Genomic DNA, 46,756 nt, shown 5'->3' on the forward strand with positions numbered 1-46,756 from the left:
GATCGCTCGGGTGGTGCGCAACAGCAGGCGGGTGCCAAGACGTTGTTCGGTACGCGCGATGATCCGGCTGACCGCCGAGGGCGTCAGCCCCAAGGCACGCGCCGCGGCCGATAGGCTGCCTTCCTGCGCCACGGTGGCGAACACGTCCATTTCTCCTGACCTGCCATTGAAGTCCACTTGTGCTCCTTACGCAAAGGTGATTGCCAGAAATGACGTCTAGTGCCTTAAAAGCCTGGATCGTAGCATTGGCGGCATAGATAAGGAGCCTTCCATGCGTATCAATCCACCCCTTGTTGCACTCGCCATTGGTGCCTTTGGCATCGGCGTTACCGAGTTCGCCCCCATGGGCATGTTGCCGGGCATCGCTGCGGATCTCGGCGTTTCCATTCCCGCCGCCGGTCTGTTGGTCAGTGCTTACGCTCTGGGCGTATTGCTCGGCGCACCGCTGATGACCCTGACCACCGGCAGGATTCCCCGGCGCTATCTGCTGATCGGACTCATGGCGATTTTCACCCTGGGCAATCTGATGTCAGCCCTGGCTACCGATTACTACAGCCTCATGGTCGCCAGGGTGGTGACCTCACTGAACCACGGTGCGTTCTTTGGCGTTGGTTCCATCGTCGCCGCCAGCGTGGTCGCACCGGAGAAACGTGCCGGGGCGGTTGCGGCGATGTTCATGGGCCTGACCCTGGCGACCATCGGCGGTGTGCCGATGGCCGCCTGGTTTGGCGAACTGTTCGGCTGGCGCACCGCTTTCTGGGGAATTACCGGCCTCGGCGTGATGACCATGGCCGCGTTATGGTTCGCCCTGCCAAACCTGAAGGCGCCGCAAAGCGTCGGTGTAATGGCCGAAATTCGGGTACTGGGCCGTGGTCCGGTGCTGGGGGCGCTGGCCCTCACCGTAGTCGGCTCGAGTGCAATGTTTACCGTCTTCACCTACATCGCGCCGATCCTCAGCAGCGAGACCCATGCGTCCACCGCCTACATCACCGCCATGCTGGTGCTGTTCGGTGTGGGGTTGACGCTGGGCAACACGTGGGGCGGCAAGGCCGCGGACCGCTCGATAGATCGCACCCTGATCATTTCGCTGAGCGTGCTGATTCTCGTCTTGCTGGCGTTCACCGTCCTGATGCGTTGGCCGCTGCCGACCGCCGTTGCCATCCTGATATGGGGTATCGCCAGCTTCGCCCTGGTGCCGCCACTGCAGATGCGCGTCATGGAGGCTGCCAAGGACGCGCCCAATCTGGCCTCGGCGATGAACATCGGCGCCTTCAATTTCGGCAACGCGATCGGTGCGGCGCTCGGGGGAGCGGTGATCAATGCCGGGCTGGGTTATCCGGCGATTTCCCTGGCCGGAGCGGCAATGGCGGGTCTGGGGCTGCTGATGGTATTGGCATTTGCCTGGCGTTCCAGATCGATTGCAGCTGCGGTGGCGTGACGATGATGTGAGGGGGCTGTAGTCACCCTTGATGAATGACGAGTAGCGACCATTTGCTGCCCTTCGCCATTGTCAAACTTCGGCCAATTTCAGCCATTGCTGACCCGTAATTTCACGCCCCGCGGAATTCAGTCAACCTCAATCGAGATTCCTCCGGAGCGGTGAATCACGCTTCCTCAAGGCATTCAACTAGGCGGTTTCAACGCTCAACCCTGCGGCATTGGACAACGGCGATATGAATACGGGTGGCGAACACCGACCACCCGTTTACCCGACTGCTTACTTGGCCATCTCCGCCCGGGCCGCAGCGATCTTGGCTTTTACCGAATCGAGGTTGAAGCTCGCGCCTTTTTGCATCGGCGGGAACTCGATAGCGGTTTCCGCCAGCTTGGCGACTTGCTGCTGGACGAACACGAAGCGCCAGAACTGGTACTTGAACCAGTCGAAATACTGCTGCGAACCTTGCGCGGCCTGATTCTCCGGCCAACCCATACGTTCGAAGGGGTCGAGGCGAAGGTTGGTCAGGATCGGTACGTCGACCGCCACCTTGGCGCCCATCCAGCCGCCTGGTTGGTCAATAAAGCGATATTTGTAGTCGCCTATTCGCACCGCACCCAGCGCACTCTCGCCAAAATAGAAAATTTCGTTACGGGTCGACGGCCCCTTGCCCGTGATCATCGGTGTCTGGTCGTAGCCGTCAAGATGCACCTTGTAGGTTCGGTCGCCCAGTTGTTTGCCTTTGAGCAGTTCCTGAGTGATGTTCGGGTTACCGGCCGCCGCGACCAGGGTCGGGAACCAGTCCATACCGGAAATGATGCCGTTGGCAATCTGATTGGCCGGTACCTTGCCGGGCCAACGAATGATCGCCGGAACCCGGAATCCACCTTCCATGATAGTGCCTTTGCCCATGGCGAACGGCGTGGTGCCGCCATCCGGCCAAGTAAAGTTTTCCGCGCCATTGTCAGTGGTGAAAATGACAATGGTGTTGTCATCCATGCCGTCTTTTTTCAGCTTGGCCATGACGTCACCGACGATATCATCGAGCTGTGCCATGCCGGCTTCCTGTTCTGACCAGCCATTTTGCGAATTGCGCATGGCTTCGTACTTGTCAGACAGGTGCGTGACGATGTGCATGCGGGTCGGGTTCAGCCAGAGGAAGAACGGTTTACTGTCCTGCTTGGCCTTGTCGATAAAGGCGAAGGCTTTGTCGCGAATCTCGTCGTCGATGGTTTTCATCCGTTCCGGATAGAGCGTGCCGGCGTCGTCGATTTTCTGTTTGCCGACCTTGCCCCAGCGCGGCATGACTGTGGTGTCATCGGTGGTGGTCGCCCAACTGTGGACCATATTGCGCGGGCCAACGGTGGCAAGAAGCTCCTGCGGATAGTTGGGGTGCGCCGGGTCTTCCATGGCGTCGAGGTGATAGAGGTAGCCGAAGAATTCGTCGAACCCGTGCACGGTGGGCAAGAATTCGTTGAGATCGCCCAGGTGATTCTTGCCGAACTGGCCCGTGGAATAGCCCATGGATTTCAGCGCTGTAGCGATGGTTAAGGCTTCGGCGGGAATACCAATGGGAGAACCGGCCTGCCCAACAGTGGTCATCCCGGTACGGATCGGCAGTTCGCCGGTGATGAAGTTGGCCCGCCCGGCGGTACAACTGGCCTCGGCGTAGTAGTCGGTAAAACGCATGCCTTCGGCCGCGAGCTGGTCGAGGTTGGGTGTTCGACCGGCCATCATGCCCTGGTTGTAGACACCGATGTTGGACCAGCCAATATCGTCACCCATGATGACTACAATGTTAGGGGCTGTTTTGTCGGCGGCTTGAGAGAGACCGGGGGAAACCACTGCAGACAACAGTATTGATACAGCGAACGCCGTTGATAACTTTGTCCGGTTCATGTTGAGCTCCTGCGTACTTGCGTGAGTACCTGAGACGAGCCCCCGACCGTCCTTAAATTGCATTCCCCCGTGAAGAGCGTAGGTACGAATTGCTAATTATCCAGTATTCAGTTTCTCGACTGTAAGCTGTTGTTTCATGGGCTTTACAGCTGGACTGTCAGATCGATGATGGCACCTCATCCACCCAAGGTCAGCGTATCCAGGTAAAGATAAATCGTCTTCTCGCATCATTGAGCGTCTTCAATGGGTCGACTAAGGCCCCTTGTGACAGGCAGTAATCGGCCAGAAGCGGTCATCCCGGTTCTCCTGCTCAAAAAATTGAGCAGGCGTAGCTTTAGGTCAGTCTTCAGTCGCACAATCCAATCCGGATTACTCGGCGGGCTCAGCCAACGCATAGCGGTTTTCCAGCCAACGCCCCAAATCACCTGCTTCCAAAGGCCTGGAAATCAGAAATCCTTGAGCGATCCGATATCCCTGGCTTTGCAGAATGCGCTGCTGCGCCAATGTCTCGATCCCCTCGGCCACTACTCTTAATTGCAAACTTTCGCCGATGCGAATGACGGCCTCGCTCAGTGCCTGAGTAGTTGTGTTGTTTTCCAGATCATGCACAAAGCTGCGATCGAGCTTGAGTTCCTGGATCGGCATACGCCGCAAATAACTCAGGCTGGAATAACCCGTGCCGAAATCATCCATCGCCAGGCTGATACCCAGCGCATGCACCTCTTCAATCGTGGTCAGGGTGTCGGGATTGGTGTCCATCAGCACACTTTCGGTAATCTCCAGCGTCAGGTCCTTTGCCTGCAAACCATGTTGCTCAAGTGTCCTGGCGACGATGCTTGAAAGATTGCGATTATGAAAATTGGTCGGCGACATGTTCACCGATACGGTCGGAATCCGTAGCCCTTGCTTGCGCCAGGCAGCCAATTGGCGGCAAGCCTCACGCAATGCCCATAAGCTGAATTCACCGATCAAGCCGCATTCTTCCGCCAACGGAATAAAACACGCAGGCGAAACTTCCCCTAATTGGGGATGAGTCCATCGCGCAAGGGCCTCAATGCCATAAAGCTCGGACCCGTCAAGGTCGATCTGCGGCTGATAAACCAAATGCAGGGCTTCGCCATCAATCGCTTCACGTAAAGCCACTTCCAGACGCAAACGCCCTTGCGCCAGTTGATCCAGTCCATCACTGAAAAAGCACACACGCCCGCGGCCGCTGGTCTTGGCTTGATACATCGCCATATCGGCACGATGCAGTAACACCTCCATCGTACGACCGTCATCCGGAAACATACTGACGCCGATACTCATCGATGGATTGAGTGTCACTCCCGAGATCTGGCAAGGCGCGGTCAGCTGTCCTCTCAATTTTTCGATTACATGGGTGGCATGTGCCATCGTGCACTGAGGCAGCACCAGGACGAATTCATCGCCGGATAGGCGACTGACAATATCGTTTTCCCGGCGACGCTCGGACAATCGATGAGCGATGACGCGCAAGAACTCATCACCGGCGGGATGGCCCAGGGAATCGTTGACCTGCTTGAATCGATCCAGATCGATGAATACCACGGCCAGACTCGATTTATGCCGAGAGGCTTGAGCGATAGCCTGTTCCGCCCGGGCATGCAACAAGTTGCGGTTGGCCAGTCCGGTCAGGTCGTCATAAAACGCCAGTTGGCGAATGTGCAGACGCGACTCTTCACGCTCCAGCGCCAAGGCGCACAAATGAATGCACGCCTTGACCAGCAGATGGTGAAGCGGTCCAGGCTCACGAGCGTCGCGGTAATAGAACGCGAACGTCCCCAATACGCGCCCATCGCTGGATTTTATCGGCGTCGACCAACATGCCTTCAGCCCGAGCGACAGCGCCAGGTCACGGAATCCGACCCAGAATGGGTGGGAGGCGATGTCGCTGACCATAACCGGTTCGCCACTGAACGCCGCCGCGCCGCAAGATCCGCATTCCGGCCCGATTGCCGTTCCATCCAGCGCCCGGGAATACGCGATTGGAAGACCGGGCGCGGCTAACGTATGCAATAACCCTTGCCTATCGACCTGCAATATTGTCGCGATCACTTCTGGCGCAATTCGCTGCACCTCCACACACGCCAGATTCATCAAGGTGTCCAGCGACTCTTCGCGAACCATCGCTTCGAGCATCTTGTGGCGCAGCACTTCATGCATGCGCGTTTGGGTCACATCGATCATCACACTCACGGTATTGGTCAGGTGGCCCTGAGCATCGTGAACCGGGTACGTTGTGATGTTGCACCACACCCGCTGGCCTTCGCGGTCATAGCCGAATTCCTGACCGTGATAGGCATTACCCTTTGTGAGCAGGCGGCGGATTGCGGCTACACGCGATTGCGTGAAGTACGGCGCCAGCACTTCGATGGGCGTTTTGCTGATGACGTCCTGGACACTGTAACCGAACATTTGCGTGAAGCCGTCGTTGACGTAAATGATCGCCCATGACGCGTCAGTGATGATAATTGCGTTCTCGGTGGTATCGACCACCAAGGACAACAAGTACAACCGATGTTGCTCTTCATGCTGCAGGGTAATGTCTTTGATAAACGCGGCGTAGAGGATCTGCCCTTGCGCCTCGATTTTGGAGATGGACATCGACCCCCATCGCCGGCTGCCATCCTTGCATTCGATCGACACATCTCGACTGGTACCGACAATTTTGTTGATTCCGGTGCGGCGGTTCGCTTCGATGTAGCTGTCATGCAGAGGTCGAATCAGTTTCGGGACCAGTTGTTCAACATTGCGGCCCATGACCTCGGCACTGTCGTATCCCCAGAGCTTTTGCGAAGCTGCATTAAACAGAATGATCCGGTTTTGGCTATCGATGACCACGACACTGTCAACGCTTTGCTCCAGGGTCTGGATGAAGACTTGCGAGAGATCGTTACGGTTCAACATAGCGGTGATCTACCGATTGCGAGGAAATGAGGGACTGGGTTCCTTCCCAAACATCAAACGCAGGGCGACAGGAACTCAGCCGCCTTTCGGATGCGGTCAATTCAAACGAATGAGGAGTTACTAGCGGGTTTGAAGGTGAGATTGGAACGGCACGACGAAAGGGCTGAGGCGTGCAGAAGGGTTTTTGGAGACGATTGGAGGATCAGCATGTGGCCAGTCTCTTTATTAGTAAAAGTATCGGTCTTCTGCCGAAATCAATATGCCACTACTGAACCTCTAAAGGCTTGATTCAAATCAAAGGGCGAGCTGAAAAACGAGGAAAATTGAGCAACGGAATCGCAAGCTCGTAGTGTCTGCCAACCCCCCTTGCTCATGTCAAAACGGCACCCACTGATGCGGCAGCAATTGTCCGATATCGCTCTTGCGTCGGCAGATGCAAGAGCACATCCCTGAGACAGGCATAGGGCTCAAGCTGCAATCCAGAGCGTCGGCATTAGCCGACGCTCCGGCACAAGATGGGTCTGGACGAGGATCCAGGTGGAGACCGTCAAAGAGTTTGTTGAGCCCGAGTTACGCGAACGACTCATTCGACTATTTGTGGAAAGCAGGCCGGTCAAGGACATGGCTGGGGGTTTTCAGATGAAAGTGCAATTGGCCGGTTGATAGAGGCGTTTCAGATCGCTGCGGGTCAGGGTGTCAGGTATTGGTTTTCAGCCTGGTCCACAGCCGAGTAGTCAACCGTGCGATGGAAGCCGGTAGATCCTCGACGGTGAACAACTTGTCCATGACGTCTTTCGGCGGGTAGATCGCCAGGTCCTCTTTCACCGCTGGCACCACATAAGCATCGGCCGCCGCATTGGGGTTGGCGTAGTGGATGCTGTTGCTGATGTTGGCGATCACTTGCGGGGTCAGCAAGTAGTTCATGTAGGTGTAGCCGTTCTTCTCATGAGGCGCATTCTTGGGCATCACCACCATGTCAAACCACAGTGTCGAACCTTCCTGCGGAATCGAATAGGCAATGTCGATTCCGTTTTTGGCTTCCTTGGCGCTGGCGGCGGCCTGCACGATGTCGCCGTTGAAACCGATCACCGCGCAGACGTTACCGTTAGCCAGATCGCTGATGTACTTCGAGGCGTGGAAGTACTGCACGTAAGGCCGGATCTTGAGCAGCGCCTGCTCGGCTTTCTTGTAATCCTGCGGCTCGTGGCTGTGAGGTGGCAGCCCCAGGTAGTTGAGCGTGATCGGCAAGACTTGCGTCGGGTTGTCGATAATCGCCACGCCGCATTCGCTGAGCTTCTTGATGTTGGCTTCGTCGAAAAACAGGCTCCAGGAACGGGTCACGTCGGTATTGCCGAAGAGGGCCTTGATCTTCTCGACGTTGTAGCCGATGCCGGCGGTGCCCCACATGTACGGGTAGCCGTACTGATTGCCGGGATCGTTGACTTGCAGTTTTTGCATCAGCGCCGGGTCGAGGTTTTTCCAGTTCGGCAACTGGCTGCGGTCGAGCTTCTGGATCGCGCCGGCCTTGATCAGCCGAGACAGGAAGTGGTTCGACGGGCTGACCACGTCATAACCGGTGTTACCCGTCATCAACTTGGACTCCAGCACTTCGTTGCTGTCGTGGATGTCGTAAGTGGCCTTGATCCCTGTCTCCTTGGTGAAGGTGGTCAGGGTGTCGTCGGCAATGTAGCCGTTCCAGTTGGAAATATTGACGGTTTCATCAGCGTAAGCGCCCGCGCAAAACGTCGAGAGAAGTGCCACCAGGGAAACTGTGTTGACGCGCATGTTCGATCACCTTCGTTATGAAGTGCTTTTATTGTGGGTGTTACGGGGGTTCAGACTTCAGATCGGGCTCGAGCGGCCTCTACGCGCATGCGCAGCATGGCACCGATGTCGAGAAAGGGTTTGGGCGGGAGCCAGCCGGGCTGGGCGCGTTCAATGACCGAATGCAGCATCGGCGATTCAGCCCCGGATGCCAGTTCCGCCAGCAACCGACCCCAAAGTGTGCCGCGCGCCACGCCAGAGCCATTGCACCCGGCCACGGCGAACACGCCCTCCTCGACCTTGCCAAAGTACGGTTGGCCGGAGCGTGAAGCGCTGAGGTGTCCGGTCCAGGTGTACTGGATGTCCTGCTCGCCAAGCATCGGAAAACGGCGCTGCAAACCCAGCACATGGTGCTTGCGGCGAGTCGACAACTCAGCGAGGGACAAGTCGTTTGAGCGGTATTCCGCGGTGTTGCGAATCATCACGCGACGATCCGGGGTCAGTCGCACCGTGGCCCCCAGTGGCCGGGTGGACAGCACGCCCCATGGCTCGACGGCACCGAGCGCCTGGAACTCTTCGTCACTGAGTGGCCGCGTCAAACTGGCGCTCAGTTCCATCGGGAAAGTACCGCTGTCGCTGATACCGGCACGGGAGATGAAGGCATTCAGGCAAATCACCACCTGCTTCGCTTCAATACTTCCACGACGACCGTTGGCGCGAATGCGGCCGTGGCTCGTACGCTCCAGACCGGTGATCTCGGTGTTTTCGAACAGCGTTACGTTCTCCGGGAGCGCGTCGAGCAAGCCTTTCACGTACTTCGCCGGTTGCAGCAACGCATTGCCATTGCCGCACCAGATCGCCGCCTGGTAGTGCCGGGTGCCCAGTTTCTGCACCAGTTGCTCACCCTGCAGAAACTGCGCAGATGCCCCCACGGCCCTCAGTGTTTGCAGCTTGGCCTCGACATCGGTCAATTTGCGCGGATCGCTGACCGCGAAAAAATAACCCGATTCACGGAATTCGCACCCGATGCCATGTTGGGCAATGCGTTTGCGCACTTCGTCGCTGGCAGCGCGGGAAATCGAGGTGTCCACCTCAAAGCCGGCAAATCCTGCGTTGCCCTGAAGTTCAGCAGTGGCCGGGTGTTCATGGGCCACGACGAAACCTGAATTGCGCGCGGAGGCGCCTTGCGCGGCCCGTTGCCGATCGACAATGACGATGCGCGCCTGGGGATGCATTTGCGCGAGGGAGTGAGCGGCACACAGCCCGGTGATGCCGGCGCCGATGACCAGCCAATCTGCCTGCTGCCGACCACTCAGTGGATCGCGAGCCGGTGAATCCCCGGCCTGCGCAATCCAGCCACATACGTTTTCCATGCATCACCTCTTTGACTGTCTTTGGCCAACCATCCAATTCCTTTAACTCATGCACAATCCGCATGACTGGTTGGAGATGACGGTAGCTATGACTAGAATCTAAAGGGTGATCATGGCGACAACCAACGTTATTAAATCATCAAGGTATTCAGAAAACGCATGGATAAAATTCGCCACCTTCCGTCGCTCCAAGGCTTGCAGGCATTGGTGGAAGTCGCAGGCTCCGGCAGCTTTACGCAAGCAGCGCAGACGCTGTGCCTGACCCAAAGCGCCGTGAGCCGGCAAATTCAGCAGTTGGAAAATCACTTTGGCGTTTCGATGTTCGTGCGCAACAGTCGCAGTCTTCGACTGACCCCGGAGGGCGGACAGGTACTCGCCAGTGCGCGGCATATCCTCGAACAGCTGAAAGCCCTTGAGGATCGCCTGGCACCGCAAAAGCGCCCGTTCCGTATCCGCATGCACGTATCGCTGGCGGTGCGTTGGTTGCTGCCGAAGTTGAGCGACTTTTATCGGTGTCACCCGGACGTTTCCCTGTCGATCGAAACCGTGGCGACCGAGGTCGTCGAGCCGGCCAGCGACAGCGACGCCTACATCCTTTATCTGCCCGAGCCATCGAGCGATCCATCCTGCCTGACGTTGTTCGAAGAAGCGCTGGTGCCGGTGTGCGCCCCTGGCTTTGGCAACTCAACCCATCCCCTGGAATCAGTGGACGATCTTGTACGCTATCCCCTGCTCCATCGTTCGGCGGACAAGCAAGCGTGGATTGACTGGCTGGCAGCCAATAACGGCAAGTCGCTGGAGGACTACCGGCACATCCACTTCAACCTCGATGAGTTGGCGCTTGATGCCGCCGCGCGAGGTCTGGGAGTCGCCATGACCGACATGACCCTGGCAGAAGAGTCCATCGAACGGGGCGTGCTGCTTGTCCCGTTCGGCCGCCCCTTGAAGACCGGAGGGGTCTATTCGCTCTGCCCGCAACCATCAGCCGCGTCTCATCCTGAGTGCTCGCTGATCATGGGATGGTTCGCCCAGCAGGCCGGGCAGCACCAGGGCGAATATTGAGTTTCAACACCCCCGTCCCAGACCAGTATTGCTCGCTGAAGAAGAGCTTCAGGCGAGCAATCAAGAAGAGCTTCAGGCGTGCTCAATACTGTGGCGAGGGGATTTATCCCCGTTCGGCTGCGCAGCAGTCGTAGAACCACCACACGCGGTGTACCTGACACCCCTCGGTTGCAGGTTCTGGGGCAGCTTCGCAGCCCAACGGGGATAAATCCCCTCGCCACAGATAAATCCCCTTACCACAGGTTTAGGGCCAAACAGGCTCACCACCTCACCATCATTGGATCAGTTAACCCTTCACCACTCCCGGCCACCCAGCCCGATGCAAGGCTTTGAGCAGCGTCTCACGGTCCAGTCCCGGCACGGCGTGGCCGTTTCCTTCTGCGGTATCCGCAGCTAACAAGGCATTGATAATGGCTTCTTCCACCGCTTCGGTGGCGGCCAGGAACAGCTCGCTGATGTGGTCGTTGTTGACCATGCTCAGGTGGTCGGTGGTCGGTGCGCGCTTGCGCTCATAAGCGGCCGGCGGCACCTGGTTACCGGTGGCGAAGGCGATGAAGATGTCGCCGCTGTGGTCTTCATTTCCACCACCGGTGCGGGCAAGGCCGAGGCTGGCCCGTTGCGCCAGCCGCGTACATTGGTGCGGCAACAACGGCGCGTCGGTGGCCAGGCACACGACGATCGAACCCATGCCCGGGTGCGGCAGCGAAGCCTTGAGGAACGGCGAGTCGATCTGTTCCATGTAGCGTCCGACCGGGTAGCCGTCAACGCGCAGTTCATTGCGAATGCCGTGGTTGGCCTGGACGATAGCGCCAACGGTCCAGCCGCCCTGCGCAGCACTCAGACGCCGTGACGCCGTGCCAATGCCGCCCTTGAATTCGTGGCAGATCATGCCGCTGCCGCCACCGACATTGCCCTCAGCGACCGGACCACCCACCGCCGAGCGCACCGCTTCGGCCACGTGCTCGACCTTGACGTGAAAGCCGTTGATGTCGTTGAGCAACCCGTCAAAGGTCTCCAGCACCACCGGCATGTTCCAGTAGAGCCGCCCGTCCTCCGGCTGCTGCTCGCGGTCCACCACGATCAGTGCGTCACGCACCACGCCCAGGCTGTGGGTGTTGGTGAAGGCAATCGGGCTGGTCAACAGGCCGGCCTCGCGAATCCACTCCAGGCCGGTGGCGTCGCCGTTGCCGTTCAACACATGGACGCCGGCAAAACACGGCTGCTGGCTGGTGGAGCCAGCACGGGGTTCGATGACCGTGACACCCGTCAGGATGTCGCGGCCGTTCGCGGTGCGTCCTCGCACATTGCTGTGACCGACCCGTACGCCCGGCACATCGGTGATGGCATTGAGGGGACCGGGTTGCAGTTGGCCGAACTGAATATTCAAATCGCGGGCACGTGGCTTCATCGTCTCTTTCATGATCGTTCTCTTGTTTGTTTTTTCACGATGGTCGTGGCTGGCCATCAGCAGAAATCGTGTCGACCCATCAAGCGCCGGTCTTGACCGTGTTCCAGGTGCGGGTTCGTACGCGTTCCATCTTCAGCGGGAGGGGTTCCAGCGGGAACAGCGTGTCCATGACTTCTTTGGATGGATACACCCCCGGGTTGTCGCGGATCTTCTTCTCGACCAGCGCGGTGGCGTCCTTGTTGGCGTTGGGATAGCTCAGGTAGTTGGATGAATCGGCAATGACTTCAGGGCGCAGCATGTAGTTGATGAAGGCCAAGCCTTGCTCCGGGTTTGGCGCATCGTTGAGCTGCACCAGACTCTCCACCCACACCGGTGCACCTTCGCGAGGAATGCTGTAGACGAGCTTGCGATCGTTGCCCGCCAGCTCGGAGGCTTTCTGTGCATCCGCGACGCCACCCGCCCAGCCCAGCACCACGCAGATGTTGCCATTGGCCAGATCAGAGATGAACTTGGACGAATCGAAGTAGACGATGTGTGGACGCAGTTTCAGCAGCAGCGCCTGGGCTTTTTTGTAATCGGCCGGGTTCTGGCTGTTATAGGGCAGTCCGAGGTAGTGCAACGCGATGGGAATAACTTCGCTGGGCGCGTCCAGCATGGCCACACCGCATTGACTGAGTTTGGCCAGGTTTTCTTCCTTGAAAATCAGGTCCCAGGAATTGACCGGCGCATCAGCGCCGAGTATCGATTTGACCTTGTCCGCGTCATAGCCGATGCCCGTGGTACCCCACAGATAAGGGGCCGCATAGCTGTTTTCCGGGTCGTTGCTTTGCAACTTGGCGAGGATATCCGGGTCAAGGTGAGACCAGTTGGGCAGCTTCGAGCGATCGAGTTTTTTAAGCACGCCCGCTTTGATCAGGTTCGGTAGCAGGTCACCACTCGCCACCACCACGTCGTAGCCGCTGCGGCCAGCCATGAGCTTGCTTTGCATGACGTCGCTGTTGTCGAACACATCGTACACAGCGCTGACGCCCGCTTCTTTTTCGAAGTCTTTCATGGTGTTCGGGGCGATGTAGTCATACCAGTTGTAGATATGAACACTGCGCTTGTCAGCCTCATCTGCTTCGGCGCAGACCAGGCCGAAACTGAACAGTGAGGCCAGCGCAAATTGCATGCAGCGAATGGGTTTCATGAGGGATGCTCCAGAGCGTTAGCGCCGAGTCCAGGGGTCCGGACACTGCTCCTGCTGGTGTGTGAATTATTGTTGTGGCAGCGTCAAAATCGGCGGTGAGGCGCAACACTCGCTGTGGTGCGGTTCTGCCCCTCGCGCCTGCATCAGGGGATCAGTAGTTCCCGTCGACCATCGTCGTGTTCGATCTGCTCGCCGCTCAGATGCAGGCGGCGATCACGCAGGTAGTCGTAGTCGCGGCGGGAGGTGCGGAGCAACTCCAGATCCAGCTCCACCACCTGACGGCACTCTTCGCGCCCTGCTTCGAACAACGTGCGTCCGAAGGGATCGATGGCGGCGCTGCCACCGGCAAAAACCAGGCCTTCATCGCCGCCGCCGACTCGATTCACCATCACCGCGAATGCCTGGTTTTCCTGAGCGCGCGCCATGATCGCGGTGCGGTGGACAGGGCCGTAAGGGTCCATGTTGCCGTTCGTCACCAGGATCAACTCGGCACCAAGCTGACCAAGCGCCCGGGCACTCTCCGGCAACTCGATGTCGTAACAGATCAGGATGCCCACCCGGATACCCTTCCAGAGCGCCGTGACATAACGGTCGCCTGGCTGGAACAGGCCGCGCTCCGACGGCCAAAGGTGCGTCTTGCGGTAACGCAAGGCGATCCCTTCCGGGGTCACCAGCAAGGACGTGTTGTAGAACGTTCCGGCGTCATTCTCGGCCAGCCCCACCACGACTGAGACGTTCCGTTCGCATACGGCGCGCTGCACGGCCTGCACGCTTGGTCCGTTCAGGGGCTCGGCGACTTCAGGGAGCTGTTGCGCGCTGGCAAACCCCATCAACTGGGTCTCGGGAAAAATCAGCAGATCGGTGTCCGCTGCGCAGGTAGCGATGGCCTCTAAGGTACGCGCCAGGTTATAAGCGGTATCGCCATCGCGACCGTTAATTTGTACAAGCTCAATCTTCATCAGTGATCCTTTCACGTGTCTGTAAACTCGCAATCGCCAACCTGAAAGCACCCGCCAGGGCTGAATGGAGTATGGAGAGCCATAAAGCGGAAAGTAATCACATCGATGGGGTAACCCCGTATGGGTAGAAACGTGAGCATTACCTTGCAGGACATGGCCTGGCACCAGGCGATTGGCAGGCTGATCGAGGCACTCGACCGTCCCGGTTTCTGGCTGGCCCTGGTGCGTCAGTTGGACAGGTATATCCCGGTGGACAGCTGGGTCGTGCTGATTTTCAGTAATGGCCGTCCGCAGGTGCTCGCAGAATGCCCGGGCAAGGATGGCGGACCAGATCCGCTCTTTCAGGATTACCTCAAAGGCCTGTATCTGCTCGACCCCTTTTACCTGGCCAATCGGGAAGCACCGCAAAACGGTTTGTTCTGGCTGGCCGATGTGGCGCCGGAGTGCTTCGAACAAACCGACTACTACCAACGCTACTTCCGATTGAATATCGTGGCTGACGAAGTCCATATCAACGTCCAGCTCGACGCGGAACGCACCCTCAGCCTGTCACTGGGCAGTGAGTGTCGCTTCAGTGCAGAGCAGGCCGCACTGCTCACCCTCATCCAGCCCTGGGTGGCCGCGTTGATGCGTCAGCGCACGGCATTCGAGCGCGAAACGCTGGAGCAGAACGCGGCGCCGACACCCGGCTGGCAGAGCCTGCTGGACTCCACTGATCAACAGTTGGAAACGCCGCTTTCCGCCCGCGAGCTGGAAGTCGGCCGGCTGATGCTCAGCGGCTGCTCGAACAAGGAAATCGCGCGCAAGCTGGCGATTTCTGCCGAGACGGTGAAGGTCCATCGCAAGCACATGTACAGCAAGCTCGGCATCAAATCCCAGACCGAGCTGTTCTCATTGTTTTTGAATGCGCAGAGCTGAGGCCGCCGCTCGATAACAACCTAAAGCGAGTTGTTCACCTCCGCCGAAAGCACCACGTCAAAAAACGAGGTGATCAGCCGACTGGAGCGGCGTTCGGCCAGGCAATACAGATAGGTCTCGGTGTAGAGCGGATCCCCTTCGATGCGGATCGTGCGAATACGAGGGTCGGCGATGAACTCCGCTTCGGAGACCACCCCCAGTCCGATCCCGCGCACGACGGCTTCACGCAGTGCCTCGCGACTGCCGATTTCCATGGCGATACGCGGCACCACCTGTGCCGCCATCAAGGCCTGCTCCAGGACCAGACGCGTTGTGGAACCGGGCTCTCGTTGCAGCAGGCGCTGCCCTTCCAGTTCCTCAAGTCGCACTGAATCGCGGTGTGCGAAAGGATGCTCATGGTGGGCAAACAGGATGATGGCGTGACGCGCGTAATGCACGGCGCAGAGTCCTGGATCATCGTGCCGTCCGGCCAGTACCGCGATATCCGTCACGTAACTTTCGAGATCGGCCAGCACCTGCGCCGAGTTGCCCACCCGTATGGACACGTCGATGCGCGGATGCTGCTGAAGGTAGTGATCGACCATCTCGATCACATGAAAAGGCCCCACCGCCCCCAACTTGAGCTGACCACTGTCAAGCCGACCGGAGTCGCGCAGCAGGTTGTGTGCGTCCAGATCCAGTGCCGCCATCGCCTGGGCAATCGGCAGCAATTGCCGGCCGACATCGGACAATTCAATGCGCCGGCCGCGACGGTGGAACAGCTCCAGGTTGTATTGCCGCTCCATGCTCTGGACCTGTGTAGTGAGCGTGGGTTGGCTGAGCCCGAGCGCCCGTGCGCCGGCACTGAAACTTCCGTGGCGTGCCACGGCGAGAAAGGCGCGCATCTTGGCGGTCGACATCCATAGACTCCATCAATACTTAGCTGCGAAAACCCATATTGAATTGATCGTATGACTGTCACGTGACATTTCTAGCCTGTGGCAACTCCAACCCACTCCTGGAATGCCATGAATAACTTCTCCAGATTCTTACGTGTCGCCGCTGTTGCCTGCCTCTCAATCAGCGCTGCCTGCAATGCGGTCGCGAACGAAAAATTGAGAATTGGCCTGATCCCGTCGGAAGACTCCCAAGCGATGATCGAGTCGAGCAAGCTGGTGCTCGCCAGCCTTGAAGACAAACTCGGCATGCCCGTAGAACCCTTTGTCGCCACGGACTACAACGGCATCATCGAAGCACTGCGCGCGGGCAAACTGGACGTGGCCTACCTCGGCCCTTTCTCCTACGTGCTGGCAACGTCGGTAGCAGACGTCGACGCGTTCGCAGTAGCCGTCACCAAAAAAACCGGTCAGAGCGCCTACAAGAGCTTGATCCTTGCTCGCAAGGACAGCGGCATTCAGCAACTGTCGGATCTGAAGAATCACACCTTTGCGTTTGTCGATCCCAGCTCTGCCTCGGGTCATCTGTTCCCCAAAGCCGGACTGGAACAGGCAGGTTTTGATCCCGCCAAACTGTTTTCACGGGTGATTTTCTCCGGCTCCCACGACGCCAGCATCCTCGCGGTAGCCAACGGCAAGGTGGATGCCGCCGCCGTCGCCGACCGCATTCTGGCCAATGCCGTGGCCCGAGGACTGGTGAAGCAGGACGACTTCCAGGTGGTGTGGAGTTCTCGTCCGATCCCGGAATCGCCCATGGTCTGGCGCAAGAACCTCGACCCGGCGCTCAAGCAAAAAGTCGCCGCGGCACTGGCCTCGATCAAGGACGTGCCGTGGGGTGACCAGGGCCAACTGGATGGCTTCCAGCCCACGAATGATGCTGCTTACGACGTCGTCCGCGAAACCGCCAAGGTGCTCGACCTCGATCTGCGGAGGCTCAAATGATCAGCATCCGCCAACTGACCAAACACTACGGCACCAACCCGGTGTTGCGCGGGATCGACCTGGAGGTAAAAGCCGGAGAATTCGTGGTGGTGCTGGGGCAGTCCGGCGCGGGTAAATCGACGTTGCTGCGGTGTATCAACCGACTGGTCCAGGCCGATTCCGGGACGCTCTCGGTGGCGGGCATTGACGCACTGGCCTGCCGCGACACCGCAGTTCTGCGACGCCAGGCGGCGATGATTTTTCAGCACCACAACGTCGTGCCACGTCTCAGCGTATTGAAGAATGTACTCACCGGCTGCCTCGGCGCGGTATCAACGCTCACCTCGATCCTGCAGTTGTTTCGACGCGAGGAAGTGGCGTTGGCCATGCAGTGCCTGGAGCGCGTCGAGCTGGCGCATAAAGCCCACGAACGGACCGATGCACTGTCAGGAGGGCAGATGCAACGCGTGGGCATCGCCCGTGCCCTGGCACAACGCCCAAAAGTGATTCTGGCGGACGAGCCGGTGGCCAGTCTCGACCCAAAGACGGCGCGCCTGGTGCTGCAGTATTTGCGCGATGCCACGCGGGAACTGGGGATTACGGTGTTGTGCAACCTGCATCAGGTTGATTACGCCCGGGAATTCGGCGACCGGATCGTCGGCCTGGCCCACGGAAAACTGGTGTTTGACGGTACCGCCTCCAGCCTGACCGAAGACGACTTGCAGCGCATTTACCCCGGCCAGACAACGCAAGCCCCAAGCACCTCCGCGAAAGCGGGCGAACTGATAACCCCTTGCGCGCAACTGAGGGTTTGAGCATGAAACAGCAACCTTATCTGTGGACGGTGGACCTGCCTCGCGGCCCCCGTGGCTGGTTGTCCACGGGCGCAATCGTGCTGGCGGTGATTCTGACCCTGCACTGGAGCGCCACCGGCGCGCAATTAAGCGTCGGGGAACTCGCGGCCGGATTGCCACAAATTGGTGATTTCCTGGCACGCACTGTTCCACCCGACCTGAGCATTCTTCCCCGCCTGTTGGCGCCCGCCGTGGAGACCCTGCAGATCGCCATTTGGGGCACATTGCTCGGTGTGTTGATGGCCATTCCGCTGTCATTTCTAGCGGCCCGCAACCTGAGCAGGAACCGGCTGGTCTTCCATACAACCCGGCAATTTCTGAATGTCACTCGCAGCATCAATGAACTGATTCTGGCCCTGATATTTGTCTCGGCGGTAGGCCTGGGGCCCTTCCCCGGCGTGCTGGCGCTGGCGTTGCATGGCGTGGGCATGCTCGGAAAATTCTTTGCCGAGAGCATCGAAGAGATCGACCAAGGCCCGATCGAAGCGCTTCAGGCGACCGGTGCACGACCCTTGCAGGTCATCGTTTTTGGGGTGTTGCCCCAGGTCATCACCGCCTGGATTGCAGTGGTGCTGTACCGCTTCGAAGTCAATTTACGTTCGGCGACGGTACTCGGCATGGTCGGTGCCGGCGGGCTCGGATTCGAGCTGGTGAGCAGCCTGAAGCTTTTCAAGTATCAGGAAACGGCCACCTGCATCATCGTCATCACGCTCATGGTGATTGTCGCTGACGCAGTGTCGGGGCGATTGCGCAACGCGATCCAGCGTGGCGCTCACAGCTGAACACTTGCCCGGCAAACACACACATTCAATCCAGTATCGGCTCAGCCGATTAACGCCTGCGAATTATCGATTTGAGCTGTTGTTGAAGCGCCCCGAGTATGGGGCCACTTCCAACAACAAAAACCAAGGACCCGCCATGATCGCCCGATTCCACAATCCAGTTGATACCCGATTCGGCTGGGGCAGCCTGCATCAACTTGCCGACATCACTGAACACCAGACAGTCGCCCTTGTGACCTTCCCCGAAGCGCGTGGGCTGGGTTTGGTCGATCGCATCCAGGACCTGCTGGGCGACCGCCTTGTGTATGTGATCGAAGATGTCCAGCCTAACCCTGACGTGGCCCAGCTGCGTGATACCTATGAACGTTTCTGGCAGGAAGCCGGCGACTGCCACGCGGTCATCGCCGTCGGTGGCGGCAGTGCCATCGATACCGCCAAGGCGTTGATCGTGGGCACTGAGTCGGGGCACTTTGATGAGTTGCTCGCGTTGCTGGCCACCGGCAAGCCCTTCGTCCCGGCGCGCAGCAAGATACTGATCGCGGCGCCCACCACGGCGGGTACCGGCAGCGAAGTGACCCCTTGGGCGACGATCTGGGATTCGGCCAGCCACAAAAAATACTCGCTGCACCTTGATTGCACCTGGCCCAAAGTCGCGATTGTGGACCCGCAGCTGATGCTGACTGTGCCTGGCGGCGTCACCGTCTCTACCGGGCTGGATGCCTTGTCGCATGCGCTGGAGTCGGTCTGGAACATCAATGCCAATCCGGTTTCGGACACCTTCGCCATCTCCGCCATTGCGGACATCCTCGAATGCCTGCCGCTCCTGCGTCGTGATCTGTCCAACAAGGAGCTGCGTTCTCGCATGGCTTTGGCCGCCCTCAAGGCAGGCTTGGCGTTTTCCAACACCAAGACCGCCCTCGCCCACTCCATCTCCTACGAGATGACGCTGCATCACGGTCTGCCGCACGGCATCGCCTGCTCCTTCACATTGCCGCTGGTGCTGGGCCTGGCCTGGGGTCACGACGCCGCGCGCGACCGCACCCTGCAACGAATTTTCGGTGACAACCTGGACAAAGCCCAGGATCAGCTGCGTGAATTCCTGCACAGCCTCGGCGTGAAAACCGAGTTTTCCGACTATGGCGTGACGGCAGAGCAAGCCGAGCAAATGATTCTCTTCGCCATGCAAGGTGCTCGGGGCAAAAACTTTATCGGCTCTAAAGCCGCGTAGAGCCCACCCGGCACCGAACACCCGACAAGCACTGTCAGCGGCATGACGAGCCGCGACGATTTCCTGCACCCCTCAGAAAAGAGTGCATCCGCCGACACCAATAGGTGAGAGCGAACAATAATAAGGAAAAGATCATGAATCGTGCTCAAACCATGCCTGCTCTCGCTGAACGCACCGCCTCATTCCGAGTCGCTCAATGGCGCATGTTGCTGGCGGCGATGTTCTGCTATCTGTTTTTCTACACCGGTCGGCAAACCTTCGGTTTCGCCATTCCGGGCATTCAGGCCGAATTCGGTTTTACCAAGGAACACCTCGGATGGGTATCGGCCGCCATGCTGTGGGCGTATGCCATCGGTCAGGCCATCAACGGTAACCTGGCCGATAAATATGGCGGTCGCCGCATCATGACCGCCGGTGCCGTGTTGTCCTGCGCCGCCAACTGGGTGACCAGCTTCGCCAGCAATTTCGCCGCATTGATCCTGCCCTGGGGCATCAACGGTTATTTCCAGGCATTGGGGTGGGCGCCGGGCAGTCGACTGATCTCCAACTGGTGGAGTGCCGGTGAGCGCGGCAAGGTGTATGGCTTGTATGTGTTCGCCGCCGGGTGCGCCTCGGTCCTGTCCTATGTGACCTCGATCGTGGTGCTTGAGGTGATGCACCTGGAGTGGCGCTGGATCTTTCGCTTGCCCGTGCTGTTGATGCTGGCGGGCGGGATCATCTTCTATCTGGTGGCGCGGGAACGTCCGCAGGACATGGGCTTCGAGCCACCCGCAGACACCGGGGTCGCTAACGCCGATGACAAGAACCACAAAGTGGCCCATGGCGAAGTCGAGACCTCTGCGCAACGCTACAAAGCCGTCCTGAAAAACTTCCGACTGATCATTGCCGCGGTGTCCCTGGGCTTCCAGAACGCCGCTCGCTATGGCCTGATCGTCTGGGTACCGGTGCACTTTCTGGGCGCCGACTGGAAGACCGGCGACAGCATGATCGATCCGAAGTGGATCACCGTTGCCCTGCCGGTCGGCATGGCCATCGGCGCACTGAGCAATGGCTGGATTTCGGACAAGCTGTTCGGCTCTAAACGCTACCTGGCGATCATGCTCTACATGGTGCTTGGTGCCGCCACCAGTCTGTGGATGTGGACCCTTGCACCGCACAGTGCCACCGGTCTTATCGCGTTGTTCCTCTGCGGCTTCTTTGTCTACGGCCCGGCGTCGAGTTTCTGGGCGCTCTGCCCTGACCTGGTCGGAGCCAAGCGTGCCGGCACGGCAACCGGCGTGATGAACTTTTCGTCCTATCTGTTCGCCGGCCTGGCGGAACCCCTGATCGGCAGTATGCTCGACAGTACCGGCAATACGTCGTTGATCTTCGTCGTGGTCACGACCGCCTGCCTTTGCAGCGCAGTGGTCGCGCTGTTCATCCGGCGTTGAGCACAGGTTTGCGGCTCAGGAACAGGAACTTTTATGTACCAGTACCGCAAGTGGCTACGTTCTTTTCATGCGGTAGCGAAGACCGGCAGTTTCACCCTCGCCGCCGAGTACCTAAGCGTCGGCCAGCCGACAGTCAGCGAGCAGGTCAACGCGCTGGAAAAGAAATTTTCCGTAGAACTGTTCCACCGTCGCGGCCGCTATATCGAAATGAGTTCGGCGGGCCACAAGCTGTATGCGATCACCCAGGGCCTGTTCGGCCAAGAGGATGAAGCCGTGCAACTTTTACAAAGCTTCAAGCTACGCAAGACAGGCATGTTGCGCTTAGGGGCGGTGTCCCCGCCCATCGCGATGAACCTGACGTATGAATTGATGCAGCGCCACCCCGACATCGAACTCGAGACCTCGTTTTCACCTGAGAAGGAGACGCTGGACCGGCTCTTCAACTTCGACATTGATGTGGCAATTCTGGCGCTGTCCGAATTTGATGAGCGTTTTGATACGCAGCTTTACCGGCGCTACCCGATCATTGCCGTCGTGCGCGAAGACCACCCCTGGGCCAGTCAGAAAGAGGTGCACGTCGAGCAGATCAGCAACGAGAAATGGGTGCTTCGGGAGAAAAGCTCACGCACTCGTCAGCTGGTGGAGGAAAGCTGCAAGCGCCTCGACGTTTCGCTCAACTGCGTGATGCAGTTGAACAGCCGCGAAGCCATCGTGCATGCCATCGCCAAGGGCATCGGCATCGGGTTTGTCTCTGCCGTCGAGTACACCGAAACCCCCGGTACAAAACCGATCACGTTTGTAAATCACCCGTTTTCCATCGACTACCACCTGTGCTGCCTCGGTATTCGCAGAAACCGGCCAATGATTTCGGAGTTGTTCGACGCGGGTTCAACCGTCGTTATTTGATTCTGTAAGGCACTTCAGCACTCGATACGCCTACTTCTCACTGTTGAGAGGGACGGCCTTCCCCTACCCAAACGTGGAGATTCACCATGCATTACCAACAACCTGCACAACTGCAAGCCGTGGTCCTGGACTGGGCAGGCACCGTCGTCGATTTCGGTTCCTTCGCCCCTACGCAAATCTTCGTCGAAGCCTTCGCCGAGTTTGGCGTGGCGGTTTCCCTCGAGGAAGCGCGCGGCCCCATGGGCATGGGTAAGTGGGACCACATCCGCACGCTGTGCAACCAGCCACAGATCGCCGAACGCTACCGCGCAGCGTTTGATCGCTTGCCCACCGATGAAGACGTCACCGCGCTTTACGAGCGGTTCATGCCACTGCAAATCGAGAAGATCGCGCTGCATTCGGCGCTGATTCCCGGTGCCTTGAACACCATCGATGCACTGCGCGACCAGGGTTTGAAAATCGGTTCCTGTTCGGGTTATCCGGCGGTCGTCATGGAGAAAGTGGTGGAGCTGGCGCGCCACAACGGCTACGTCGCCGACCACGTGGTAGCGACCGACGAAGTGCCTAATGGCCGCCCACACCCAGCCCAGGCGCTGGCAAACGTGATTGCCCTGGGCATCAGCGACGTCGCCGCTTGCGTCAAGGTCGATGACACCTGGCCCGGCATCCTCGAAGGTCGCAGCGCCGGCATGTGGACGGTTGCGCTAACGTGCTCGGGCAATGCCCTGGGTTTGACCTACGAACAGTACAAGGCATTGCCCGCCGACCAACTGGCAGAAGAACGCAGCCGCATCATCAAGATGTTCGAAGGCTCTCGCCCGCACTACCTGATCGACACCATCGTCGATTTACCGGCGGTCATTGAAGACATCAACTCGCGTCTGGCGCGCGGTGAAACCCCTCAAGGTTCCTGAGCCTGCCAGGGCAATGACAGTGGCCGTCCCGGCGGACGGCCACGACTCAAAACCTGTCGCTAGCCCCTCAATTCCCACGGTAAGTGGAAAAGCCATACGGGCTGAGCAGCAACGGAATGTGGTAGTGCGGCACCGTGCCGTCTACTTCGAAAATGACCGGGACTTCCGGAAAGAAGCTGGCGATCTTGTGGGCGGTGAACCACTCACCGGTTTTGAACGTGACGCGGTAAATGCCTTTCTCCAGCGCCTTGCCCTCTGGATAGAACGCCGGGATACGGCCTTGCTCGTTGGTCGATGCGGTATTGAGCATCTCCCAGCCTTGGCCATTCTTCTTTTCCAGGGTCACGTTAACGTCCGGGGATGGCAGTCCGTCCTGCAGGTTCAGCACGTGAACGCTCAGGGGATTGGCCGCTGCCGACGCCAGCGAGGACAGAACGCTCAATACGGCGCCTGCAAAAAACAACTTCAATACGTTCATGTTCATCTCTTCAGTGAGTGGTCGGTAGGATTTTTGCAATGGCGGCCAGTGCGCAGCCTTCGTCGAATGCAGCTCCGCCGGCACCCGCGACACCGAGCGCGCCGATAACTTCTCCCTCGAACAGCAACGGCACACCGCCGCCGAGCAGCAGTAGCTCACTGACTGTGTTGAGGTTTTCGGCGTCCGCCGTACTGCGGGCACGCTCGGCCAGTAGCCGGGTGGGCGTCTTGGTCGACAGGGCGGTATAGGCCTTGCGTTGTGCCGCCAGGGTGTTGTGCGGGCCGACGTTGTCGTCGCGTTGCAGGGCGACCAGATTGCCGCCACGGTCGACGACGGCTACCACACCTGTTCTCCCCTGCGCATGGCAGGCCGACAACGCTGCATTGGCCAGATTATTGGCCGTCGCCAACGTGACATCCTTGCGCTGCGCAACCTGAGCATCGGTGGCCGCAACGGCAAACGTAGAGCTCATCGCCAATGCGAGCAGCCATGGGGTTGATCCGGTAATACACATGTTTTTTCCCTTGTCTGAGCCTGACTGGCCAACAGGCCGGGATAATGAACCGCTTGTTCCGTCAGAATGATTGCCTGCGGATTACCAATTTGTAATGTGCAAACACGGCAGATCGGCCTAGCCTGTATCCCGGTTCCGGAGGAAAAAATGCGTATCCTTGTCGTTGAAGATGAAGCGAAAACTGCCGACTATCTGCACAAAGCGTTGAGTGAGTCCGGCTATGGGGTGGAGATCGCCCTGAATGGTCTGGATGGCCAGCACCTGGTGCAGGAAAGTGAATACGACCTGATCATTCTTGACGTGATGCTGCCGGGTCTGGACGGCTGGCAATTGCTGCAGATCATCCGGCGCAAATGGCAGACGCCGGTGTTGTTTCTCACCGCTCGCGATGCCATCGATGATCGGGTCAAGGGGCTGGAACTGGGCGCCGATGATTACCTGGTCAAACCCTTTTCCTACGCAGAGCTCCTGGCCCGCGTGCGTACCTTGCTGCGCCGGGGCCCGCCCCGTGAGGTCGAGCAGTTTCAGGTGGCCGATCTGAGTCTGGATCTGTTGCGGCGCAAGGTCACTCGCAACGGCCAGCGCCTCACCCTGACCAACAAAGAATTTGCGCTGCTGCACCTGCTGCTCATTCGTGAGGGAGAGGTACTCTCGCGCTCGCTGATCGCCTCGCAGATTTGGCAGATGAACTTCGACAGCGACACCAACGTGGTGGACGTCGCCATCCGCCGACTGCGGGCCAAGGTCGACGACCCTTTCCAGCTCAAGCTGATCCATACCGTTCGCGGCATTGGTTACCTGCTTGAGGTGCAATCTTGAAACTAATGCCCCGCGCCCTGAGTCTGCGCCTGGCCGCCATGTTCGCCCTGGTCAGCATGCTGCTGATGGGCGCTATTGGGTTTTATCTGTATCAATCGTTGCAGCGCGAAATTGCATGGCGCGATGACCAGGCGCTGCTCGGACGCTTGCAACGCATGCAAGCGTTGATCAGCGACAGCGACAGTATCGAAGCGCTGCGCGGCCGGCCCAAGCTCTACGAAAACATGCTGGGCAATCGTGACAACCTGCTGTGGATTGTCGATGACGCTGGCAAGGTGTTGATCGAAATCAACCCTGCCCATTTGCCCCTGCCCTCCTTGCAGGCGGCCCCTGTGGCGCAACTGGGTGACGGTCCCTACGCTGAGCCCGTCCGGCTTGCCTGGCTGAATGTGGTCAACGGCGACCGCCCTCTGACCCTGATTGCCGCCAAGCTGCTGAGTGAGCGAGAACAGATGCTTGGCGCTTACCGACTCAAACTTTGGCTGGCCCTGTCCGTCGGCGCCCTGCTCGCCTTTGCGCTCGGTGGCTGGGTGAGTCAGCGCGGCTTGCGCCCGGTGCGCCAACTGGCTGCGCGGGCGGCTGGTATTGATGTTCAGCATCTGCATCTGCGGCTGGATGACTTCAATGAAGTGAGCGAGCTGCGAGTGCTCAGCAAAGCCCTCAATCAGATGCTGGCGCGCCTGGAAGACGGGTTTGCACAGCTCTCCCGCTTCTCGGAAGACCTTGCCCATGAGATGCGCACGCCGTTGAGCAACCTGATGGGGCATACCCAACAGACCCTCAGGCACGGTCGCACGATTGAGGAGTATCAGAACCTGCTGGTGTCCAATCAGGAAGAGTACGAACGTCTGGCGCGGATGATCGACAGCATGTTGTTTCTCGCACGCACCGAGCAGTCGCATATTTCGATCAAGCCCGAACAGTTCGACCTGCACGATCTCAGCACGCAGTTGTGCGACTACTTCGAAGGCGTAGCGCAGGAGCGCGACATTCAGATTATCGACCACACCCGTGGTGAGTTAATAGCCGATCCGATCCTGGTCCGCCGAGCAATGGCCAACCTGCTCGCCAACGCGCTGCGCCATGCAACGCCCGGTACTGAAGTGACCCTTGCAAGCGCCACTTGGGAAGACAGGCTCGAGCTCAGTGTGCACAACCAGGGCGAACCGATTGCCCCGCAACACCTGCCGCGGTTGTTCGAGCGCTTTTACCGGTGTGATCCATCGCGTAATCAACCGGACGATTCCGGTGGCCTGGGCCTGGCAATCGTCCGCTCGATCATGCAAATACACGGTGGCCGCGTGAGCGTTGACAGCGCTGAAAGTGGCACTCGCTTTTGCCTGGAATTTCCGCTGAAAAAAGGCTCGTCCGGGTGTTAGTCACCTGCAGGAAACCCGGCGCCCTCAATGTGATAAACCGTCGGTTCGCCGGAAAAATAATCCTCCAGGCCCATCATGAACAGCCGATGGTCTTCACTCGCTTCGAAGCCCGGTGTGTGATCCTCGAGTGATTGCCATTGCACGATCAGGTTGAATTGCTCGGGCGTTTCGATCCCTTGCGCGAGCATGTGGCCGCCGTAACCCTTTGCGCGGCAGAGCAACGGCGCGACCTCGGCAAATGCCCGTCTGAAGGCTTCAATGTGTTCTTTGTGAACGGGGAGCAGCGCGATTTCATAAATCATGGCGTTCCTTGAATTCAGGTTTAACGATTGAAAAAACACAGGGTCGAGGTGAGCCTACGGCGCGATTGAAATCGCGATCTTCCCCTGGATACCGTTGTTGGGAGTCTCCAGCCGGGCATGGGCGAGCGGAATATCGGCAAGCGAATAGACCGCGCCAACGTGTGGCAGCAACTGACCGCGCTCAATCAACGCGCTCAACTCATCCAGCTTGCCGCGGTTCTGTCGGGTGAACACGAAGTGATAACTCGCGTTCTTGCCCCAGGCCTGAACGACGTTTTGTGGCTGTGCGATGTCCACAATCGAGACCACGCGGCCCAGTTGTGCGAGCACGTCGGGGCTGCGCGACAACGTGTTGCCGCCAATGGTGTCGAACACCACATCGACGCCGTGGCCACCGGTCTCCCGATTGATGGCGTCGACATAATCTTCCTTCTCATAGTCGATGATCACGTCAGCACCTAACCCTCGTACGAACTCGGCGTTCGCGTCGCGCACGGTCGTGAACACCCTGGCGCCCATGGCTTTGGCCAGCTGGATCGCCACATGACCGACGCCTCCCGCGCCGCCGTGCACCAGGATGCTCTCCCCTACCCTGAGCGCCGCTCGCACGACCAATGCTTCCCACGCCGTCCCGCCCACCAGGGTCAGGCTCGCCGCCTCGAGATGGCTCAGCGAAGGGGGCTTCTTCCCGACAATGCTTTGGTCAGCAACGTGGTACTCGGCATAGCTGCCCGGGCCGTCGAATATTTGCGGGGTGTACCAGACTTCGTCGCCTGGAACGAAACTCGTCACGCCGGGGCCGACGGCTTCGACAACGCCCGAGACGTCATGCCCGGTAATGGCCGGCAGTTGCACCAGGTCTGGGTAATCGCCTCGTCGAACCTGGAAATCCAAAGGATTGATGGAGGTGGCGTGGACCCGCACCAGGACTTGTCCCGCGTGAGGTACTGGTTTTGGCACGTCGCGCAGTTCGAACGATTCCGGGCCACCAAATGAGTTGAGTATCAGCGCTTTCATTGTGCATCCTCGTTTCGACAAAAAGGGATATCGGGATTTTTCGATATACCGGGGTAAAAAAACAGGCCGTTCTTTCCCTATGGTTTCAGCATCTTGTGCGTCCTTGTTTCGATAAAACGGGATATCGGGATTTACCGATTTAGTAGCGTAAAAAATTACAGCTCTTTGCCGATGATCTCGGCAAGCAAACGGATGGTCGCTTCATTGCGCTTGTAGTACGTCCACTGACCGATGCGCCTGACTTCGACCAGGCCCGCTCGTTGCAGGGTCGCCAGATAGTCAGACACCGTCGACTGCGACAGCCCCACGCCTTCCTGAATACTGCTGACGCAAACGCCCACCGTATGAACGTCACCTTCGTCCTGAGGAGGAAAGTGCTTCACGGGGTCCTTCAAACCTTTGAGGATTTCGAGTCGCGTACGGTTTGAGAGGGCTTTGAATATTTCGAGTAATTCCATGGGGCGATCATATCGAGATTTACCGATATGTCAATGCAGAAAATATAGCCCCAATGCAAAACTCATCGCTTTCCATCGACTCGAGTTGGGTGGGGCAAACTCAGAGACAGGGTCAACCGGCTCAAATGCCTCAGTCGACGTGTTGCGCACACAAACGATTGCTCTTGTTTGCGATGGCCCCATCAACAACCGTCGTATTGGATCTTTCCTTGCCGATTGACCGCTCTAGACTCCATTCCCACGACTCACCCGAAAAGGAATCCATGCTCGTACGCGATTTCGACTGCCAACCCGTTATGTGCGGGAGCACGCTGAGGCTCAGGCCTTTGGCCGAAAGTGATTTTGAAGGGCTGTATCTGGCGGCCAGTGACCCACGCATCTGGGCCGACCATCCCGCCAATAACCGCTATAAACGGGAGGTATTTGAGGCGTACTTCGCCTCTCGCCTGACCACGGGTAAAGCGCTCGCCGTTATCGATATCGACTCGGGGCAGATTGTGGGTACTTCAAGCTATTACACACCGCCTGATCTGCCGGACAGTATCGCTATCGGGTTTACCTTTTTGCTGCGTGCGAAATGGGGTGGCGATACCAACCGCGAGCTGAAGCGTCTGATGGTGGAGCATGCATTCAAGGCGTATGACACCGTATATTTCCACATCGCGCCCGGGAACATTCGCTCGCAGAAAGCCGCGATGAAAATTGGCGCAGTGCACCTGTATGACGCCGAGCTGAACCTGTCCACCGCGCCTGCCTTGTGCAAGTACTATGGACTTACCAGAGAGCAATGGGCTGCGTCTCAACCAATCGCCTAAAGCGCCACTGTTCAGGCGATGTTTTTTAATCGCTACGTAAACGTCATCGCCCATGTAATGAAGCCTGCAACCCCCGTCGTCCAGGTCAGCGCGGCCAGGAAAAGTCCGTCGGTAAATTTTTCCAGCAGGTGATTTCGGCTGAATTGTCGGGTTCGCAATGACCAGTAGGACAGGATCGTTGTGAGCAGGTAGAAGATGGCGTTGATCGCAAGCAGGTCATCCCCCAGGGTGCCCTCCTTTCTCAACGTGCTCACCACTTGAAAAATACCGATCACCGTCAGGCAGACGCCCACCATGGCGGATGAGGCGACGAAGATATGGACACAGATGTCTTCATTCAGACGGATAGATGACTTGGTTTCGCTCATGGCGGTTGCCCTCGCAAGGGTTAAAAAACCTGATCTCCGAAACGCCAGGGCCCATCCATCTGGCCGAGACAGATCAGTCAGGCCGGCGCGTCAGCCAGTGTAGCGACTCCTTTATCAATCGAAGTCAGAATGATCCGAACAGCCATCACCACCCCGGCGAGAACGGCGGCAAGACCCGCTGCTTCCAAAGGGGTCGGCAGCCGACCATGAAACAACAGGCCGAGTAATGTCGCGAACAGCGATTCAAGGGCTATCAGTTGTCCTGAAAGCACCATGGGCAGGCGATGGGACGCTGCGTTCCACGCCCAGGCCCCGACGAGTGAGGACATCGCGGCAATCCCCAGCGCCCAGGCATACAAATGTCCTGCCATGGAAAAACCGAAACCGAGAACAGGCAACTTCAGAAGGTCGAGCGCCTGCATGACCGGTAACAAGCACAAGGCGCCCATTCCGGCACCGGCCATCATGAGGCCTGTCCAGACACCGGACACATTCGCCGGGAGTTTTTCCAGGGCACGCTGATTCAGCAGGCTGAACACAAGCCACAAGACAACGGCACAGACTGAAAATATCAATCCCATCAGCCACGACCCTTGTCCCGCAACGGGTTGATCGATACTGCTGAGGTTCGTCAGCAAAAGCCCGCCCGTCAACAAGGTCAGTGGCAGTATCAGTCGGCGCCATGGAAGCGTTTTTTGTGTGGCGTTGCTGAGCACGGCCAGCAAGACCGGCACCATGCCAATGAACGCCGGAGTCAGCACAGGGCCACCAAACACCACGCCGGCGGCAATGCAGGTGCTGTACCCGAGGTATCCGGTCACGCCGAGACCCGCAGCGAGCAATTGCTGTTTGCGACGCAGGCACCTTAGCCGGGCGCGACAAAGCACCATGATCACCGCACCCAGTGCACCCGCAATCAGAAAGCGAAGAACCATCAAGTCATAGAGGCTATAGGCGCCAGTGACATAGGGCGCTATGAAGTTCAGCGCCCAGCTCAGGGTCGCGACCACAGCAAGGGTCACTCCGCAGATGATGTTTGAGTGAGCAATCGTCATCAGGCATATCCATGAGGGATTCAACTCATGTTGCACAGGGCCAGGGGTATGCTACAAACGAGTTCTCGGTCCTGGACGCATAACGCCTGATTATGAATACGCTTGGAAAGTCATTACCGCCGCTTGCCAGTTTGCTGCCCTTTGAAGCGGCAGCGCGCCTGGAAAGTTTCTCGAAGGCTGCGGATGAATTGCACATCACTCAAGCGGCGGTCAGCCGTCAGATCCGCGCGCTCGAAGAGAATCTTGGACTGAAGCTTTTTGACCGCCGCAACCGCGCAGTCTTCCTGACACAGGAGGGGCGTGAGCTAGGGCGCGTCGTGACCAGCGCATTGCAAAGCATCGGCGGCAGCGCCGTTACCCTTCGTGAATCACCCCACAAAAACCGGGTCGTTTTACTGTGTCAGTTGTGTGAAGCGTTTTATTGGTTGATGCCACGTCTTTCAACGTTTCACCAGCTACACCCGGAAATCGAAATCCAGGTAGCGACATCCACTCGACCGTTGACTGAATTCAATGACCATTTTGATGTTGCCTTGCAAAGCACCGGACGCCCCAGCGGCTCGCATGCTCTGGCGTTCACCGCCGCTGATGAAGTGTTCCCTGTGTGCAGCCCGCACTACCTGACTGCCGGACAGTCACTTCCGATTACCGACCTTCGCCGCCATACGCTTCTGCACCATCGCGCCACGCCACCGCACTTGATGGAATGGGATACGTGGCTGAACGCCTTTGGGCAGACGTTAGAGGGTTATCCTCAGGGCTCCGTATTTGATAGCTACCCTTTGATGCTCCAGGCCGCCGTCGAGGGGCATGGAATTGCAATGGGTTGGCGCCGAACCGCCAGCAGGCTGATTGACAGCGGTGCTCTGGTAAGACCTTGTGTAGAAAGTGTCTCTTTGCCTGAAGCGATTTCCGTTTTCAGACGGTATGGCGCAGAAGACCGGACTGAGGTGCACGCGCTGATTGAGTGGCTTGCAGAGGAATTACGTGATGGCAGTTGAAAGCGTTATTTCGAAGGCGGCTTCTCGGGAACGATAGAACGCACGGTGGTCGGGGGGGGGGCCGTCAGCCAATAAGAATCGTGCCTGCGGCAATCACCACGCACGCCAGCACCTTGCGGACAGTCAGGGTCTCGCCCAGGAAGAAATAACCGATCAACGCCGCAAACAACACGCTGGTTTCGCGCAATGCCGAGACCGCTCCCATGGGTGCGTGGGACATGGCGTAGATGACGATTCCGTAGGCCAGCAGCGAGACCAGTCCGCCGAAGAATGCCGTGAAAAAACCGGGACGCAATGTAAACAGACTGGGGGCGCCGCGCAGGCCGATGTACACCAGTGGCATCATTACGCCCCACAAGGCGCACATCCATACCGTGTAGGCGATCGGGGCGCCGGACAGGCGTGCGCCAATCCCGTCGGTGACGCTGTAAGCGGCAATGAAACAGCCGGTGCCCAAGGCGTAAGGCAGGCTTGGTACCGCAAGCCTGCGCCCCTTAAAAGCCAGGGAAATAATTCCGCCCGACACCAATGCAATCCCCAGCAGCGCGGCTGCGCCGATACTTTCTCCGGCAAAAACCGATGCGCCGAGGGTGATCAGAATGGGCGAAGAACCTCTCGAGATCGGATAGGTCTGCCCGAGGTCTCCGACCTTGTAGCTCCTGACGAGAAACAGGTTGTAGCCCACATGCAGGACCGCTGAAAGCACGACATAAAACCAGCTGGCTGGCGCCGGTTGCGTGAGGAACAAGGCCGCCGTTGCACTGACGATAGCGACCGCCAGACACATGACCGTCATCGACCAGAGTCTGTCGGCACCGCCACGCAGAAGCGCATTCCAGCTGGCGTGCAGGAGTGCGGCGAAGAGTATGAGCAGGATGATGTGTAAGGGCATGCGTCATCCTAATCATCTCGGCGTCTGGATGAAAGCACAGTCCCCTCCCCGATCGTGCCAGCTCGACAGTCATGATGGGGCCAGCGAATCTGAATGGTCACATTGAAGGGTGAACCGCGTACGTCATGCTGACGACCCGTTACGACGTTTAAAAAGCTGCCACCTCGCGCTCAAACCAACAGTTCGGTGATCCACCGAGCCTGCTGGGCGACTTCCTGAGTCTTCTCCTCGGGTACGGCCTGCCGTGCCCGGGTGAAGTGCCTCAGAGTTTGCTGCTTGTGGCGCAGTATGTGCTGCCACTTCAGTAGAAATGTCGGGCTGCGTGCCTGCATCTGCAACGGCCCGAAGTACAGTTCCTCGGCGCTGTACCGCACTGGCCCGGAGCGTTCGGCAACAATGATTTCGTAGTAGAAACGGTTCTCCCGCAGCAGCTCCTCACAGACGATGCAGTAGCCGTTTTCCATCAGCCATTGGCGCAGTGGCTGTTCACCGCCGTTGGGCTGCAGGATCAGGCGCTCCTGCCCGGTCAAATGTGCCTTGCCGCTGTCGAGGATGTCGCGAATCGTCTCACCGCCCATGCCACAGACCGTGATCGCCGTGATTCCGTCTTCCAGCTCGATCGCCGCCAGGCCATTGGCCTGGCGCACAGTGATCTGCTGCTCCAGGCCATTCTCGCGCACGGTGCGTTGGGCGCAGAGAAATGGCGTCATCGCCACCTCGCCAGCCACCGCTGCGACGATCGCACCCCGGCGCATCAATGCCACTGGGAGATAGCCGTGATCCGAGCCGATATCGGCCAGGCGCGCATCGGCGGGCACATGCGCCGCCACGCGTTCCAGGCGCATGGACAATGTGTGTTCGTTCAACTGCAGTTCCTTTTCACCACGAATGCCCGGCACCTTCGGCCGGATCGGGACGCGATTGTGTCGGGCATCGTCGTGCAATTCAAATTCAGGCGACCACGGCCATGGCAATGCCGTTGCTGACAGGGCGCAATCGGCCGCAGCAGATCGTCATGGCATTTATGCAGTCTGTCGACGCATGGTCAGGATGGCGGCGCCGAAAAAGATGAATGTCGACCCCACGACCCGGCTGACCCAACGGGACAGCTCGGGCCGCGTCAACACGCCATTGGCCCGGGAAGCCAGCGCGGCGTACAGGCTCAGGGAGACCACCGACAACGCCATGAAGATCGAGGTGAGGATGAAGAACTGCGGCAGCAGCGTTGCGCTCTGATCGATGAATTGCGGGAACAGCGCGGTGTAAAACATCGTCGCCTTCGGGTTGGTGACCGCCGTCAGGAAGGCCGACTTGTACAGTTTGAAAGGCGTGGGCCTGCTCTTCTTCGAGTCATCCCGGACACCGTCCGCCAGCATCGGGCTCTTGTTGAACAACTGACGGGCCCCCAGGTAAAACAGGTACCCCGCTCCCAGGATTTTCACCGCGTTGAACAGCCACTCGGAACTGGCCAGCAACGCCCCCAGCCCCAACATCGCGGCAGCCGACAGGCAGAACAGGCCACTCGCATTGCCAAGGGACGACCACACCGCACTGCGTTGCCCGTAAGCCAGGCTGTTGTTGATCGCCATCAAGGTCGCGGGTCCAGGACTGGCGATGGCAATGGCGGCGACGAGGGTGTAGGTAAAGATCGAGTGAGAATCCATTTTCAATGCTCGCGAGGGTTGGAAGGTGGCGAATTTTACAGAATGTAAACAGACCACCAGTCTATCTGCATTGCGTGAAACTGTGGGCAGTGACGCGAAGGTTGGGCCCGGCTTCCAGGCCCAATTGCTCAGGCCTGCCTCAAAGCCCCCTCAAACGCCGGCGTCAGCCCCGACAACTCCAGCTTGCGCACGAAGTCGCCGAGACGCTGTTGCTTGTAGGCGTCCACATCCATGTCGCGATAGTCGTAAAAGCCCTGGCCGTCTCGCAGGCCATTGCGGCCGTTCTGCATATTGTCGGCGATCACTTGTGGCGACTCGAAACGCGGTGCCAGCGCGCCGCTCAGGTAACGCGATGCGTAGTAGAGAATGTCGCCTCCACCCCAGTCGATGAACTCGAGCAGGCCCAGGACCGAGAAACGCAGGCCGAAACCCACGCGCACCGCAGTGTCGATGTCTTCCGCGCTTGCCACGCCCTCCTCGACCATCCGTGCGGCTTCGTTCATCGCCAGTGCCTGGATGCGCGGGACGATGTAGCCGGCGACCGGATTGCACACCACCGCCACCTTGCCGATGCGCTTGAGCAGTTGCAGCAGCCGCTCGACCACGTGCGGGCACGTCGTTTCGCTGCGACTGACTTCCACCAGCGGCATCAGGTACGCCGGATTCAGCCAGTGCGCGTTCACGAAACGCTTCGGCTCACTGACCATTCCACTCAGCTCGGTGACCAGAAAGGTCGAGGTCGTCGAGGCAATGATGGTCGAGGCCGGAACATGCTCGCTGACCCAGGCGAAGGTCTCCTGCTTCACCGCAATGACTTCCGGCACGGCTTCGAACACCAGGTCGCACCGGCTGAGTGTCGCTGCAGCGCGGGATCTGGCTTGCAGCGTCAACCGTGACATCGCGATGTCCGCCTGGTCCGGCAGGAGCACACCGAGGCGCACCAGCATCTGCAGTTCGCCGCGAACATTGTTTTGCACACGCTCGAAGTAGGCGCGCCGCTCATCCTCGGCGCGCTCCTTGATGTCGATGAGGGTGACCGGCAGGCCCGCGTGGATGAACGCCAGCGCAATGCCCTCGCCCATCCGGCCGGCACCGACCACGCTGACTGACGGCAGCGCCGCGTTCATCAGTTGTAGCCCCGGGTCAGGAGCTCGGTCATTTGCGCCCGGTCAAGACTGGCCAGCCCCAGGTTCTCCAGGGTGCGGCCTTCGGCGTAGAGGTCGCGTGCCGCCACCACCGAGGCGATGCTCAGCAGGCCTTGCGCCACGGGAGTCGGGACACCGGCCCAGCGCCCCACGGAAACCAGGAAGGACAGGCCCAGGCGGGTGTCTTCGAGCATGTATCTATGGGTCTGCAAGTCGATGTCTTCGCGCCAATCGCCGCTGTCGGTCAGCTTGCCGTGGGCACCCCGTCCGTACATCCACTCTTCGCCGTCGCGGGTGTTGTAGTGATCAGCCAGCGGAAAGTGCGGTGCGCCATAGGTCAGTGCTTCGCGCACGGCCATGCGTTCGGCATCCAGCTGGTTGGTCACCCGGCGAATCGACGGCTGGGTGCCCTCGTTGTGAATGTCCCAGGCGTCGAAATGCTCAAGCGGACCGGCGTTCATCATGATCAGCGGCGGATGAATGATGGGGCCCGCGTTCATCAGCGCACCGCTCAAGGCGTCTTCAATCGGCTCGACACTCGGGTAGGCTTCGCGCAGCACAGCGAAGGCGTGGTCGGACAGGTTGCTGGGGAATACGCCGGTCGGCAGGCGGGTGGCGTAGCCGCTGATCACCAGGTCGCTGGCGCCGTGCTTGCGCACCAGATAGGGCAGCGTACCGGTTTCAGCGAAGGCGACTTTGCTCTGGTTGCCCGCATCGGCCATGGCCTTGGCGAACACGTAGCTGCCGAAGGTACCCGGTGGCAGGAACACCACTTGACCCTCTTGCAGGTGCGGCGCGACGTGTTTGGCAAGGTCTTCGTGGGAGGTCGACGGCAGCGGGATGATGACCAGTTGCGCGTCACTCAGGGCTTCGGCGAGGTCGTCGGTCAACGACAGTTTGTCTCCCTGCTGACCGACAGACAACTGACGCGTGCCACGGTAGTCCCTGATCGTCAGCGCGCCGATGGCCAGCAATTCCTTGAGCGCTGCGCCATCGCGACGCCACAGGCGAGTCAGGTGGCCTTTCTCAGCCATTTCGACAGCAGCGGCGTAACAGCCGTGACCACCACCCAGCACGGTAATATTCATCGAGATGCTCCTTTGATAAGAGACTCGATCCTATCGAGCCACGCCGCCAGCGACTTATCCGATTGCGCAACCGACTGACCCATTGCGCAGAAGTCTCAATGCCTGTGCCGTCGCAGGGTGTCTGACGGCAGGCAGCCGTAGCGTTGCCGGTAGCCGCTGGAGAAATGCCCGAAGCTGTTGATGCCATGACGCAACAGGATATCGGTGACGGTTTCCCCGACCCTGGCCTGCTTCAGTGATTCGTGGATCAGCGCAAGCCGGCGATCGCGAATGTAGTCGACCGGCGCCTGCTGGAGGAACTGGTTGAAGCCGTTCTGCAAGGTGCGCACCGAGACGCCACAGAGTTCGCTCAAGGTCGCCAGGCTGATCGGCTCGTCGAGGTGTTCCTCGATGTAGTCACGAGCCTTTTTTACGTGATGCGGCAGCGGTGCGCGGGCGTCGTTCAACAGATCCGCGGAGTAGTTGTGCGGCAGCTGGGTCAGCAGCAATTGCATCAGGTATTCGGACAGGCTGCTGGCAATGCGTGAGCCGTCGACGCCGCTGCCGTACAGCCGGCAGATATAGTCCAGGGTGTGATAAAGGCTGACGGCACCGGCGCTCAGATGGTCGACCCTGACATCAAAGATCACCGACTGTCGCAGGCTGCGACCTAGCAGGCGTTGCAGGTGCGTCTCCAGGGCGTCACGGTCGACGCGCAGGATCAAGTTGCGGCATTCGCCATCAGTGACGATGCGGCTTTGCGCGAACGGCGAGGAAACGCTCAGGTAGCCCGACTGCATCGCCGCGCTTTGTCGCCCGTGCGCCACTTCGCACTGCCCCTGCAAGGTAATGCGAAACAGGTACTGATCGGCAATGTCGCCGATGGTGATCTCCACCGGGGCGCCGTAACGCAAGTCGAGCAATGCCAGGTCGCCGAAAAATACCCCGTTGAGCCGGGTGTAAATGGGCGCGTCATGCAGCACGTTGAAGCTGTGCGGGCACAGGTAATGGCTGACCTTGGCCTTGATCTCACGGTAATCGGTTGAGCTGAGCAGGCTGTGCCGCTCCAGCAGGTGTACATCATTCAACATCGAGGGCTCTCCTGATCTGGAGCGAATCGGCCCCGCTGCGTTTGCACGAAGCGGGGCCGTGGTGTCGATCATGAACGATCGCACATCACGCCGGGGTCGGGTACTCACGGGCATAGCTTTCGCGGAAATGACGGCAACCTCGCCACAGCAGAAACACCGTCAACACCGACGCACCAGCGATCACCAGGGACATGGACGAGCCCACCGCCGCCGGCGAGCCGAAGTAACGGTCGGTCAACAGCGCCACCAGCGTGGTGCCCACGCCCAGACCGAGCAGATTGCTGATGAGCAGGAACACCGCCGAGACCTGTGCACGCACCTGATTCGGCGCGAGAATCTGCATCGCGGCGGTGGACGCCGGCATCGGAAACGAGGCAAAGAACATCGCCGGTACCAGCAGGGTCACCGACAGCCACAGCTGATCGACTTGCGGGAACAGGATGGCGGGTATCACCATGCCCAGTGCGCCGATCACCCCGGTGCGCATTGCGGCGTCCTGATGGCCGCGCTTGGCGAGGAAGTCGGTGAGCCATCCGCCGAACAACACCCCGGTGGTGTTGGCCAGCAGCAGCACCGTACCGAGCATGTAGCCCGCCTCGACCGGCGTCAGGCCGAACTTGCGGATGTACAACGCCGGGCTCCAGCTCATCATGCAGAACAGGGCCATGGCGTAGAACGAGAAACCCAGGTAATGGCAGGTGAAAGTCGCACGGTGACGGCCGAGAAAGCGGATGCCATCGCTCATCGCAACCTTCTTCGGCCGCCCCTGCGCATCAACCTGCAAGCCTTTGCGCGCGGGGTCACGCACGGTGAGCCAGATCAAAATGCCGACCAGGATGCCGGGCAGACCGACAATGAAAAACGCCAGCTGCCAGGCTTTCATGGCACCGAGAAAGGCGACCTCGATGGTGTTCATGTCCTTGAGCAGCGCAATCACATAGCCCCCCACCAGGAAGGCCAGGCCGCCACCGACGAACGAGCCGATCGAGTAGATGCCCACCGCGCGGCCCAGTTTCTCCTTGGGGAACATGTCGCTGAACATCGAATACGCAGAGGGCGACAGGGCCGCTTCGCCGACGCCCACGCCAATGCGGGCGAGGAACATGTGCAGGAAGTTTTTGCTCAGGCCACACGCGGCGGTCATCAGACTCCAGACCACCACGCCGACGGCGATGATCTTCGGCCGGGAGAAGCGGTCCGCCAGGTAGGCGATGGGCATGCCCATGAAGGCGTAGAACAACGAGAACGCGAGCCCGTGCAGCAGGCTGAACTGGGTATCGCTGATTTGCAGGTCGGCTTTGATCGGTTCGATCATCAGCGCGAGGATCTGCCGGTCCACGAATGAAAAGATGTAGGCGACCATGCACAGCCCCACCACGTACCACTCGTAAAGGTAAGTCTTCTTCTTTTGCAGGACCGCGTTATTGACCTGGACGTTCACGGGTATTTGCTCCTCTTGGAATACGCTCATGTGCGCAGCGCGCCGGCTAACGGCGCGCAGGACACCGACTGGGTAGTTGCGGGGCAGATGCAAAAGACGATGGGTTCAAACATGGCCGGGCCTCTTATTGTTTTGGGGTGTAACCCTGGTTGGATCGGGCTTACCAGAACTTCCAGGTGTAGGTCGTGGCGACACGGAATTCGTTGTAGTCGTAGCCGTACTTCTGCTTCACGTCGATGTTGCGCAGGTCCAGCCCAAGTCCTTGCAGCGGCCCGCTCTGCACCACGTAGTTGAGCCCCAGGTAGCGTTCGCTTTCCTGGTTGTCGCTCAGGTCTGCGCCGCGGTTCCAGTGGGTCCCTTTGGTGTAACGGGTGTAGAACTTCAGCCCCGGCATCCCCATTGCGGCAAAGTCATAGCCGTAGCGCGCCGACCAGGATCGTTCACCCGGGCGAACAAACCCCAGGGACGACCAGTGCACCAGGTACGGTTGCGGGATATAACCGTTCATGGTCGGGAATACGCTGTCACCGAGCATGCGCTGGTAACTGACGCCAAACATATGGGCACTCTTGAGCAGGGTGAACAAGGCACCGTAAGAGCGGTTGTCGATCTCACCGTTCAACGCCTCGCCCTCTTCGTTGTTATTGAAGTAGCGCAAGTCGGTTTTGAGCTTGTAGCCATTCCCCAGCTCAGCCATATGCATCAGGCCGACGTAGTGCTGCTGATAAATATCGTGCAGCACGCCATAGAAATAACTGGCTTGCAGGTTTTTGCTGATGTCGTAAGTGGCGCCGCCGAAGTCCAGGCCATCACTGTCGAGATTATCGGTGGAGCCGTACTTGTACAGTTTCTCGTGGTTGGAAGATTCCCGCGTCACGGCAGACCAGAAACGACCGCCGGTCAGCGTCAACCCATCGATCTCCTTGGACTCCACCACGGCCCCCTGGTAAATGGTGTCCAGCTGGCGACTGGGGTCATCGAACGCAACCGGCAATTGCGGGCGCAGATCACCGACCTTCAACTCGGTCTTGCTGTAGCGCATCTTGAAGGTGGCCCCGGCCCGACTGTAGTCGTCGGCGGTCTGCCCGTCACGAACGCTATAAGGCAGCGAACCGTCATTGCCCGAAGAGTCCAGGCGCACGGCGTATTGCGCATCCACATCAAGACCGATGGCCAGGGCGGTGTCGGTGTCGGTGTAGCCGGACGTAAATTGCGCATCGAAACCCTGAGACCAACTGTGCACTTCAGAATCCGGTGCCTGGGTGTTGGTGTAGTTACGGTGCAAGTAGAAGTTGCGCGTATCCACTTTGAAGTGACTGTCTTTAATCACATCAGCTTGTGCGGCCAGTGGAGAACAAATCCCCAACACACTGGCGATACCTATTCCACGGCATGACTGCCTTACTTGATACATCTGACATCTCCACATCTGTATGTGCCTGGGCACTGTTTTTATAGGAGCAGAATCAAACCAAAGACCACCGGGGGTGGTGCGAGCAGGGCTTTTTGTTGTTATGGGGTTAAAACGCCACGCGGTCTCAATGGAACAGCCCGCAACGACGACAACCCGTGTCTGTCCAAGGTAAGTCAGCAAGCGCTGCGCCGATATCAAGAAGAACAGCATCCGAAGGAGGGAAATCTCCCACCCCGCTAAAGGTTTCTCTTAGGCGGCTATGAAGCGGAAGATGATGGTGCACGTGTTCTGCCTGGCAGCCTCCCCGATTGCGCAGGCAACTCTCTAATTGCGCAACCCGGTGCAGACAACCGGCCGAACGGTCGCTGGCACAAGAATTACGCTGTGTCGGCATTCGCGAAGCAAAAAAAAACCCCGCAACCGAATGGGGTGCGGGGTAAAAAATTGGTTGGTTGCGGCCAACCAAAGGAGCTCTGTAGAAAACGTCAAGGCGCCGGGTTCAGATGCAATCCTGGGCAGCGCGTTCAAAACTCGACGGCAAAAAGTTCGAGGCCAGCAAATGTCGTTCGTAGATGAACACCTTGCCGCCGCTGCCGGCCTTGTACGCCTCCAGCACGTTGTCTGCCGACACCTTGCTCGGCACCACGATCCGGTAGCTGCGCTGGGTTTGCGAAACAGTGGGATTCAACGCGCTGCCCTGCAATTTCGGTACTACGCAGTCGGCGTACTGGGCGGGGGTTTTGCTGGTCTTCAAGGTCATGGTCGGGTCGTTCGGTGCGCTGGCACAACCGGCGAGGAGCAACGTGCCAAACGCCATGGCAGACACACAGGTGGAGCGCATCAATCTCATCCTCAACAAAAAATACGGCTTATCAGGCAGCAGAACCGCGTCACGCCGGTCGCCGTCGTCATTCGATGCAGGGGATTGTCCGGCTATTGTCATCAAAGTAGAACTTGCGTTTCGTGATGGTCACTATTACTTCTAACAATAGTTGCGCGACGCGCAGACGGGTAAACACTCGATCACCACTGAAAAGATTGAAGAGGATCTCTCCTTGAGAACTTTTGACTTCATCCGCGACGCCGTTCTGCCCGATTTCCGTGACCGGGTGGCCGAGTACCTGGTCCAGTACGAATCCGTACTGATGGGCGAACAGGCGCCCGACCCCGAGCTTGCACGGGCGACCGCCAATCAGTTGCGCGGTTATTTGCGTGGTTTGAACACTACGCGGGTGTTGGGGATGGCGGATTGGGAGGAACTGGATCGGCGAGTGGTGGACCTGTGGCTTGGGCCACCGTCCGCTCAGCAGTAAGTTGGTGGACGGTCCGGGCAAGGTGCAGCAGCGGTCTAGACTAAACAAAGCTACACGCCTCCAGCCTCTTGATTCAGGGGAAACGGGATGACCGGGAAAACAGCGCGCCAATGCTCGTCATGGCTCCTCCCCGCCCTCCTCGCCATCAGCCTGGCGCTGACGACGGGGTGTTCCGGCAAATCAAAAGCGGCGCGTTATTCCACCTCGAACATAGGCTCCAACTGTTATGCAAAAGCACTTCCCACGGCTGGCGAAGGTGGATTGGCCTGGGGCAACACGTTAAGCATGGCCCGCAAAAAATCCATGGATAACTGCATGCGCTATGCAGGCCGCTCCGGTGGCACGCCGAACACCTGTCAGGTGGTGTTATCGGAGTGCCGGCATTGATAGCGCGAGCTACCCCTGTGGCGTAATTACTGCCACCGCTCCTTAAAATGAAGATTCAAGTTGTTTTTTCTCAATCAAATGGAATGATCTGAATGGAACTCATCAATCAACTGCAACCCCACGCGTGTGCCGGCATGGAGGACATCCGACGCGAAATAGATGCCCTCGATCAGGCGGTTATCAAGCTGTTGGGCAAGCGTTTTCAATACGTTCTTGCGGCCTCGACGTTCAAGACCTCCGCCGCATCGGTCCGCGCACCGGAACGGTTCAAAGCGATGCTGGCAACACGTCGCGAATGGGCGGAAGCAGAAGGCCTGAGCCCGGATGCAATCGAAAAAATGTACAGCGACCTGGTGAGCCATTTCATCGCCGAAGAAATGAAACACTGGGCGGCTCATTCGACCACCCCCTGATCAACGCGTGCGGGCTACCCATTTTAAATCGGAGGCCCTGCCCGGTTCATTCCAGACCCTCTGCCAGCAGTGCCCTTTGTACTGCCGGTCGCTGACGGACACGGCTGTACCACGTCTGAAGATGAGTCAGGTCGTCGAAATATATCGGCGCGTTGTACTGCGACTTCAACCAGCCCGCCTGCCCCCAACCTGTGAGGGCGAACAGGTAAGCATCGGCAACGGTGAACGTGTCGCCCAGCAGGTAGGTCCGGTCAGCGAGTTGTTTATCGATCCATGCAAACCGCGCCTCCAGCTTGGGCCTTGCAGTGTCCACGTACTTGCCGGCCAACGTGGCATAGAGCAGCGGGATAAAGCCCTTGTGGATCTCCGACGTCAGAAAGCCCAGCCATTCCTGAAGCCGATACCACTCAAGGGTGCCACTGGGTGGGGTCAGCCCCGATTCAGGTTTCTGGTCGGCCAGGTACTGCACGATCACCGGGCCTTCGCGAAATCGGGTGCCGTCATCCAGTTCAAGGATCGGCACGTAGCCGAGGGGATTGATGTCGTAGAAATCGATGTCACCTTCGACCTTGTGCCGGCGATGATCGACCTTGAGTAGCGTGACATCCAGACCCAGTTCATTGATGACGATATGCGGGGAAAGTGAGCAACTGCCGGGGATGTAGTAGAGCTTCACGCGCGATCTCCTGAAGGGTCACTTCCACCTGGAAAGTGAGGAATGACTATCTTAGGGATCAGGTATATAAAAGGAAGAAGGCACTTTTTTATCATCTAGGTACAAAAAATATACCTGAAAGAGTGTGAGGATATTTCGTGAAAAGGAATGTGACTGGCTGCTCGGTGGAGGAATCCATGCGCCTGCTGGGTGGGCGTTGGCGACTGCTGCTGGTGTCCTACCTGCTCGATGGCCCCAAACGCTTCAATGAACTGCGGCGCGATGTTCCGGGCATTTCGCAGCGGATGCTCACCCTCGACCTGCGAGCCCTTGAAGAAGTGGGGCTGGTGAAACGTACGGTGTTCCCGACCGTCCCCGTCAAAGTGGAATATGAGCTTACCAAAGAGGGCGACCGGTTGAGGCCGGTCGTCAGCGTCATGCAGGAATTTGGCCTGTGGCTCAAGCAGAGCGGCAAAACGCAGATGCCGTCAGACGACGTGCAGGCGGACAAAGACTGACAGGCATTACTTGACGAGCCGCTTCTCCTTGGACGGCCGATAGCCGAAATACGCGCTGTAGCATTTGCTGAAATGACTTGGCGAAACAAACCCGCACGCCACGAGCACCTCCACCTGTGACAGCTCCGTGTGCTGCAACAGTCGGCGCGCTTCGGTGATGCGCAGTTCCAGGTAATAGCGCTGCGGCGTTGTACCCAGTTGCTCTTTGAACAGACGCTCGAGTTGCCGACGGGAGCGGCCCGCATAGACCGCCAGTTGCTCCAGTTCCAGCGGCTCTTCGAGGTTGGCGTCCATGAGCTTGACCACCTCGCGCAACGGCGCGCTGACGCAGATGTTTTCCGCCGGTTTGATACGCCGGTAACGCGACTCTTCGAACGCCAGGATGTCCTCGACGCCTTCAACAAGCGCTTTGTCGTACAGGCCTTTGATCCAGTCCAGCGCCATATGGAACGCGCCGGAAGGACTGGACGCCGTGAGCCGGTCGCGATCAATGACGTAGGGTTCGCTGCTGACGTGGGTCGCTCTGGAAATCTCAGCGAGCGCCGGGCGATGCTCGGGGTGGATCGCGCAACGGTAGCCATCGAGTAAACCGGCCTTGCCCAGGAACCAGGCGCCATTCCACAAGCCGGCCAGCATCACGCCCTGCTCGGCTGCTGTTTTCAGTAGCGTGATGAACGCCTCATTGGCTTTCAGCTCGGTTCGGTAACCGCCACAAACGACCAGCAGGTCCAGCGCTTTGGTCGCTGAACTGTCGATCACGGCATCTGGCCGGATCACCAGCCCCAGATCGCTGATGACCTCCCCTTCGCTCAAGCCAAACGTGCGGGAAGTAAACAAACCGGGGCGTAAAAGATTGGCGGTGATGATCGTATCGAGCACCTGCGTGAACGCCGGCAACGAGAAATGTTCGAGCAGCAAAAATCCTGTGCGGACCACTTGCGGTGTTTCGCCGGGGTTCTCATTCAAGTAGCGAAGGTTTTTACCCTTCATCCCTCCGCTGAATTGGCGTCGTTCGATCAATGCTCGACCTGCTCTGTCAAAAATGAACACGTTATGGGGTGCGCTGCCAAAGCGCAATGTTGGCGGCGAGAAGAAACGCGAACCTTTTCCTCTTGCATCTTGATGCTACGCTTTGAAAGCGACGCCCTCAAAACTCCACTGCTCACGCTCGAGAGTGAAAACATGAAGTGGATCCTGATCGGTGGCATCACCGTAGCAATTATCGGCACGCTGACCCATGGGATCATCCAATGGAAAAATGCCGAAAAACATACCCAGGAATTACGCTGTGGTGAGGCCAGGGAGACGTTAAAGGGCGTTGAAGTCAGAGCACGCGCGCTGGCTGCAGGAATGACCGTGGATGCCTACGCCAAGGCCGAAGAAGATGAAGTGGCGAAACTGATCGGCGCGCTCGACGCCGCCACCAATGACGTTGAAATTGATTCGGTCATAGAGTCCCACGCGTCTGCCATTGGTGCCGAGGACGCGGCGATTGACGCTGAAGTCGATACGCGGGGCGATCAGGCCTTTCTGGAGCAACGACTGCGCAAACAACGGATCCCGGGGGACATCAAACAAGAACTCGAACGCGCTGCAAAGGCCGTCAAACTCACTTGCAGCTAACGCCCGGCTTCGTCCCTCCTTCCCGTGCACGTCAGTCCATGAGCAGTCTGCGATCTTTTGATCTGGTTGTCGGCGCGCAAATCAAACACCGAAGTCCTGCTCCAGTTCCGTCTGCAACCACTCGATAAACCACGCCACATCTGCCGAAAGCTCGGCCGAAGGGGTCAGCACCCGATAGCTTTCCAGCTTGACCTGGCTGTCCAGCGCCCTTACCAGTCTGCCGGCGTCGAGCTCTTCGCGCACCAGCACTTCGTTGGCCAGCGCGATGCCCTGCCCGCTCTCGGCTACCGACAAGGCGTGGTCGTTGTTGACGTAGAGCATGTCCGAATTGAGATGAAAATCGAGGCCATGGGCAGCGAACCACAGGTTCCACCACTCGCCGTCATCGACGTGGATCAAGTTGTGCTTCACCAGATCGGCCGGGCTTTGGATGGGGTCGATGCTGGCCAGGTAAGCCGGAGTGCAGATTGGGAACACCCGAGGACAAATCAGCGTGGCACGGGAGTCGGCATATTGCCCGTCCAGGCCGTAGACGATCCCCAGGTCAGCGGACTTGCCGTCTACTTCGGTGAACGTGGAGTTGGGCTCAATAGCAAATTTCAACCCCGGCCGCAGGTGACGCATCGCTTCGATCCGTGGCATCAGCCAGCGTTTGGCGAACCCCGGAACCACCATGATGCGCAGCCACCGTTCGGTAGCCTTGGGGCGTGCTTCCTTGCCCGCTTCAATGATGAGCTGCAAGGCCGCCGAAATCTTGCGGTGATACTTCTCCCCCGCGATCGTCAAGGTGACCCCGCGAGACGTGCGCTCAAACAGCTGCGTGCCCAACCACTCCTCCAGCAGCTTCACATGTCGGCCAATGGCGGGCTGCGTCACATGCAGGGCTTTGGACGCCTCGACATAGCTGCCCAAACGGGCCGCAGCATCAAAGGCACGCACCGCATTCAGGGGTGGCAATCGGTGGTCAGGCATAGGATGTGCACGCCTTCTGCTATTAAATTATTTAACAACAGCTATGTTAAAACTGAAGTTTCGCTCTCGCAACCGCTCACTGATAATCGACCCCACAGCACAATAAAAAAACACCTGAACGCAATTCGATCCTGCCCAAAAAAACAATATCCAGCGCTCGCAGGCTTCGCTGTTTACAGCACATCCGCAGCGGTGGGGGAATCGGAGGTAACGCATGAATGCCCTGCATTCGCTGCAAACGCTGGCGGTGTCCATCCGCTCAGTGCGTAAAGTCTACGGTGATCCACAGACGGGCCCGGTGGCGCTGAAAAGCATCGACCTGGACATTCATGACAACGAATTCTTCACCCTCCTCGGCCCTTCCGGCTGCGGTAAAACCACCCTCCTGAGGATGATCGCCGGGTTCGAATTTCCGACCCAGGGCGAGATCCTGCTTTACGGCGAAAACATCGCCGACCGCCCGCCGTTCGAGCGTCCGGTCAATACCGTGTTCCAGCACTACGCCCTGTTCCCGCACATGACCATTGCCGAAAACCTGGCCTTCGGTCTCGAATCGCACCCGATGGGCAAGGTGATGAAAAACGCGCAAATCGCTGAACGAGTGCGCGAGATGCTCGCGTTGGTGCAGATGGAACGGTTCGCGGCACGCAAGCCGGCCCAACTGTCCGGCGGTCAACAGCAAAGGGTTGCCCTGGCCCGCGCCCTGGCGCCGCATCCCAAAGTGTTGCTGCTGGACGAGCCACTCTCGGCCCTGGACCTCAAGTTGCGCCAGGCCATGCGTGAAGAGCTCAAAAGCATTCAGGCGAGGACCGGTATCACCTTCATTTTCGTGACCCACGATCAGGAAGAAGCGCTGACCATGTCCGACCGCATTGCGGTGTTGTCCGAAGGCGAAGTGCAGCAGGTCGGCCGCCCGGAAGACATCTACGAACGGCCGCGCAATCGTTTTGTGGCGGACTTCATTGGCGAAACCAACTTCATCGACGGCACGGTCACCCGGATCGAGGCGGGCCAGGCCTGGTTCGCCGGCCCCGCTGGGCACCCACTGCC

The 46,756-nt window shown here is 58.8% G+C and carries 48 protein-coding genes; 20 read left to right on the plus strand and 28 right to left on the minus strand.

Annotation, left to right across the window (positions count from 1 at the left end; translation table 11 throughout):
- A partial coding sequence (locus GBC55_RS22745) for a LysR family transcriptional regulator (RefSeq protein ID WP_247266974.1) occupies positions 1–177 on the minus strand: 177 nt, incomplete at its 3' end.
- 94 nt (positions 178–271) lie between these two features.
- Here GBC55_RS22745 and GBC55_RS22750 point away from each other — a divergent pair.
- The gene (locus GBC55_RS22750; protein ID WP_162439762.1) at positions 272–1,438 is read left to right on the plus strand and encodes an MFS transporter; all 1,167 of its coding nucleotides are present in this window, start codon (positions 272–274) and stop codon (positions 1,436–1,438) included.
- 279 nt (positions 1,439–1,717) lie between these two features.
- Here GBC55_RS22750 and GBC55_RS22755 read toward each other — a convergent pair whose 3' ends face one another.
- From GBC55_RS22755 to GBC55_RS22770, 4 genes are all read right to left on the minus strand, one after another.
- A complete protein-coding gene (locus tag GBC55_RS22755; protein ID WP_162439763.1) occupies positions 1,718–3,334 on the minus strand; it encodes an arylsulfatase in 1,617 nt (538 codons plus the stop codon).
- A 369-nt stretch (positions 3,335–3,703) separates the two neighbouring features.
- Positions 3,704–6,262, minus strand: coding sequence for an EAL domain-containing protein (locus GBC55_RS22760; protein ID WP_162439764.1), 2,559 nt, complete (start codon positions 6,260–6,262; stop codon positions 3,704–3,706).
- 696 nt (positions 6,263–6,958) lie between these two features.
- On the minus strand, positions 6,959–8,047 hold the full coding sequence (locus tag GBC55_RS22765; protein ID WP_162439765.1) for a polyamine ABC transporter substrate-binding protein: 1,089 nt from the start codon (positions 8,045–8,047) through the stop codon (positions 6,959–6,961).
- Positions 8,048–8,097: 50 nt separating this feature from the next.
- Complete coding sequence (locus GBC55_RS22770) at positions 8,098–9,399, minus strand: FAD-dependent oxidoreductase (protein ID WP_162439766.1); 1,302 nt, start codon at positions 9,397–9,399, stop codon at positions 8,098–8,100.
- A 159-nt stretch (positions 9,400–9,558) separates the two neighbouring features.
- Between GBC55_RS22770 and GBC55_RS22775 the strand changes: the two genes are divergently transcribed.
- Positions 9,559–10,461: a LysR family transcriptional regulator gene (locus GBC55_RS22775; RefSeq protein WP_162439767.1), complete on the plus strand. Its 903-nt coding sequence runs from the start codon at positions 9,559–9,561 to the stop codon at positions 10,459–10,461.
- 286 nt (positions 10,462–10,747) lie between these two features.
- Here GBC55_RS22775 and GBC55_RS22780 read toward each other — a convergent pair whose 3' ends face one another.
- From GBC55_RS22780 to GBC55_RS22790, 3 genes are all read right to left on the minus strand, one after another.
- Entirely contained in the window at positions 10,748–11,869 is a 1,122-nt protein-coding gene (locus GBC55_RS22780; RefSeq protein WP_162439803.1) for a P1 family peptidase, read from the minus strand.
- A gap of 79 nt (positions 11,870–11,948) precedes the next feature.
- Complete coding sequence (locus GBC55_RS22785; RefSeq protein WP_162439768.1) at positions 11,949–13,058, minus strand: polyamine ABC transporter substrate-binding protein; 1,110 nt, start codon at positions 13,056–13,058, stop codon at positions 11,949–11,951.
- A gap of 143 nt (positions 13,059–13,201) precedes the next feature.
- Complete coding sequence (locus tag GBC55_RS22790; RefSeq protein WP_162439769.1) at positions 13,202–14,017, minus strand: carbon-nitrogen hydrolase family protein; 816 nt, start codon at positions 14,015–14,017, stop codon at positions 13,202–13,204.
- A 132-nt stretch (positions 14,018–14,149) separates the two neighbouring features.
- Here GBC55_RS22790 and GBC55_RS22795 point away from each other — a divergent pair, with 132 nt between their 5' ends.
- Positions 14,150–14,935: a helix-turn-helix transcriptional regulator gene (locus GBC55_RS22795; protein WP_162439804.1), complete on the plus strand. Its 786-nt coding sequence runs from the start codon at positions 14,150–14,152 to the stop codon at positions 14,933–14,935.
- Between the two features lie 20 nt (positions 14,936–14,955).
- Here the strand turns inward: GBC55_RS22795 and GBC55_RS22800 are convergent, their stop codons facing one another.
- Positions 14,956–15,834 carry a LysR substrate-binding domain-containing protein gene (locus GBC55_RS22800; RefSeq protein ID WP_162439770.1) on the minus strand — a complete coding sequence of 293 codons (879 nt, stop codon included), beginning with the start codon at positions 15,832–15,834 and terminating at the stop codon, positions 14,956–14,958.
- 108 nt (positions 15,835–15,942) lie between these two features.
- Here GBC55_RS22800 and phnD point away from each other — a divergent pair, with 108 nt between their 5' ends.
- The 7 genes from phnD (at position 15,943) to phnX (ending at position 22,905) form a co-directional block, all read left to right on the plus strand.
- Positions 15,943–16,812, plus strand: a complete 870-nt coding sequence (gene phnD / locus GBC55_RS22805) for a phosphonate ABC transporter substrate-binding protein (RefSeq protein ID WP_162439771.1) — start codon at positions 15,943–15,945, stop codon at positions 16,810–16,812.
- Positions 16,809–17,606, plus strand: a complete 798-nt coding sequence (phnC, locus tag GBC55_RS22810) for a phosphonate ABC transporter ATP-binding protein (RefSeq protein ID WP_162439772.1) — start codon at positions 16,809–16,811, stop codon at positions 17,604–17,606. Before phnD ends, phnC begins: the two co-directional genes overlap by 4 nt.
- A gap of 2 nt (positions 17,607–17,608) precedes the next feature.
- The gene (phnE, locus tag GBC55_RS22815; protein WP_162439773.1) at positions 17,609–18,427 is read left to right on the plus strand and encodes a phosphonate ABC transporter, permease protein PhnE; all 819 of its coding nucleotides are present in this window, start codon (positions 17,609–17,611) and stop codon (positions 18,425–18,427) included.
- Between the two features lie 136 nt (positions 18,428–18,563).
- Positions 18,564–19,655 carry an iron-containing alcohol dehydrogenase PsrA gene (psrA, locus tag GBC55_RS22820; RefSeq protein WP_162439774.1) on the plus strand — a complete coding sequence of 364 codons (1,092 nt, stop codon included), beginning with the start codon at positions 18,564–18,566 and terminating at the stop codon, positions 19,653–19,655.
- 134 nt (positions 19,656–19,789) lie between these two features.
- Complete coding sequence (locus GBC55_RS22825) at positions 19,790–21,085, plus strand: MFS transporter (protein WP_162439775.1); 1,296 nt, start codon at positions 19,790–19,792, stop codon at positions 21,083–21,085.
- Positions 21,086–21,118: 33 nt separating this feature from the next.
- Positions 21,119–21,991, plus strand: a complete 873-nt coding sequence (locus tag GBC55_RS22830) for a LysR substrate-binding domain-containing protein (protein ID WP_162439776.1) — start codon at positions 21,119–21,121, stop codon at positions 21,989–21,991.
- 86 nt (positions 21,992–22,077) lie between these two features.
- Positions 22,078–22,905, plus strand: coding sequence for a phosphonoacetaldehyde hydrolase (gene phnX, locus GBC55_RS22835; protein ID WP_162439777.1), 828 nt, complete (start codon positions 22,078–22,080; stop codon positions 22,903–22,905).
- A 67-nt stretch (positions 22,906–22,972) separates the two neighbouring features.
- Here phnX and uraH read toward each other — a convergent pair whose 3' ends face one another.
- Together uraH and GBC55_RS22845 are read right to left on the minus strand one after the other, a co-directional pair.
- On the minus strand, positions 22,973–23,383 hold the full coding sequence (uraH, locus tag GBC55_RS22840) for a hydroxyisourate hydrolase (RefSeq protein WP_162439778.1): 411 nt from the start codon (positions 23,381–23,383) through the stop codon (positions 22,973–22,975).
- A 10-nt stretch (positions 23,384–23,393) separates the two neighbouring features.
- A complete protein-coding gene (locus tag GBC55_RS22845) occupies positions 23,394–23,897 on the minus strand; it encodes a heme-binding protein (RefSeq protein WP_162439779.1) in 504 nt (167 codons plus the stop codon).
- A 147-nt stretch (positions 23,898–24,044) separates the two neighbouring features.
- Between GBC55_RS22845 and GBC55_RS22850 the strand changes: the two genes are divergently transcribed.
- On the plus strand, positions 24,045–24,716 hold the full coding sequence (locus GBC55_RS22850) for a heavy metal response regulator transcription factor (protein ID WP_162439780.1): 672 nt from the start codon (positions 24,045–24,047) through the stop codon (positions 24,714–24,716).
- Positions 24,713–26,095 carry a heavy metal sensor histidine kinase gene (locus tag GBC55_RS22855; protein ID WP_162439781.1) on the plus strand — a complete coding sequence of 461 codons (1,383 nt, stop codon included), beginning with the start codon at positions 24,713–24,715 and terminating at the stop codon, positions 26,093–26,095. The genes GBC55_RS22850 and GBC55_RS22855 overlap by 4 nt, the downstream gene beginning before the upstream one ends.
- Here GBC55_RS22855 and GBC55_RS22860 read toward each other — a convergent pair.
- The 3 genes from GBC55_RS22860 to GBC55_RS22870 form a co-directional block, all read right to left on the minus strand.
- Positions 26,092–26,397, minus strand: a complete 306-nt coding sequence (locus tag GBC55_RS22860; protein ID WP_162439782.1) for an antibiotic biosynthesis monooxygenase — start codon at positions 26,395–26,397, stop codon at positions 26,092–26,094. The two genes, GBC55_RS22855 and GBC55_RS22860, sit on opposite strands and share 4 nt — an antisense overlap.
- Before the next feature lie 54 nt (positions 26,398–26,451).
- Complete coding sequence (locus tag GBC55_RS22865; protein WP_162439783.1) at positions 26,452–27,414, minus strand: zinc-dependent alcohol dehydrogenase family protein; 963 nt, start codon at positions 27,412–27,414, stop codon at positions 26,452–26,454.
- Between the two features lie 155 nt (positions 27,415–27,569).
- Positions 27,570–27,872 (minus strand): metalloregulator ArsR/SmtB family transcription factor, encoded by a 303-nt coding sequence (locus GBC55_RS22870; protein WP_162439784.1) that lies wholly within the window; start codon positions 27,870–27,872, stop codon positions 27,570–27,572.
- A 263-nt stretch (positions 27,873–28,135) separates the two neighbouring features.
- Here GBC55_RS22870 and GBC55_RS22875 point away from each other — a divergent pair, with 263 nt between their 5' ends.
- Positions 28,136–28,687, plus strand: coding sequence for a GNAT family N-acetyltransferase (locus tag GBC55_RS22875; protein WP_178114325.1), 552 nt, complete (start codon positions 28,136–28,138; stop codon positions 28,685–28,687).
- Between the two features lie 32 nt (positions 28,688–28,719).
- On the opposite strand, the gene GBC55_RS22880 is transcribed toward GBC55_RS22875, so the two are convergent.
- On the minus strand, positions 28,720–29,055 hold the full coding sequence (locus GBC55_RS22880; protein WP_162439785.1) for a hypothetical protein: 336 nt from the start codon (positions 29,053–29,055) through the stop codon (positions 28,720–28,722).
- Positions 29,056–29,132: 77 nt separating this feature from the next.
- Positions 29,133–30,110, minus strand: a complete 978-nt coding sequence (locus tag GBC55_RS22885) for an EamA family transporter (RefSeq protein WP_162439786.1) — start codon at positions 30,108–30,110, stop codon at positions 29,133–29,135.
- 92 nt (positions 30,111–30,202) lie between these two features.
- On the opposite strand from GBC55_RS22885, the gene GBC55_RS22890 reads away from it, so the two are divergent.
- On the plus strand, positions 30,203–31,111 hold the full coding sequence (locus GBC55_RS22890; RefSeq protein WP_162439787.1) for a LysR substrate-binding domain-containing protein: 909 nt from the start codon (positions 30,203–30,205) through the stop codon (positions 31,109–31,111).
- A 64-nt stretch (positions 31,112–31,175) separates the two neighbouring features.
- Here the strand turns inward: GBC55_RS22890 and GBC55_RS22895 are convergent, their stop codons facing one another.
- The 9 genes from GBC55_RS22895 to GBC55_RS22935 all read right to left on the minus strand — a co-directional run bounded on the left by GBC55_RS22895 (position 31,176) and on the right by GBC55_RS22935 (position 40,666).
- A complete protein-coding gene (locus tag GBC55_RS22895) occupies positions 31,176–32,003 on the minus strand; it encodes a DMT family transporter (protein WP_162439788.1) in 828 nt (275 codons plus the stop codon).
- A gap of 170 nt (positions 32,004–32,173) precedes the next feature.
- Complete coding sequence (locus GBC55_RS22900) at positions 32,174–32,869, minus strand: tRNA (adenine(22)-N(1))-methyltransferase TrmK (protein WP_281508188.1); 696 nt, start codon at positions 32,867–32,869, stop codon at positions 32,174–32,176.
- A 156-nt stretch (positions 32,870–33,025) separates the two neighbouring features.
- Entirely contained in the window at positions 33,026–33,667 is a 642-nt protein-coding gene (locus tag GBC55_RS22905) for a LysE family translocator (protein ID WP_162439790.1), read from the minus strand.
- A gap of 128 nt (positions 33,668–33,795) precedes the next feature.
- A complete protein-coding gene (locus tag GBC55_RS22910; RefSeq protein WP_162439791.1) occupies positions 33,796–34,794 on the minus strand; it encodes a 3-hydroxybutyryl-CoA dehydrogenase in 999 nt (332 codons plus the stop codon).
- Positions 34,794–35,900, minus strand: coding sequence for an NAD/NADP-dependent octopine/nopaline dehydrogenase family protein (locus tag GBC55_RS22915; RefSeq protein ID WP_162439792.1), 1,107 nt, complete (start codon positions 35,898–35,900; stop codon positions 34,794–34,796). Before GBC55_RS22915 ends, GBC55_RS22910 begins: the two co-directional genes overlap by 1 nt.
- A 95-nt stretch (positions 35,901–35,995) precedes the next feature.
- Positions 35,996–36,970 carry an AraC family transcriptional regulator gene (locus GBC55_RS22920; RefSeq protein WP_162439793.1) on the minus strand — a complete coding sequence of 325 codons (975 nt, stop codon included), beginning with the start codon at positions 36,968–36,970 and terminating at the stop codon, positions 35,996–35,998.
- Positions 36,971–37,055: 85 nt separating this feature from the next.
- A complete protein-coding gene (locus GBC55_RS22925; protein WP_162439806.1) occupies positions 37,056–38,411 on the minus strand; it encodes an MFS transporter in 1,356 nt (451 codons plus the stop codon).
- 160 nt (positions 38,412–38,571) lie between these two features.
- Complete coding sequence (locus GBC55_RS22930; RefSeq protein ID WP_162439794.1) at positions 38,572–39,825, minus strand: OprD family outer membrane porin; 1,254 nt, start codon at positions 39,823–39,825, stop codon at positions 38,572–38,574.
- A 499-nt stretch (positions 39,826–40,324) separates the two neighbouring features.
- The gene (locus GBC55_RS22935; RefSeq protein ID WP_162439795.1) at positions 40,325–40,666 is read right to left on the minus strand and encodes a hypothetical protein; all 342 of its coding nucleotides are present in this window, start codon (positions 40,664–40,666) and stop codon (positions 40,325–40,327) included.
- Positions 40,667–40,880: 214 nt separating this feature from the next.
- Here GBC55_RS22935 and GBC55_RS22940 point away from each other — a divergent pair, with 214 nt between their 5' ends.
- The 3 genes from GBC55_RS22940 to GBC55_RS22950 all read left to right on the plus strand — a co-directional run bounded on the left by GBC55_RS22940 (position 40,881) and on the right by GBC55_RS22950 (position 41,938).
- On the plus strand, positions 40,881–41,138 hold the full coding sequence (locus tag GBC55_RS22940) for a hypothetical protein (protein WP_162439796.1): 258 nt from the start codon (positions 40,881–40,883) through the stop codon (positions 41,136–41,138).
- Between the two features lie 87 nt (positions 41,139–41,225).
- Entirely contained in the window at positions 41,226–41,525 is a 300-nt protein-coding gene (locus tag GBC55_RS22945; protein WP_162439797.1) for a hypothetical protein, read from the plus strand.
- Positions 41,526–41,617: 92 nt separating this feature from the next.
- A complete protein-coding gene (locus tag GBC55_RS22950) occupies positions 41,618–41,938 on the plus strand; it encodes an isochorismate lyase (protein ID WP_162439798.1) in 321 nt (106 codons plus the stop codon).
- A gap of 46 nt (positions 41,939–41,984) precedes the next feature.
- On the opposite strand, the gene gstA is transcribed toward GBC55_RS22950, so the two are convergent.
- A complete protein-coding gene (gene gstA, locus GBC55_RS22955) occupies positions 41,985–42,614 on the minus strand; it encodes a glutathione transferase GstA (protein ID WP_162439799.1) in 630 nt (209 codons plus the stop codon).
- A 137-nt stretch (positions 42,615–42,751) separates the two neighbouring features.
- Between gstA and GBC55_RS22960 the strand changes: the two genes are divergently transcribed.
- Positions 42,752–43,111, plus strand: coding sequence for a helix-turn-helix domain-containing protein (locus GBC55_RS22960; protein WP_162439800.1), 360 nt, complete (start codon positions 42,752–42,754; stop codon positions 43,109–43,111).
- Positions 43,112–43,117: 6 nt separating this feature from the next.
- Here the strand turns inward: GBC55_RS22960 and GBC55_RS22965 are convergent, their stop codons facing one another.
- The gene (locus GBC55_RS22965) at positions 43,118–44,101 is read right to left on the minus strand and encodes a GlxA family transcriptional regulator (protein WP_162439807.1); all 984 of its coding nucleotides are present in this window, start codon (positions 44,099–44,101) and stop codon (positions 43,118–43,120) included.
- Between GBC55_RS22965 and GBC55_RS29885 the strand changes: the two genes are divergently transcribed.
- Positions 44,015–44,734 (plus strand): hypothetical protein, encoded by a 720-nt coding sequence (locus GBC55_RS29885; protein ID WP_348650983.1) that lies wholly within the window; start codon positions 44,015–44,017, stop codon positions 44,732–44,734. The genes GBC55_RS22965 and GBC55_RS29885 overlap by 87 nt on opposite strands.
- A gap of 81 nt (positions 44,735–44,815) precedes the next feature.
- Here GBC55_RS29885 and GBC55_RS22975 read toward each other — a convergent pair whose 3' ends face one another.
- Entirely contained in the window at positions 44,816–45,706 is an 891-nt protein-coding gene (locus GBC55_RS22975; protein ID WP_162439801.1) for a LysR substrate-binding domain-containing protein, read from the minus strand.
- A 214-nt stretch (positions 45,707–45,920) separates the two neighbouring features.
- On the opposite strand from GBC55_RS22975, the gene GBC55_RS22980 reads away from it, so the two are divergent.
- A partial coding sequence (locus tag GBC55_RS22980) for an ABC transporter ATP-binding protein (RefSeq protein ID WP_247266973.1) occupies positions 45,921–46,756 on the plus strand: 836 nt, incomplete at its 3' end.

The organism is Pseudomonas sp. TNT3 (assembly GCF_010095445.2).
Taxonomy (GTDB): Bacteria; Pseudomonadota; Gammaproteobacteria; order Pseudomonadales; family Pseudomonadaceae; genus Aquipseudomonas.

Coding starts and splice junctions, on each gene's coding strand:
- GBC55_RS22750 (WP_162439762.1), top strand. CDS start 272: ATGCGTATCAATCCACCCCTTGTTGCACTCGCCATTGGTGCCTTTGGC.
- GBC55_RS22755 (WP_162439763.1), bottom strand. CDS start 3,334: ATGAACCGGACAAAGTTATCAACGGCGTTCGCTGTATCAATACTGTTG.
- GBC55_RS22760 (WP_162439764.1), bottom strand. CDS start 6,262: ATGTTGAACCGTAACGATCTCTCGCAAGTCTTCATCCAGACCCTGGAG.
- GBC55_RS22765 (WP_162439765.1), bottom strand. CDS start 8,047: ATGCGCGTCAACACAGTTTCCCTGGTGGCACTTCTCTCGACGTTTTGC.
- GBC55_RS22770 (WP_162439766.1), bottom strand. CDS start 9,399: ATGGAAAACGTATGTGGCTGGATTGCGCAGGCCGGGGATTCACCGGCT.
- GBC55_RS22775 (WP_162439767.1), top strand. CDS start 9,559: ATGGATAAAATTCGCCACCTTCCGTCGCTCCAAGGCTTGCAGGCATTG.
- GBC55_RS22780 (WP_162439803.1), bottom strand. CDS start 11,869: ATGAAGCCACGTGCCCGCGATTTGAATATTCAGTTCGGCCAACTGCAA.
- GBC55_RS22785 (WP_162439768.1), bottom strand. CDS start 13,058: ATGAAACCCATTCGCTGCATGCAATTTGCGCTGGCCTCACTGTTCAGT.
- GBC55_RS22790 (WP_162439769.1), bottom strand. CDS start 14,017: ATGAAGATTGAGCTTGTACAAATTAACGGTCGCGATGGCGATACCGCT.
- GBC55_RS22800 (WP_162439770.1), bottom strand. CDS start 15,834: ATGTCGACCGCCAAGATGCGCGCCTTTCTCGCCGTGGCACGCCACGGA.
- phnD (WP_162439771.1), top strand. CDS start 15,943: ATGAATAACTTCTCCAGATTCTTACGTGTCGCCGCTGTTGCCTGCCTC.
- phnC (WP_162439772.1), top strand. CDS start 16,809: ATGATCAGCATCCGCCAACTGACCAAACACTACGGCACCAACCCGGTG.
- phnE (WP_162439773.1), top strand. CDS start 17,609: ATGAAACAGCAACCTTATCTGTGGACGGTGGACCTGCCTCGCGGCCCC.
- psrA (WP_162439774.1), top strand. CDS start 18,564: ATGATCGCCCGATTCCACAATCCAGTTGATACCCGATTCGGCTGGGGC.
- GBC55_RS22825 (WP_162439775.1), top strand. CDS start 19,790: ATGAATCGTGCTCAAACCATGCCTGCTCTCGCTGAACGCACCGCCTCA.
- GBC55_RS22830 (WP_162439776.1), top strand. CDS start 21,119: ATGTACCAGTACCGCAAGTGGCTACGTTCTTTTCATGCGGTAGCGAAG.
- phnX (WP_162439777.1), top strand. CDS start 22,078: ATGCATTACCAACAACCTGCACAACTGCAAGCCGTGGTCCTGGACTGG.
- uraH (WP_162439778.1), bottom strand. CDS start 23,383: ATGAACGTATTGAAGTTGTTTTTTGCAGGCGCCGTATTGAGCGTTCTG.
- GBC55_RS22845 (WP_162439779.1), bottom strand. CDS start 23,897: ATGTGTATTACCGGATCAACCCCATGGCTGCTCGCATTGGCGATGAGC.
- GBC55_RS22850 (WP_162439780.1), top strand. CDS start 24,045: ATGCGTATCCTTGTCGTTGAAGATGAAGCGAAAACTGCCGACTATCTG.
- GBC55_RS22860 (WP_162439782.1), bottom strand. CDS start 26,397: ATGATTTATGAAATCGCGCTGCTCCCCGTTCACAAAGAACACATTGAA.
- GBC55_RS22865 (WP_162439783.1), bottom strand. CDS start 27,414: ATGAAAGCGCTGATACTCAACTCATTTGGTGGCCCGGAATCGTTCGAA.
- GBC55_RS22870 (WP_162439784.1), bottom strand. CDS start 27,872: ATGGAATTACTCGAAATATTCAAAGCCCTCTCAAACCGTACGCGACTC.
- GBC55_RS22875 (WP_178114325.1), top strand. CDS start 28,136: ATGCTCGTACGCGATTTCGACTGCCAACCCGTTATGTGCGGGAGCACG.
- GBC55_RS22880 (WP_162439785.1), bottom strand. CDS start 29,055: ATGAGCGAAACCAAGTCATCTATCCGTCTGAATGAAGACATCTGTGTC.
- GBC55_RS22885 (WP_162439786.1), bottom strand. CDS start 30,110: ATGACGATTGCTCACTCAAACATCATCTGCGGAGTGACCCTTGCTGTG.
- GBC55_RS22890 (WP_162439787.1), top strand. CDS start 30,203: ATGAATACGCTTGGAAAGTCATTACCGCCGCTTGCCAGTTTGCTGCCC.
- GBC55_RS22895 (WP_162439788.1), bottom strand. CDS start 32,003: ATGCCCTTACACATCATCCTGCTCATACTCTTCGCCGCACTCCTGCAC.
- GBC55_RS22905 (WP_162439790.1), bottom strand. CDS start 33,667: ATGGATTCTCACTCGATCTTTACCTACACCCTCGTCGCCGCCATTGCC.
- GBC55_RS22910 (WP_162439791.1), bottom strand. CDS start 34,794: ATGAACGCGGCGCTGCCGTCAGTCAGCGTGGTCGGTGCCGGCCGGATG.
- GBC55_RS22915 (WP_162439792.1), bottom strand. CDS start 35,900: ATGAATATTACCGTGCTGGGTGGTGGTCACGGCTGTTACGCCGCTGCT.
- GBC55_RS22920 (WP_162439793.1), bottom strand. CDS start 36,970: ATGTTGAATGATGTACACCTGCTGGAGCGGCACAGCCTGCTCAGCTCA.
- GBC55_RS22930 (WP_162439794.1), bottom strand. CDS start 39,825: ATGTATCAAGTAAGGCAGTCATGCCGTGGAATAGGTATCGCCAGTGTG.
- GBC55_RS22935 (WP_162439795.1), bottom strand. CDS start 40,666: ATGCGCTCCACCTGTGTGTCTGCCATGGCGTTTGGCACGTTGCTCCTC.
- GBC55_RS22945 (WP_162439797.1), top strand. CDS start 41,226: ATGACCGGGAAAACAGCGCGCCAATGCTCGTCATGGCTCCTCCCCGCC.
- GBC55_RS22950 (WP_162439798.1), top strand. CDS start 41,618: ATGGAACTCATCAATCAACTGCAACCCCACGCGTGTGCCGGCATGGAG.
- GBC55_RS29885 (WP_348650983.1), top strand. CDS start 44,015: ATGTTCGAGCAGCAAAAATCCTGTGCGGACCACTTGCGGTGTTTCGCC.
- GBC55_RS22965 (WP_162439807.1), bottom strand. CDS start 44,101: ATGAAGGGTAAAAACCTTCGCTACTTGAATGAGAACCCCGGCGAAACA.
- GBC55_RS22975 (WP_162439801.1), bottom strand. CDS start 45,706: ATGCCTGACCACCGATTGCCACCCCTGAATGCGGTGCGTGCCTTTGAT.